This is a genomic window from Natrinema sp. CBA1119, assembly GCF_002572525.1.
Lineage (GTDB): Archaea > Halobacteriota > Halobacteria > Halobacteriales > Natrialbaceae > Natrinema.
Genome location: NZ_PDBS01000008.1, coordinates 453,865 through 508,527, shown reverse-complemented (window position 1 = coordinate 508,527; position 54,663 = coordinate 453,865). Strand labels below are relative to the sequence as shown.

The 54,663-nt window shown below is 56.3% G+C and carries 62 protein-coding genes and 7 pseudogenes (2 of these 69 cut by a window edge); 23 read left to right on the top strand and 46 right to left on the bottom strand.

Features of this window, described 5'->3' with window-relative positions; genetic code table 11:
- The 8 genes in view from CP556_RS24860 to CP556_RS24825 are tightly spaced (at most 2 nt apart) and all read right to left on the bottom strand, a layout consistent with a single transcriptional unit that may run on beyond the window.
- Positions 1–913 carry the 5' portion of a hypothetical protein gene (locus CP556_RS24860; RefSeq protein WP_098728215.1) on the bottom strand. It extends 77 nt beyond the left edge of the window, so 913 of the gene's 990 nt are visible here — the first part of the coding sequence; its start codon is at positions 911–913; its stop codon lies off the left edge, out of view.
- Positions 910–1,113 carry a ribbon-helix-helix domain-containing protein gene (locus CP556_RS24855; RefSeq protein WP_255291603.1) on the bottom strand — a complete coding sequence of 68 codons (204 nt, stop codon included), beginning with the start codon at positions 1,111–1,113 and terminating at the stop codon, positions 910–912. Before CP556_RS24855 ends, CP556_RS24860 begins: the two co-directional genes overlap by 4 nt.
- A 1-nt stretch (position 1,114) precedes the next feature.
- Positions 1,115–1,360: a hypothetical protein gene (locus CP556_RS24850; protein ID WP_098728214.1), complete on the bottom strand. Its 246-nt coding sequence runs from the start codon at positions 1,358–1,360 to the stop codon at positions 1,115–1,117.
- Between the two features lie 2 nt (positions 1,361–1,362).
- The gene (locus CP556_RS26340) at positions 1,363–1,752 is read right to left on the bottom strand and encodes a hypothetical protein (protein ID WP_176548351.1); all 390 of its coding nucleotides are present in this window, start codon (positions 1,750–1,752) and stop codon (positions 1,363–1,365) included.
- A complete protein-coding gene (locus CP556_RS24840; RefSeq protein WP_098728213.1) occupies positions 1,749–1,970 on the bottom strand; it encodes a hypothetical protein in 222 nt (73 codons plus the stop codon). The genes CP556_RS26340 and CP556_RS24840 overlap by 4 nt, the downstream gene beginning before the upstream one ends.
- Positions 1,967–2,305, bottom strand: coding sequence for an ADP-ribosylation factor GTPase-activating family protein (locus CP556_RS24835; RefSeq protein WP_098728212.1), 339 nt, complete (start codon positions 2,303–2,305; stop codon positions 1,967–1,969). The genes CP556_RS24840 and CP556_RS24835 overlap by 4 nt, the downstream gene beginning before the upstream one ends.
- Positions 2,298–2,618, bottom strand: coding sequence for a hypothetical protein (locus CP556_RS24830; RefSeq protein ID WP_098728211.1), 321 nt, complete (start codon positions 2,616–2,618; stop codon positions 2,298–2,300). The genes CP556_RS24835 and CP556_RS24830 overlap by 8 nt, the downstream gene beginning before the upstream one ends.
- Positions 2,615–2,902: a hypothetical protein gene (locus CP556_RS24825; protein ID WP_098728210.1), complete on the bottom strand. Its 288-nt coding sequence runs from the start codon at positions 2,900–2,902 to the stop codon at positions 2,615–2,617. The genes CP556_RS24830 and CP556_RS24825 overlap by 4 nt, the downstream gene beginning before the upstream one ends.
- A 187-nt stretch (positions 2,903–3,089) precedes the next feature.
- Between CP556_RS24825 and CP556_RS24820 the strand changes: the two genes are divergently transcribed.
- The 3 genes from CP556_RS24820 (at position 3,090) to CP556_RS24810 (ending at position 4,683) form a co-directional block, all read left to right on the top strand.
- Positions 3,090–3,452 carry a hypothetical protein gene (locus tag CP556_RS24820; protein WP_098728209.1) on the top strand — a complete coding sequence of 121 codons (363 nt, stop codon included), beginning with the start codon at positions 3,090–3,092 and terminating at the stop codon, positions 3,450–3,452.
- Between the two features lie 45 nt (positions 3,453–3,497).
- Positions 3,498–3,875, top strand: coding sequence for a hypothetical protein (locus CP556_RS24815; protein WP_098728208.1), 378 nt, complete (start codon positions 3,498–3,500; stop codon positions 3,873–3,875).
- A gap of 523 nt (positions 3,876–4,398) precedes the next feature.
- Positions 4,399–4,683 (top strand): hypothetical protein, encoded by a 285-nt coding sequence (locus CP556_RS24810; protein WP_098728286.1) that lies wholly within the window; start codon positions 4,399–4,401, stop codon positions 4,681–4,683.
- 14 nt (positions 4,684–4,697) lie between these two features.
- Here CP556_RS24810 and CP556_RS24805 read toward each other — a convergent pair whose 3' ends face one another.
- Positions 4,698–5,138, bottom strand: a complete 441-nt coding sequence (locus CP556_RS24805; RefSeq protein ID WP_141551767.1) for a hypothetical protein — start codon at positions 5,136–5,138, stop codon at positions 4,698–4,700.
- 101 nt (positions 5,139–5,239) lie between these two features.
- Between CP556_RS24805 and CP556_RS26335 the strand changes: the two genes are divergently transcribed.
- Both CP556_RS26335 and CP556_RS24800 read left to right on the top strand, forming a co-directional pair.
- The gene (locus tag CP556_RS26335; RefSeq protein ID WP_176548350.1) at positions 5,240–5,410 is read left to right on the top strand and encodes a hypothetical protein; all 171 of its coding nucleotides are present in this window, start codon (positions 5,240–5,242) and stop codon (positions 5,408–5,410) included.
- Positions 5,411–5,546: 136 nt separating this feature from the next.
- Positions 5,547–6,074, top strand: a complete 528-nt coding sequence (locus tag CP556_RS24800) for a hypothetical protein (RefSeq protein ID WP_098728206.1) — start codon at positions 5,547–5,549, stop codon at positions 6,072–6,074.
- A 203-nt stretch (positions 6,075–6,277) separates the two neighbouring features.
- Here CP556_RS24800 and CP556_RS24795 read toward each other — a convergent pair whose 3' ends face one another.
- The 4 genes from CP556_RS24795 to CP556_RS24780 all read right to left on the bottom strand — a co-directional run bounded on the left by CP556_RS24795 (position 6,278) and on the right by CP556_RS24780 (position 8,892).
- A complete protein-coding gene (locus CP556_RS24795) occupies positions 6,278–6,631 on the bottom strand; it encodes a DUF7344 domain-containing protein (RefSeq protein WP_343124895.1) in 354 nt (117 codons plus the stop codon).
- Between the two features lie 197 nt (positions 6,632–6,828).
- A complete protein-coding gene (locus CP556_RS24790; RefSeq protein ID WP_098728204.1) occupies positions 6,829–7,047 on the bottom strand; it encodes a hypothetical protein in 219 nt (72 codons plus the stop codon).
- A 796-nt stretch (positions 7,048–7,843) separates the two neighbouring features.
- The gene (gene ddfA / locus CP556_RS24785) at positions 7,844–8,146 is read right to left on the bottom strand and encodes a DdfA family disk-determining factor (RefSeq protein ID WP_098728203.1); all 303 of its coding nucleotides are present in this window, start codon (positions 8,144–8,146) and stop codon (positions 7,844–7,846) included.
- Between the two features lie 56 nt (positions 8,147–8,202).
- Positions 8,203–8,892 (bottom strand): helix-turn-helix domain-containing protein, encoded by a 690-nt coding sequence (locus CP556_RS24780; RefSeq protein WP_098728202.1) that lies wholly within the window; start codon positions 8,890–8,892, stop codon positions 8,203–8,205.
- 442 nt (positions 8,893–9,334) lie between these two features.
- Between CP556_RS24780 and CP556_RS24775 the strand changes: the two genes are divergently transcribed.
- Positions 9,335–9,514: a hypothetical protein gene (locus tag CP556_RS24775; protein WP_098728201.1), complete on the top strand. Its 180-nt coding sequence runs from the start codon at positions 9,335–9,337 to the stop codon at positions 9,512–9,514.
- Between the two features lie 332 nt (positions 9,515–9,846).
- The gene (locus CP556_RS24770) at positions 9,847–10,272 is read left to right on the top strand and encodes a universal stress protein (RefSeq protein ID WP_098728200.1); all 426 of its coding nucleotides are present in this window, start codon (positions 9,847–9,849) and stop codon (positions 10,270–10,272) included.
- Between the two features lie 340 nt (positions 10,273–10,612).
- On the opposite strand, the gene CP556_RS24765 is transcribed toward CP556_RS24770, so the two are convergent.
- Both CP556_RS24765 and CP556_RS25665 read right to left on the bottom strand, forming a co-directional pair.
- Positions 10,613–10,936 (bottom strand): hypothetical protein, encoded by a 324-nt coding sequence (locus CP556_RS24765; protein WP_098728199.1) that lies wholly within the window; start codon positions 10,934–10,936, stop codon positions 10,613–10,615.
- Between the two features lie 4 nt (positions 10,937–10,940).
- Positions 10,941–11,372: a DUF2080 family transposase-associated protein gene (locus CP556_RS25665; RefSeq protein WP_141551766.1), complete on the bottom strand. Its 432-nt coding sequence runs from the start codon at positions 11,370–11,372 to the stop codon at positions 10,941–10,943.
- A 418-nt stretch (positions 11,373–11,790) separates the two neighbouring features.
- Between CP556_RS25665 and CP556_RS24755 the strand changes: the two genes are divergently transcribed.
- The 3 genes from CP556_RS24755 to CP556_RS24745 all read left to right on the top strand — a co-directional run bounded on the left by CP556_RS24755 (position 11,791) and on the right by CP556_RS24745 (position 14,407).
- A complete protein-coding gene (locus CP556_RS24755; protein WP_218012010.1) occupies positions 11,791–12,423 on the top strand; it encodes a CHRD domain-containing protein in 633 nt (210 codons plus the stop codon).
- Between the two features lie 294 nt (positions 12,424–12,717).
- Entirely contained in the window at positions 12,718–13,887 is a 1,170-nt protein-coding gene (locus tag CP556_RS24750; protein ID WP_141551765.1) for a tyrosine-type recombinase/integrase, read from the top strand.
- Positions 13,880–14,407, top strand: coding sequence for a hypothetical protein (locus CP556_RS24745; RefSeq protein ID WP_098728197.1), 528 nt, complete (start codon positions 13,880–13,882; stop codon positions 14,405–14,407). Before CP556_RS24750 ends, CP556_RS24745 begins: the two co-directional genes overlap by 8 nt.
- Before the next feature lie 385 nt (positions 14,408–14,792).
- Here the strand turns inward: CP556_RS24745 and CP556_RS27485 are convergent, their stop codons facing one another.
- From CP556_RS27485 to CP556_RS24725, 4 genes are all read right to left on the bottom strand, one after another.
- Positions 14,793–15,221 carry an AN1-type zinc finger domain-containing protein gene (locus CP556_RS27485; protein WP_098728195.1) on the bottom strand — a complete coding sequence of 143 codons (429 nt, stop codon included), beginning with the start codon at positions 15,219–15,221 and terminating at the stop codon, positions 14,793–14,795.
- A gap of 73 nt (positions 15,222–15,294) precedes the next feature.
- Positions 15,295–15,456 (bottom strand): helix-hairpin-helix domain-containing protein, encoded by a 162-nt coding sequence (locus CP556_RS24730; protein WP_098728194.1) that lies wholly within the window; start codon positions 15,454–15,456, stop codon positions 15,295–15,297.
- A gap of 1,075 nt (positions 15,457–16,531) precedes the next feature.
- Positions 16,532–16,732, bottom strand: coding sequence for a hypothetical protein (locus CP556_RS25660; RefSeq protein ID WP_141551764.1), 201 nt, complete (start codon positions 16,730–16,732; stop codon positions 16,532–16,534).
- Positions 16,733–16,850: 118 nt separating this feature from the next.
- A complete protein-coding gene (locus CP556_RS24725; RefSeq protein WP_098728193.1) occupies positions 16,851–17,291 on the bottom strand; it encodes a response regulator in 441 nt (146 codons plus the stop codon).
- Between the two features lie 241 nt (positions 17,292–17,532).
- Here CP556_RS24725 and CP556_RS24720 point away from each other — a divergent pair, with 241 nt between their 5' ends.
- A complete protein-coding gene (locus CP556_RS24720; protein WP_098728192.1) occupies positions 17,533–17,892 on the top strand; it encodes a DUF7344 domain-containing protein in 360 nt (119 codons plus the stop codon).
- Between the two features lies 1 nt (position 17,893).
- Here the strand turns inward: CP556_RS24720 and CP556_RS25655 are convergent, their stop codons facing one another.
- The 7 genes from CP556_RS25655 to CP556_RS24690 all read right to left on the bottom strand — a co-directional run bounded on the left by CP556_RS25655 (position 17,894) and on the right by CP556_RS24690 (position 21,791).
- On the bottom strand, positions 17,894–18,154 hold the full coding sequence (locus CP556_RS25655; protein ID WP_255291602.1) for a HalOD1 output domain-containing protein: 261 nt from the start codon (positions 18,152–18,154) through the stop codon (positions 17,894–17,896).
- 264 nt (positions 18,155–18,418) lie between these two features.
- Positions 18,419–18,793 (bottom strand): transposase, encoded by a 375-nt coding sequence (locus CP556_RS24710; RefSeq protein ID WP_255291601.1) that lies wholly within the window; start codon positions 18,791–18,793, stop codon positions 18,419–18,421.
- A 23-nt stretch (positions 18,794–18,816) separates the two neighbouring features.
- Positions 18,817–19,227, bottom strand: coding sequence for a universal stress protein (locus CP556_RS24705; protein WP_176548349.1), 411 nt, complete (start codon positions 19,225–19,227; stop codon positions 18,817–18,819).
- Between the two features lie 885 nt (positions 19,228–20,112).
- Entirely contained in the window at positions 20,113–20,427 is a 315-nt protein-coding gene (locus tag CP556_RS25650; protein ID WP_141551762.1) for a HalOD1 output domain-containing protein, read from the bottom strand.
- Between the two features lie 52 nt (positions 20,428–20,479).
- A complete protein-coding gene (locus CP556_RS24700) occupies positions 20,480–20,701 on the bottom strand; it encodes a hypothetical protein (protein ID WP_098728189.1) in 222 nt (73 codons plus the stop codon).
- Positions 20,702–20,804: 103 nt separating this feature from the next.
- On the bottom strand, positions 20,805–20,954 hold the full coding sequence (locus tag CP556_RS24695; RefSeq protein ID WP_255291616.1) for a helix-hairpin-helix domain-containing protein: 150 nt from the start codon (positions 20,952–20,954) through the stop codon (positions 20,805–20,807).
- 57 nt (positions 20,955–21,011) lie between these two features.
- The gene (locus CP556_RS24690) at positions 21,012–21,791 is read right to left on the bottom strand and encodes a cupredoxin domain-containing protein (RefSeq protein ID WP_176548348.1); all 780 of its coding nucleotides are present in this window, start codon (positions 21,789–21,791) and stop codon (positions 21,012–21,014) included.
- Positions 21,792–22,038: 247 nt separating this feature from the next.
- On the opposite strand from CP556_RS24690, the pseudogene CP556_RS27110 reads away from it, so the two are divergent.
- Both CP556_RS27110 and CP556_RS24680 read left to right on the top strand, forming a co-directional pair.
- Positions 22,039–22,170, top strand: a pseudogene (locus CP556_RS27110) (MFS transporter); the annotation flags it as partial.
- A 141-nt stretch (positions 22,171–22,311) separates the two neighbouring features.
- The gene (locus CP556_RS24680) at positions 22,312–22,605 is read left to right on the top strand and encodes an amphi-Trp domain-containing protein (protein WP_098728283.1); all 294 of its coding nucleotides are present in this window, start codon (positions 22,312–22,314) and stop codon (positions 22,603–22,605) included.
- 288 nt (positions 22,606–22,893) lie between these two features.
- Here CP556_RS24680 and CP556_RS24675 read toward each other — a convergent pair whose 3' ends face one another.
- The gene (locus CP556_RS24675; protein ID WP_098728187.1) at positions 22,894–23,688 is read right to left on the bottom strand and encodes an enoyl-CoA hydratase/isomerase family protein; all 795 of its coding nucleotides are present in this window, start codon (positions 23,686–23,688) and stop codon (positions 22,894–22,896) included.
- Between the two features lie 380 nt (positions 23,689–24,068).
- Positions 24,069–24,614 (bottom strand): hypothetical protein, encoded by a 546-nt coding sequence (locus tag CP556_RS24670; RefSeq protein WP_098728186.1) that lies wholly within the window; start codon positions 24,612–24,614, stop codon positions 24,069–24,071.
- A gap of 631 nt (positions 24,615–25,245) precedes the next feature.
- Here CP556_RS24670 and solA point away from each other — a divergent pair.
- Positions 25,246–26,388, top strand: a complete 1,143-nt coding sequence (gene solA, locus CP556_RS24665; RefSeq protein ID WP_098728185.1) for an N-methyl-L-tryptophan oxidase — start codon at positions 25,246–25,248, stop codon at positions 26,386–26,388.
- 310 nt (positions 26,389–26,698) lie between these two features.
- Positions 26,699–26,941: pseudogene (locus CP556_RS27105) on the top strand (zinc ribbon domain-containing protein); the annotation flags it as partial.
- Positions 26,942–27,025: 84 nt separating this feature from the next.
- On the opposite strand, the gene CP556_RS24650 reads toward CP556_RS27105, so the two are convergent.
- Positions 27,026–27,949 carry a hypothetical protein gene (locus tag CP556_RS24650; protein WP_098728184.1) on the bottom strand — a complete coding sequence of 308 codons (924 nt, stop codon included), beginning with the start codon at positions 27,947–27,949 and terminating at the stop codon, positions 27,026–27,028.
- Positions 27,950–28,908: 959 nt separating this feature from the next.
- On the opposite strand from CP556_RS24650, the gene CP556_RS24640 reads away from it, so the two are divergent.
- Both CP556_RS24640 and CP556_RS24635 read left to right on the top strand, forming a co-directional pair.
- Entirely contained in the window at positions 28,909–30,294 is a 1,386-nt protein-coding gene (locus CP556_RS24640) for an ATP-binding protein (RefSeq protein ID WP_098728183.1), read from the top strand.
- A 111-nt stretch (positions 30,295–30,405) separates the two neighbouring features.
- Positions 30,406–30,594: pseudogene (locus tag CP556_RS24635) on the top strand (IS6 family transposase); the annotation flags it as partial.
- Positions 30,595–30,803: 209 nt separating this feature from the next.
- On the opposite strand, the gene CP556_RS24630 reads toward CP556_RS24635, so the two are convergent.
- From CP556_RS24630 to CP556_RS24620, 3 genes and pseudogenes are all read right to left on the bottom strand, one after another.
- Positions 30,804–31,061, bottom strand: a complete 258-nt coding sequence (locus tag CP556_RS24630; RefSeq protein WP_098728182.1) for a DUF4268 domain-containing protein — start codon at positions 31,059–31,061, stop codon at positions 30,804–30,806.
- 99 nt (positions 31,062–31,160) lie between these two features.
- The gene (locus CP556_RS24625) at positions 31,161–31,727 is read right to left on the bottom strand and encodes a helicase-related protein (RefSeq protein ID WP_098728181.1); all 567 of its coding nucleotides are present in this window, start codon (positions 31,725–31,727) and stop codon (positions 31,161–31,163) included.
- Between the two features lie 8 nt (positions 31,728–31,735).
- A pseudogene (locus CP556_RS24620) lies at positions 31,736–31,909 on the bottom strand (integrase core domain-containing protein); the annotation flags it as partial.
- Between the two features lie 55 nt (positions 31,910–31,964).
- Between CP556_RS24620 and CP556_RS24615 the strand changes: the two are divergent.
- Entirely contained in the window at positions 31,965–33,167 is a 1,203-nt protein-coding gene (locus tag CP556_RS24615; protein WP_098726333.1) for an IS4 family transposase, read from the top strand.
- A gap of 216 nt (positions 33,168–33,383) precedes the next feature.
- On the opposite strand, the pseudogene CP556_RS24610 reads toward CP556_RS24615, so the two are convergent.
- The 4 genes and pseudogenes from CP556_RS24610 to CP556_RS24595 form a co-directional block, all read right to left on the bottom strand.
- A pseudogene (locus CP556_RS24610) lies at positions 33,384–33,893 on the bottom strand (IS6 family transposase); the annotation flags it as partial.
- 114 nt (positions 33,894–34,007) lie between these two features.
- Positions 34,008–34,160 (bottom strand): annotated as a pseudogene (locus CP556_RS24605) (transposase domain-containing protein); the annotation flags it as partial.
- 212 nt (positions 34,161–34,372) lie between these two features.
- Positions 34,373–34,786 (bottom strand): cobalamin B12-binding domain-containing protein, encoded by a 414-nt coding sequence (locus tag CP556_RS24600; RefSeq protein WP_098728180.1) that lies wholly within the window; start codon positions 34,784–34,786, stop codon positions 34,373–34,375.
- Positions 34,787–35,368: 582 nt separating this feature from the next.
- On the bottom strand, positions 35,369–37,066 hold the full coding sequence (locus CP556_RS24595) for an acyl-CoA mutase large subunit family protein (protein ID WP_098728179.1): 1,698 nt from the start codon (positions 37,064–37,066) through the stop codon (positions 35,369–35,371).
- 310 nt (positions 37,067–37,376) lie between these two features.
- Between CP556_RS24595 and CP556_RS24590 the strand changes: the two genes are divergently transcribed.
- On the top strand, positions 37,377–39,014 hold the full coding sequence (locus tag CP556_RS24590) for an acetate--CoA ligase (protein WP_098728178.1): 1,638 nt from the start codon (positions 37,377–37,379) through the stop codon (positions 39,012–39,014).
- A 99-nt stretch (positions 39,015–39,113) separates the two neighbouring features.
- Here the strand turns inward: CP556_RS24590 and CP556_RS24585 are convergent, their stop codons facing one another.
- The 3 genes from CP556_RS24585 to CP556_RS24575 are packed head-to-tail and all read right to left on the bottom strand — an operon-like array spanning position 39,114 to position 41,102.
- Entirely contained in the window at positions 39,114–39,536 is a 423-nt protein-coding gene (locus tag CP556_RS24585; protein WP_098728177.1) for an acyl-CoA thioesterase, read from the bottom strand.
- Positions 39,537–39,546: 10 nt separating this feature from the next.
- A complete protein-coding gene (locus tag CP556_RS24580) occupies positions 39,547–39,933 on the bottom strand; it encodes a Zn-ribbon domain-containing OB-fold protein (protein WP_098728176.1) in 387 nt (128 codons plus the stop codon).
- A complete protein-coding gene (locus tag CP556_RS24575) occupies positions 39,930–41,102 on the bottom strand; it encodes a thiolase C-terminal domain-containing protein (protein ID WP_098728175.1) in 1,173 nt (390 codons plus the stop codon). The genes CP556_RS24580 and CP556_RS24575 overlap by 4 nt, the downstream gene beginning before the upstream one ends.
- 131 nt (positions 41,103–41,233) lie before the next feature.
- Between CP556_RS24575 and CP556_RS24570 the strand changes: the two genes are divergently transcribed.
- The gene (locus CP556_RS24570; RefSeq protein WP_176548347.1) at positions 41,234–42,097 is read left to right on the top strand and encodes a 3-hydroxyacyl-CoA dehydrogenase family protein; all 864 of its coding nucleotides are present in this window, start codon (positions 41,234–41,236) and stop codon (positions 42,095–42,097) included.
- Between the two features lies 1 nt (position 42,098).
- Here CP556_RS24570 and CP556_RS24565 read toward each other — a convergent pair whose 3' ends face one another.
- A complete protein-coding gene (locus tag CP556_RS24565; RefSeq protein WP_098728174.1) occupies positions 42,099–43,223 on the bottom strand; it encodes an acyl-CoA dehydrogenase family protein in 1,125 nt (374 codons plus the stop codon).
- Positions 43,224–43,369: 146 nt separating this feature from the next.
- Between CP556_RS24565 and CP556_RS24560 the strand changes: the two genes are divergently transcribed.
- The 3 genes from CP556_RS24560 to CP556_RS24550 all read left to right on the top strand — a co-directional run bounded on the left by CP556_RS24560 (position 43,370) and on the right by CP556_RS24550 (position 46,985).
- Positions 43,370–44,938 (top strand): acyl CoA:acetate/3-ketoacid CoA transferase, encoded by a 1,569-nt coding sequence (locus CP556_RS24560; RefSeq protein ID WP_098728173.1) that lies wholly within the window; start codon positions 43,370–43,372, stop codon positions 44,936–44,938.
- Between the two features lie 158 nt (positions 44,939–45,096).
- Positions 45,097–45,885 carry an enoyl-CoA hydratase/isomerase family protein gene (locus CP556_RS24555; protein WP_098728172.1) on the top strand — a complete coding sequence of 263 codons (789 nt, stop codon included), beginning with the start codon at positions 45,097–45,099 and terminating at the stop codon, positions 45,883–45,885.
- A 116-nt stretch (positions 45,886–46,001) separates the two neighbouring features.
- The gene (locus tag CP556_RS24550; RefSeq protein ID WP_098728171.1) at positions 46,002–46,985 is read left to right on the top strand and encodes an LLM class flavin-dependent oxidoreductase; all 984 of its coding nucleotides are present in this window, start codon (positions 46,002–46,004) and stop codon (positions 46,983–46,985) included.
- Positions 46,986–47,012: 27 nt separating this feature from the next.
- On the opposite strand, the gene CP556_RS24545 is transcribed toward CP556_RS24550, so the two are convergent.
- The 6 genes and pseudogenes from CP556_RS24545 to CP556_RS24520 form a co-directional block, all read right to left on the bottom strand.
- Positions 47,013–47,765: an IclR family transcriptional regulator gene (locus CP556_RS24545; RefSeq protein ID WP_098728281.1), complete on the bottom strand. Its 753-nt coding sequence runs from the start codon at positions 47,763–47,765 to the stop codon at positions 47,013–47,015.
- A 1,375-nt stretch (positions 47,766–49,140) separates the two neighbouring features.
- Complete coding sequence (locus tag CP556_RS24540) at positions 49,141–49,968, bottom strand: IS5 family transposase (RefSeq protein WP_098726460.1); 828 nt, start codon at positions 49,966–49,968, stop codon at positions 49,141–49,143.
- 67 nt (positions 49,969–50,035) lie between these two features.
- A pseudogene (locus CP556_RS24535) lies at positions 50,036–50,914 on the bottom strand (McrC family protein); the annotation flags it as partial.
- A 285-nt stretch (positions 50,915–51,199) separates the two neighbouring features.
- Positions 51,200–52,927: an McrB family protein gene (locus tag CP556_RS24530; RefSeq protein WP_176548346.1), complete on the bottom strand. Its 1,728-nt coding sequence runs from the start codon at positions 52,925–52,927 to the stop codon at positions 51,200–51,202.
- A gap of 190 nt (positions 52,928–53,117) precedes the next feature.
- Positions 53,118–54,118, bottom strand: a protein-coding gene (locus tag CP556_RS24525; RefSeq protein WP_098728168.1) for an IS630 family transposase whose coding sequence is annotated in 2 segments (ribosomal slippage) — positions 53,118–53,626 and positions 53,626–54,118 — 1,002 coding nt in all. Because the reading frame shifts where the segments join, the coding sequence is not laid out codon by codon here.
- A 113-nt stretch (positions 54,119–54,231) separates the two neighbouring features.
- Positions 54,232–54,663, bottom strand: partial view of a CPBP family intramembrane glutamic endopeptidase gene (locus CP556_RS24520; RefSeq protein WP_176548345.1) — the 3' portion only. Its footprint extends 279 nt past the window's final position; 432 of the gene's 711 nt are visible here — the last part of the coding sequence; the start codon falls outside the window, past its right edge — the gene reads right to left on this strand; it ends in the stop codon at positions 54,232–54,234.

Sequence of the window (54,663 nt, the reverse complement as noted above, 5' to 3'; positions counted from 1 at the left end):
CGTTCGCCTCGGTGTAGGTCTTGCAGTGGTCGGAACCAGCGTTCAGATCGGCACACCGGTCACACACGCGCCGCGTCACGTCCCGGCGCTCAAGGTCGACGTGCAAGAACGTCTCGTCGGGAGCGACCGCACCACACTCTCGACAGTAGGTCCACCCGTCGCGCCCGACGACGCCGAGGCCACACACGTCCCACGGCTCGAGGTCGTGCTCGTGGAACTCGAGCACACGGGAGCGCGCGTACCAGAAGCTCCAGTACTCGAAGCCGGCGACGGGCTCGAAGTCCTGTAGGTGTGCGTCTTTCCGCATCCCGGCCATGTCGTACAGGTGCTCACGCGTCTTCCCGTCGTTGTGGTCGGTTTCCGGGTCCCACTCCGGGGGCACGTCGGTCAGTATCCCCTCGCGTGGGTGTAACTGATTCGCCAGCACGCGCTCGCGTTCGATCCGCTCCTGTATCTCGGTGAGTACGTCGTGGCGGCGGTCGGCGTCTTCGATCACCGCGCCGAGACAGTGCACGCGCTTGAGGTCCTGATCGGCGATCGCCGCCCGAATCTCTTCCGGGTGGGGCATCGAAAACTCGACGACCGACTCGGTGTCCTGATACAGCGGGTGTTCCTCGCAGTAGGCACGTTCGGCGTCGGACAGTTCGCGCTCGTCGATCGACACCTCTGCGTAGATGCCGTTCGCGCCGTGAATCTGCCACTCGGACCCGTCGCCGTAGCGTTCGGCGCTGGCGATTCGAACCCGTTCGGGACCGCCTTTCCCCGGGACACACGTCACGAACAGTCCCGGGTACTCGCGCTCGAGGACAGTGGCCGACCGGTAGTCGTATAGGTCGCTCAGATTCCTCGTGACGACGCGGACGCCGCCCGGTACGTCTTCGACGCGACGGATGGGTTTGGGTTCACTGCTCATTCCGAATCACGCCCCGTCTCACTCGCGACGAGCTGCCCAATCGCTTCACGGATCGCCTCGCTTCGATTCGCGTACTCGCCGCGTTCGACCAGGGCATCGACGCGCTCGAGTTGGGACTCGGTCTCGCGGAACGTCACCCGTTCCATCCCCGCGGTCGTCTCGCGGTCGCGGCGGGTTGTGGTTTTGTGTTGGGTGGACATCTTACTCGGCACCTCCGAACGCTGGCGTCAGATCCAACAGCAATCCGATGAACAGCGTTCCGAACCCCATCACGGGAAGCATCGGATACATCGACGCGTACATGTCGTAGTACCTGTGGTCCGCTGGCACCGTTGCCGGCGCGGGTGACGTAAACCAGACGAGGAACGCGGCGACCGATACCAGGACGAACAGCCCGGCCGGCGACGGGCGGTCGGTGTCGATTCCGAAGCGTTTCAGGATGGACATAGCTACGAATCACCCGAATAGTGCCCGTCACTGACTGCATCCCACGTGTCGATCAGGCTCTTCATGATTTGGTCGTCGGTCGGCACCGGCAGTTCGTCGTTGGTACACTCGTCGCGAACCCGCTCGAAGCGTTCGCGCTGTCGGTCGGAGATCTCGAGGTGGCCGTCCTCGAGCGGCGTTCGCCCCCACTCCATGTCTCCCGTGCACGTCGCCCGGAAATCCCCGAACGAGTGGTAGATCGACTGGTGGCCGTTGTAGATCGTACTCTCCTCTTCGGGGACGCTTTCGGGAATCCACTCGAGGACGAGAAAGCCCGACGGGAAGCGAAAGCCCCATGCCTCGAAGCCTTCCGGTCCGGTGTAATGGAACGGGCCGGCCGGTGGGTCACTCATGCTGTCACCTCGTGCCGGGCACGAACATGCTCCGGTAGCTCTGGGTGCCGAGTCATATGCCAGCGCGGGAAGTACCGCCACTTCCGGTAGGTGCCAGTGTCCCGAAAGCGACCGTCGCCCTCGAGCGCGCAGTGGCGACAGGTGTGGAACAGCCAGAACTCATACGGTAGGTCGTCGACGGATTTCCCACAGCGGGTACAACGACGATCGTCGCTCATACCGACTCACCGGGGAGCACCGGATTCTCGCGTTCGGCGGCGTTCGGTTCGACCGCCCGCCACACGGTCTCGTGACTCTCGTCTTCGAAGGTCTCGAGTCTCGTTTCGTGGCTGTTCTTTTCCTGTTGGACGCGCTGTTTCACCGAGTAGCGATTCGACGAGCGGCCGGACTTGCGGTATGACCACTCGCAGTCGAGACACTCTCCGACAAATACGACGGGCTCGCCGGTACAGTCGATACAGAGGAATCGCCCGCCGGAGACGCCCGCCGTCTCGCCGTCGGCCGCGTGATACTCGCCACACTCGGCACAGTGCGCGCGGCGTTCGTTACTCATCGGCCGGCACCTCGGTCTCGAGCAGTCCGAAGTTCGTCTCGTCGAGACAATCGCCATGCACGCGAATCTCGAGGTCCTCGCGAATCACGTTCGCCAGCTCGTAATCCGCGCCGTCGTCGCCGACGGCCTCGAGTGCGTCCGCGACCGCGTCGGCCGCGTCCTGGTCGGCAAAGTCGTGGTCGTCGGGAAGGCAACTCTCGTCTTGGATCCCGAACTCTTGCATGACGAGTCGGTCGCCCGACGACATGTCGATCGGCGACCCACAGAGATCGCAGCGCCCGGCGTTCTGTTCGATAGCGTGCTCGCTACTCATACACGCTCACCCGCGTAGACCTCGAGATACACGGCCGATACGGAGTGCGTCGTCACATCGGCCAGCGCGACCGTCGCGGCGACGACGCGTTCGGCAGTCGCTTCGGGTTCGTACCCGTCCCGCTCGTGGAATTTCAGTACTGTGCCCCCGTCGCGCGTGTAAAACCACTGCCAGCCTGTCTCGGAATCCTCGCATTTGAGGACTTGCTGGCCGTCGCGAACGTCGGCGAACGGATCGGTCCCGAGTGCCGGCTGCGTGGTCGTCGGCTGTTGCGTTTGGCTCATGTCTCAAACTCCGATTCCGGCGGGATCGTGTGTTCGAAAGGCCGGAATCCTGTTTATAGGATATGTGAATTATATGTATAAGTGTTATCCCGACAGGCGGGCTCGTAGAACACTCGAGACTAGCGAAACCGAGCGAATCGCCACTGTGGACATAACAGCTATACTGACGGCGTGCACACGACGAGATATGCCGACCGATCTCCCCGGTCTCATGACTCGGCTCGAGGAACGCTATCCCGACGCAACCGCCGCCGACGCCCAACCCAACTGGATCGATGACCTTCGGGGCGCTCACCCGACGATCGAAACCGCGTTCGTTCGAAAACGCGGCCCGTTGCCGTTTCCACAGGTCGAACTCGAGGTGTACAATCAGGTGGCCGACGAGACGGGCTGGCACCGAATCGAACTCGCGGACGGTCACTGGGGATACGCCTATTCCGACCCGCCGGCCGGTGTGGTTGCGGCACAGGACGTTCTCACAGAGCGCGTTGACACCGATGCATTCGAACAGTGGTGGCGCGAGAACGTCGGATTTAGTGGCGACGAGTAGCCTGTCGGCGGTACTGTTTTCCTAGTTGAAAGAGACCGTTCTGGTATGAGCACGACACTCGAGTATGGGCCGTCCTACGAGGGCTGGTTCGGCCGCCTCTATGAGCGCGTTCCTGCGTTCGACGCGAGCGCACCCGACGGCTGGCGACTCTCCTATCGGGCCTACAACCGGACCGACTGGGTACATCCCGAAACGGAGGTCCGACTCACCTGCATCAAAACTCCGTCGGGGTGGGATCTGTTCGTCGAAGCCGATGGCGAGGGCTATCGGGTCCTCCCGAAAGGCGCGCGTCGGTGGAACGCGTTCGGCGCTGCGCGACAGTTCCTTGAGGGCGGCCCGCTCATGCTGGCCGACCGGAACGCGGCGATCGACGGGCCACTGACGCTCGAGCAGTTTCGGGAGGGCGTTTCGGACGAGGAATAGCCACTCTCACCCACTGAGTCATGCCCAAACGGATATCTCGAGGGACGTGGACACCCCACATGGCCGGCCGTGGCGACCGGCCGAAAAGGGGACTCCAGGGACACCACGGTACTCGCATTCACCCCCTTTCGTGCGATGGAACTACGCCTTTCGAGCCCCGACTGTGCGTATGCCCGAGATCCCCGACCCTGGTGACCTCGAGTTACTGGATACCACCGAGGGAACTGAGTTCTACAAACACGGCGAGAACGTCGTCGTTTCGAGCGAATCTATCCGTGCGGGGGGAAGACGGCGTCCAAATCACCTACGATTCGCTCGTGAACGCCGTCGTGGAACTGCGAGACGAGTACCGAGAGAGCGAGTAAGTATCTCTCGCACCCACTGAGTTTCACCCAAACCGATATCCCACGGGACATGAACATTCCGCATGGCCGGACGGTCGGCCAAACAGGGAGACGGCGCAACCACGGTCCCCGCCCGCTTTCGGCGATGGAACTACGCCTTTCGAGCCCCGACTGTGCGTATGCCCGACACACAGTCCAGAACCCAACGCTTTCGCGGTCGCTCGCCGCCCGATCGCGACGACGGCTGGCAGGTCTCGACCGTCTCCTGTCGAACGACGAATCACGGCAGAAGCGAGTACTCGCCGGTGACGGAAACCGATGTCTCGATCGACGAGTCGCATTTCTACGTGACGTTGCGCCGGGAGAGCGAGTATCGATTCAACCCTGCGGAGTATGAGTACCTGGTCGTCGCGGATGGGGCACTCGGCGAGCTGGAGGAATGGCTCGAGGACAGCGAAGAATAGAGGCGAGAACGGGATTACTCGAGGGCGTACGTATAGTATGTGACAACCCCTTCATCGTCTGGCACATCACTTTCCGAGCAGTCGATGGCACGAATTTCGACAAGCTCTTCTTCGACTAATCGCCGCAGTCGGAGCTCAAGGTACGTCTCGTCGATTCGGTATGTGGTTGATGGAATCCCATCCTCCCACTGATCGTGGTATTCTCCCTCCGAAATCTCGCCCGCATCGTACTGGTCGTGGAGGCGGCTGTTCGATTCCATTGTTTCGAAGTCCGTCCCAATCACCTCGTCTGCGATTTCGCGGATCCGAAAGGCCGAGTCTGGACTTGCTGCCAGAAACTCGAGGGCGCTCGCGGCAACAGATTCAATATCCTCCCCTTCTTCCCATGCGTCGGAATCGGTGTGGATAGGCATTCCATATTGGTATAGAAACGTGACTGTCTTTAGGGTTGTCAACTGAAGTGAAAGGTAATGCGACCGGCATCGAACTGGACGTGTGGCTCACAGACGACTAGCGGCCGGTACGGTTATCCCGCCGGTCGTTGGTCCGGACTGTAATGCGTGAGTGTCAACTCGAGGACGATACTCTCCTCATCACTGCGCTCGTCGAGTATCACGACGAGTTGCGCGATCGCGACCACGAGCGTGCGCGGCGAGCGTGGACACGGGCGCGTGATCTGGCCGCCGAGCGCGGGCTGACGATCGATGATGTGGTGGGACAACCCTGACTAGCGTTTCCTAGCTTACCTTTAAAACATCAAATACGGACATTCACTGCATTCCCAACTTATTTCCTCGGAATATTCTTCTTAGTGAGTATAAACGACCGGCAAATTGAAGGCCTCGTCCTCCATCGTAATTGATATGAGTAAATCCGAAGACCAGGGCGAGGACGAATCGGCTGATAGTCACGGCATGTTTGGCGTTGGCAACTTTCTGCCTGAGTTTCCGCGATACATGAAGGATAATCGGTTAGAGCTGGCCACTATGATGGCAACCAGTGATACGACGAATCCAGTTGCAGAAATGCAGGCCAATTTCTTGAAAGACCTCCCCTCGGTCGCTAGTCTTACAACGCCGGAAATCAGGCTCCACTCAGTCGAACGACTAACACAGCAGTTGACCGCTTCTGTCGTTCCTGACCCGTCCGAGCATATCTACTCCGATATCGACGATATCCCCGACGCGGGACTCGACGATCTCCACCTCCACCACGAGATACGGAACACGCCCGAACACACGAGGCAAGATACTACCTCTACTGAACTGGTCGTTCTGTGTGAGGGGTGTGGCGCACGCGAACTCTTTGAAAACAGTCACCGGTTCCTCACAAACGACGACGGGGAACTCTTATGCGGCAAGTGCCGTTCGACAGGCCGTAGTTTCAGCTAACCTCGCCCGACTCTTTTTATCCGAAGCCGAGCCCAACCCCGTCGATGCGAACCCCACAAGAAGACTTGCTCGTCGTCGAAGCACTCGTCGAATACCACGCGGATCGAATGGACGTCCAACCCGAACGGGCGGCTCGAGGTGATTGGTGACGGATATCATCTTCGCGTTCTCTATACCCACGACCGCTTCTGTTGGCCAGCTACCTACACATCAGTGTATCCGGCCAGTTCCAGGTACGGTGCTACCATACCCCGTTTGACCGCTAATTCTACTATTTCCCTTTTCGCATCGTACTCGATTAGTCCTGCCTCCTGCAAGTGAGGGAGGTGACAGTGAGCCAGATCGGTAAGTATCCGCTCATACCACTCGTACGATGGCTGTTCTTCTTTGATCGCGATGTACTCGGCAAGGTCACCGAGTGCGATCGCGGCCGGTTTCTGCGCCAGATATGCTAGGGTCTGCTGTCGGCGTTCGTGTGAAAAGGCTGTGAATAGCTGGGTCGGGGTGATATCGCGGCGGCCATCCTCCGGCTGATTCGTGTCTCGGGTTGTCGGCATCATAGGTCGGCTAGTGTCCTGTACTTGTGCGGCGTTCAGACCGGCTGGATCTCATGAAACGCCCTCAACAAAGTACGTCTACCTCGGGGCATGTGAAGGTGTCACATAAACCTTCCTGTCTCGAAAAGGTACTAGAACGCGGATATTCGCTGTTTTCGGGTAGTCAGACTGCCAATGAGACGAACAGTGGCCGGGGGTTACTCTTCGAGAAACGTCGGTTCATACGTGGACTCCGTGGGCGATATTTTCTCAATTGTCATCCGCCAATTCGGGGCATCAGAGACAGAAGATGCGATCTCCCACGTGCCTTCGATATCTGCGCCCCGACCAAATGCGGTGAGGATCAACTCCTGGAGATCGTGTTCGAATGCAGTTGTCACGTCAGCGAAGGGCTCGGAGGGGTCAGTGGCTTCCATGATAGAGAGAGTTCAGAACGGTAGAGACTGTTTGAGCTCTCACATCTTCCACGGACGGGACGGTGATAACCATATCGTTCGTTCATCCAGCTACCCGACAGTCACCTACCTACTGCAGATCCATTTGAAAGGATGTAGTGTGGGATTTGAGGGCGGCGATTAATTAACTTCCACCATGGCATTAGATGTCATAGACCGATTCTCATGGGACTGTTTCTATCCCGTGTGAAGATCGTTGTTGGTGGAGAGCCATCTGGTGGTTTCGACACAGCACAGAGTTCATCAAGCGCCGATCAGATTATCGATCTGAGAAGCTATGAGGGTGGTTTTACGGTCGGTCCTGACCGTTAATCGCGGTTACCAACAATCTCCTGCACAAGAGCGTATCCCGATTTCGGTGAACCAACCGATACGTAGGCTTGCGTATTGATCGCTGTAAACAGTCGTTTACTTAATCTTGCGGTTCGCCACAATTGTACGACTCGACGAGAGGCGTCGCACAGGTCTCGCAGTACGTATAAATCAGCTCTCTTTCCACCGTGCCACAGTTCAGACACCGCTTGCATTCCTGTACAGGCACACTCATCTTTCCCCCCATTCGTATGAATGCTGAAAATTATCGGTCATTCGAGTTGCCAGACCTGGATTTCCCAATTCGGATGTTCAGTTGTCGACTGGATCCGTAGGCTCCCCTCTATTTCGACATCGTTAGTTTCTGCTTCTTCTAAGATCGCTTGGAGAGCGGAACGAAGTGATTCAGTATCGTCAATTGACTGGTTATTCGCCATGACGTGTGTTACAGGTCGACTGTACTGCTGCTCTCCGATCCTTCTACCTGAGAGACGTGAACGTAGTTGGCGGTCACTGCGACGCGATACGTTGTATAGGTGAATTCCAGATACGCTTCATCTTGATCCGCCTCATCACTGGAGTGGGGATGAAAGAGAGTGTTCAGGGCATCAGGGTCGATATATTCGTAGAGCGGATCTAGTTCAATAGGATCACGATTTGATGCCTCTGCAACAGCAGCTATGACTGTTTGGCTGACGGGGTCATCCTCACTGCACGTATACTTAACAGGGGAATCTGTGCTTGACATCTATTTCCTATTGAGCACTCCATACATGTGAGTCTCCGTAGTCAGTATCTACGTGTTTAAGTGGCATCTCGTTCAGACGATGATCTATGATTGATATCTTCGGTGTCTGAACGGACCGTCTGGTCAATGAGTGTGTCTAGTGCTCGTCGCAGTCGCCGCCCAAGTGCAGATGAGGTAACTTCGACCTCATCTGCCAACTCTTCGAGTGTAATGCAGCGTGGCTCGTTAAAGTAGCCACGCTCATGTGCTCGAACGAGTACATCATGCTGAGCAGAAGTCAATTCGAACCGTTCAGCCGGGTCATCAGGCTGTTCCTGATAGAGACGGTGAAGATGAAACGGAATCCCTTCCTCTTCGCAGGCTTCACGGTACGCTTTTAGTGCCTCCAAAGTTGGGATGCGAGCACGAAAGCGGGACTCCTCATATGTAGTTGTAACATCGAGATATACCATATCATGCTCAGCCGCTTTTGGATATAATAACTCCTGTACAGCGTCTTCGGGGTACGTCACACGATATAAACGTCGGTCGTCAAGTTCAGTGAGACAGGCATACTCTTTGGTAGTGGGGTCGGCTTGGAGTGCTGATTCAAAGGTGTCGAAATCGTCACCAGAAGCCCAGAAGACGTGTTTCCCTTCCCCCGCCTGCGTCATATGTATGTCCTCCGTGTGGAACACCATCTCTGGGACTGCTTCGGCTTCTCTCATTAGCGGAGAGACAATGCTAAACTCGGCGATCAAACTCATTTGTCACCCCGTGTGTCTGAATCGCATGACGTTGGTACTTTGATCACGCCATACAGAGGGGGTGATAACTCCCGGCCACGTCTACCCCGTTCAGTCCCAATTGACTGCATCAGGTTCTCACTCAACAGATGCGCTTTTGTCATACGGACTCCTAACAGGGTGCATCATACCAGAGGTATTGAATCCCCTCTGATCCCATTAGCCGGATTACAGAACCATAACTAATAGCGTGTCACCACCGCAGTCGATAGATGATATAGTGGGCGTTATTTATTTAATACATAAGCCTTGGAAGTTACCCGCAAATAAATCTACAGTTTTCCATCGTTCGTCTGTACTTACCCCAGTTTCACGTCATACTCTGAATAACGAAATCGTGCTACGATCTACTGCTAACCACTGGCCGAAGCAGTTATCCCGTCGGTCATTGGCTCGGACTGTAATGCGTGAGTGCCGACTCGAGGACGATACTCTCCTCATCAGCGCGCTTGTCGAGTATCACGACGTCCTCCGCGATTGCGACACCGAACGGGCTCGCCGGGCGTGGATACGAGCGCGGGATCTGGCCGCTGAGCACGGACTGACGATCGACGAAGCGGTGGGTCAGTACCTTTCCCGATAGTCCGACTCTTTTTATCCGAAGCCGAGCCCAATCCCGTCGATGCGAACCCCACAAGAAGACTTGCTCGTCGTCGAGGCACTCGTCGAATACCACGCGGATCGAATGGACGTCTAACCCGAACGGGCGGCTCGAGCGTGGGTGCTCGCGAAAGAGATCGCCGCGAGTCACGGGCTCGAAATTGAGGATGCGCTTTCGCAGCGGGATAGCGGTGTAGTCCGAACTGCCACGTTAGCTCTCGAGGCGGTACAAATAACCACAAGAGAGGGAATGCAGGAAAGTAGGCCTATTTGACAGACAGATGGTGATTTATAGGAAGGGTGCCAATATCTACCATGGTGCGCAATATCCTCGTTCCAGTTGATCATTCAAGTCAATCAACTAATGCGCTCGAATATGCCCTAGAAGAATATTCGGATGACAACCTTACAGTCCTCCACGTGATCGACGTCAATCAAATCGCCATGTACGGCGACGAAGGCTATCGCTTTAGTGAAGAGTACATCCAACAACTACGCAATAGAGCGGAAGAACTACTCGAGCGCACTCGTCAAACTGCAGCCGACCATGGGACTGTCATTGAAACCGAACTCGAGACGGGGCCACCAATTCAGACAATTCATGAGTATATAGATGAGAATGATATCGACCACGTCGTCATGGGGAGCCATGGACGGTCCGGTGCCAGTCGTATCCTCCTTGGAAGCGTTGCGGAGGCCGTGACACGGCGCTCACCAGTTCCAGTGACTATTGTCCGGTAATCCTTCTCACCCCTTTACTTTGTGTAGACGCTCTATAGCGCGCCAGACGGCTCTTTCCGAGGAGACACTATATACATGAAGAGATAATATAATAACAGCAAAATAGTTCCGTATCTCTTAGACTGTAACGGTTTCTAGTGGACCGAACCATATGCCGACTCGGAGAACAACTATGTCCGGAATCAGGTAGAACGGCTATTCGGTCCGTCGGTAGGTGATAGTCCCATTTGCATGCTTCCGGCGCTCGACCTCATCTTCCTCCATGATATCGTTGCGAGTCACGGGCTCGAAATTGAGGATGCGCTTGGGCAGCGGGATAGCGTGTGAGAAAAGAGTCGGGCTAGAACCTGCCGTGTTCTTCGCTTAATTCCACGACGGACTGACTGTTCTTCATTAACAGGGCCAGTAGAACAGTATTGACGAACACCGCGAAGACACCAATTATCCCGTTTGCGGCATTTGGTAGCGGTTCAGTGGCATCGGCGATCGCGGGGGCCAGCCCAATCCAGTCGAGGTAGATGAGAGTGGCGACCGACCCGGAAACGATGAAGTATCCCATGATGAATCCGAACAGGCTGAGGAATTTGAACACCCCATAGCTTGCACCTTCACCACCTGTATTATCGGATTCGGCCTGCGGTTCGCCAGAGACCTGTTCGGCCATAGTCTTACGCCTCTCCCTCGGTCGTCACCCGATACAGGTGCCCGCTATCCATCGCGCCATTCAACTCCGCGATCGCCGCCTGCCAGTCGCCGACCGTCGCGAAGCCCGACAGTTCCCGGTAGGGCTCGAGCGCCGATTCGTCGGACGGATCGACGGCGTCGATATGCGCGACCCGACAGTCGCCTTTCTTCGGCCCGAGTCGGGACTCGCGCCACCAGGTATCGCCTTTATCAACTAATTCTACGCGAAACGTCTTTCCACGGAAGCATTTGGACAGGAGGATGTGGGCGCTGTTACCACACTGTTTGGCTTCGCGTGCTTCTTTCCACTGCTCCGTCTCGGCCACCAGTTCTGCCCGGAACTGTTTGCCGCGGAAGCGTTTCGGCAACAGGATGTGCGCGCTGTTCCCGCACTGGTCTGCGTCCCGGGTCTCCACCCATTTCTACCGTCATGAGTACATACTATGTAAGAGGATTTAAATAAGCTACCCAACCGCTTGGAACTCCGAACGTTTGTATATCCGTTCACAGCGACTACTCTGCAGCCTTTCCGTTACTATATCACATCCTCAATAGGCGATAAGTCTACTGCCAACACCAGACCGAAGACGAATAGATTCTCGTATTCTATCGGTAGATTATCTTCGTAGGAGGAATACTTGCGACAGTTTCGCTACGCAACGTTCTGCTGTATTACCGTAAACTGCGGTGGCTCTCCGGTAATACCGAGTAGAAGAATAACAGCCTGTATTAACGTCTGAAACAGACGCCATAGCATGTTAATAACTAAAATTATAATCCTCTGTTGTCATCTGTGGCGATTACACCGCCATACTCCAGACGGAGGAGAAAACCATGATTGAGAGACGCAATGCACTCAAGCTCACCGCAGGTGCACTACTCGGAAGTCAGTTTGGCACTGCGGCCGCAAGGAGTGATCAAGATAGGGCAGGGAACGACCAGGGCGAACAGCAAGACATCGGGATGTATGTCGCAATACCAACAGGTGGACAGCAGGTTCCGCCAGTCGAGACAGTGGCCCAGGGCGCAGCAGCATTTGCTGTCACCGAGGACAGGAGCGCAGTTCATTACGGGCTTATTGTTCAGGCGATCGAAAACCTCACGCAGGCTCATATTCATCAGGGAAGTATCGACGAGAACGGTCCGGTCGTTGCATGGCTATACCCGGGTCCTGAAGCACAGGAACCGAGGCTGATAGAAGGGCGACATGACGGCGCCGTCGCTGACGGGACTATTACAAGTGAGAACTTGACGGGACCGCTCGAAGGTGAGTCGATCGAGACGCTTCTGGAAGCGATGGCTACCGGCAACGCCTATGTTAATCTCCACACTGAGCAGAATCCAGCGGGCGAGATTCGTGGCCAGATTGCTCCCGCGATGGCAGTAGTTGAGAGTCTTGGGCTCGGACAACAGCCGACACAGGAAGAGGAGACACAGCCCACTACGGAAGAGAACATGACCGGGTGAGCTGGTAACCGGTCATCTCTAATCCACATGCAATTTTCACTGCACATCTTCTGGATCCGAACATTCTGCCGTCCACTCCTTGACCGTCCCCGTCCATTGCATTATCGACTACCGCTCCGTTCTCTAGGCCGCAGATTGGTATATCATCATGCAATTTATGAGGTGCCGTATTGACTGCTATTGTACTCGAGACGGCCCGAAACGCCTGTTCTCTCTCGTAGCATACCACTGTGTCAAAGACGAGTTTGACACAGTAACTTTACTAGGGGCGCTACTGTACAGACATCCGAACAGATGGATTCCAGCGAGCAGCGGGTTCCTGACCGCTCGAAGGGTAGGGGAAACCCGGTCAAAGACGCAATGCAGTCGTACCTGAAAACGCTCGGCGAAGGATCACGGGCGACCGTCGACCACGTCCTCGGCGAATTTCTCGCGGAGCGTGGCGTCGAGTCCTACGACGATCTCGACCGCGACTGCTGCCGCCGCTACGGCGAGTACCTCTCCGACGAGACCGAAAGCGACGACCGCGAGCTATCGGGACGGACGGCCCACCGATACTACGCGTATGTGCGTGCGTTCCTGTCCTTTTGTGTCCGCGAGGGGAAACTGGACACGAACCCGGCGAAGCAAAACGACGTGGACGAGTTCTTGCCGGGGATCGACTCGCAGGTCGACCGTCAATTCTGGACCGCCGACCAACGCGAAACGCTGATTCGACACTTCGATCGGCAGGTCGACAGCGCCCTCGAGTTGCCCCAAGCCCCGCCGTCGATCCGCCTCGAACGGTACCGTCTCCGGGCGCTGGTCGCCGTGCTCGGTCTGACTGGGGCGCGTGGGGCCGAACTGTTCTCGAAACCGCGTGACGACCGGCGAAACGGGATTACGTGGGCCGACGTGAATCTCGAGGGGAACACGCTCACGGTGCGAGGAAAGGTCAAACGAACCCATCCCGACCCGTTCCAAGACGTACAACTCCCCGATCGGGCAGCGTCGAAACTCGAGAAATACTACACCGTCGCCGACCCGCCGACCGACGAGTGGCCGGTCTTTCCGACGAATCACTACCCGTCGAAGCGAAAGGCGCTCGAGTCGGAGTTCTCGAAAGCACGCGTCGATACGATGCTCAAGCGAGCGTTGATCGACGAGCTGCTCCGCGAGCACGAGGTGCTGCCCCCGGCGATCTCGACGAACGGGGCGCGGTCTGTCCTGCAACGGATTTCAGCGGACCTCGCGCCGCTGTATGAGTGTATCGAGTACGACTCCGACGAGAACGTGTATCTAAAACCGCACGGCGCGAGACGGGGACTCGGACACGAATTGATACGAAAAGGCCACACGACAATCGCACAGAAATCGTTGCGCCACGGGTCGCCCGACGTGACCGAACAGTCCTACCAGGACGTGAAAACCAGCGAGACCGCGAAACAGGTCGGCGATATTCTCGAGGACGGGAGCGGTGAATAGACGCGAACGGAAGGCGCGGCATGAGCCCGATGACCCGGTTGAATCCAAAATCGTCAGTGTCGACCGCGTCGATCCTGCCGATGCTGGCGATGCATTCCACTCTCATGGCGGCCACCGGGCAGAGATCACCGATCATCGGTACGTCTCGAAGCTCGAGGGTGCATTCGAGTCCGAAGAATGGGTTGCATTTCGAGCCACCTACCGAACCTACATTCCGCGGATCTGGCGGTGGGACCACGATCTGCCGCAAGGCGGTTCCGAATCAACGCAACACATCTCGCTCAAGGTTCTCGCCGCAGAGTTTTTAGACCGATGTGGGCACGCTTTCTCGCGGTTAGATAACCTGTTCTACGATGGAACGTCCGAATACAACCGCGAGTGGGTGTACGACCCGCCCCGATTCGAGGTCGGATATGATGCGGGAATAGCCGACGTTGCGTGCGACTGTGATGATTGCAACACCTACGTCGAAGTGGGCCGCATCGCTGCAAAAAAGTGGTACACGGCGAGTCAGTACTGAGGGACAGATACGCTCATTGTGATTCCGTATCAGCACGCAACAGACCACGGCGACCGTGGAGTAGAACGCTACGTGTATCTATTCCACCGGCTTGAAGAACCAGAAGGGCCAGTACCGATCCACCCTGACGGGCTGTGACCTGACCCCGACACCTTCAACTATCAATATGCAGATCTCGAAAACGAATGAACTTCTTACCGAAAGGAGCCGAAAACATCGCGACAGCCGCATTTCTGGCCTTCGGAGTGTTCGCCGGAGTCGCCATCATAATTCATCTGGCCGGTGGCGGGATCGGTGACTTTGGGGTTGGGTTAGCTATAGTTCTCTCCCTGTTGTGTGTACTCGAGATTATTCGACGTCTTGCTTAATCCGGCCTACGAGGCCGTCAACGGTGAAGCAGCGCCTTGATCCTCGAGAATAGCCCGCCTGAATCATCTTGCTCTTCTTCCTGTCTCACCTGCCTTCCGTTTGATTCGAGCGAACCGTCTCCACTTACGCCAGGGCTTCGTGAGGAAATTGTCTGTTCTTTTCGCCGGCAATCGAGGCAGAGACCATGGTCAGGGGTAGTGTAGTTCGAACAGCGATCACATTCTGATTTCTCTGCCGGTTCACTTACCGGCACCTTGTCTGGTATGGTTTCTGAGGAATCAATATCGCCACTAAAATCTGGTCCGAGTGTGTTCGACTTAGATAGCGAAAGACAGTCGTGATTTTCTGGAAGTCGATGTTCAGAACAGTAGCTGTACCCACGGTAAGAGCAAGAATTCTCTATGCTGTTATCCCCAGGACAGTTCGGGAAATCACAGTCGGCCATTCGTCTCTACAAGAACAGTCTGATATAATGAATCTAGGGTGCAGCGTATGCAATGCCTTGGTAACGGAACTGTTCAACGTACTCGTTCGAGTACTGCGTTGGCCGTCTCGTCCCCAACCCCATACACGTCCTCCAGTCGCGCCTGCTCGCTCCTCCGAAGCTCGTCCAGACTGTCGAACTCGCGGACGATCGCCTTCAAGGTTGTCGGCCCGACTGCCGGCCAGAAGAATGCCATACTGAACGTCTGCTTTTTCTCCGTGCAAGGCGTACCACACTCTATGCTACAACAGAGGCGGGGAGAGAAAGTAATCCGTAGCCGAGCGAGGGCTGCGGAAGTCGAACAATTATACTATCAACTGGTAGAGGTGGAGGCTGACCAGCGCCGAATGCTAAATACACTTCGCGGAGTACTCCATGAGTCGAAGATGGAACTTGGTAGTCCGTGCCCTCGCTGTGATGGCTCATACATGCTTATCAAAAATGGATTGATGACCTGTCCAGCGTGTTCGAATCGAGTCTCGGTCTAATTCCGGTTTCAAATCCGCGTAAGAACCGCCCCAGCTATCACCTCACCGACGCCGTACACACTCTCCAGCCGCTCCCGCTCGCTCTCCCGACCACCCCTGAAAGAACTAAGCCGTTCGTGCTAATAGAGACCCGCGCCGTGCCAACCGACGCCTGCCACGTCTGTGGCGCAACTGAAAACCTCGAATGGGCCCACGAATCGAGCGTCTACGATATCGTCTGTGTCTGTGGGGACTGTCGTGATGATATCCCGTCGTTGATTCCGATTCGCTAGCTTACTCCCCCTCGAGTACAGCCTCATCCGTTTGCTTGCCAACGCCAGAGACGCCATCCAACCGCTATTGGGTCCAATAGACGGCTGCTGCTGGCATCACGTTCAAGAGCGACCCTGTAGTGTCACAGGTATGACTGATGTGGACGACGAACCGTCGCCCCCTGTCCTGTATGTGTCGAATCCCGGCACTGACGAGTGGGTTCGTCCCGACACGCCGTCACGCTCGCGCTGGCGGCATGGGTACCGGTGGGCGAAACGTGTACTGCTTCGACCGAAGCTGTGGATCATAGTGGCAGGTGCGGTGTTGCTCGTGGCCGAACTAGCCGCTTGCTGCTCTCTGAGCTAACATTGTTCTTCATGGATCGTTCTGGGAAATGAACACCAATCATAGTTGTTATCTTTAAGTTTCAATATGATAATAACCGGACAAGCCGCCCGACTACTAGATACTTGACTATTTCTTAGCTGCCAGTGCTCGTGTCTTGTTGTCGGTCGTTCCAATCGTACTCGGCTACAGAAACCCCGCACCCATGCAGTAGCGAGGGGTGCTCATGATCGAGTTCTCGCAGAATACTTCGGGGAGTTCGTCGTCTACGCGGTGGTCGTCACCGTATGTCTCTTTTCCGCAGTAGGGACAGTAGACTGCGCTCTCGACCTTTGGAGAGCAGGTACACGGTTCATGCGACATTCGCTCAGTACCGTCGCTACTCATTTCGACCAGTCTCCGTGTCTTGTATACGCTCGTCCCGGCACGCTTCGCAGATGGTCTTACTGTCGTCGTTTTCCTCGAAAAAGTACAGATGAAGGACTTACCGCAGAAGGTGTGCTCGTCAGTCCACTCGCATAACTGCTAACTGAAACTGCTCGAACGACCGAATTATCTCAACGAACTTGCCAGGGTCAACTGGCTTTTTGAGGACAGCATCTTCGTCTGCATCGTGATCGAGGTCACGGGACTCGATCAGATCTTCCTTCATCCCGGTCAAGACGACTACTGGGACATGGCCCAACTCGGAGTGGTGTTTGATTTCGTGTAGAACATCTTCACCGTCCACCTTCGGCAGATTTAGATCGAGTAATACAATGTCCGGTCGAGGAGCGTCCTCGTACTCTCCACGTTGATAGATGAAGTCGAGTGCTGACTGGCCATCAGTGACGGCGTTGAGTGTGTTTTCGATGTTGCCGTCTGAGAAGGCTTCTTCGATGAGGCGAACGTCGCCAGGGTTGTCTTCTACTAGCAGTATCACCGCCTCTGATGACCCGTTTCCCATGGTGTGATGGATTGGGTAACTCGATATAAGAGATTTGGTGAGGTGGCTAATAGGTATAATCTCGAGCCTTCAACATCGACTATTGTTTCCTATTATCGTTCAGTACGCAGACCTACTGATCAGTTGATTCAGTACAGATCACTCGGAACAAACGAAGCTCGAGTACGATTACTTCGAACGATACACTTTGTTAGATAGTGAATGCCACACTCTTATTGGCGCACTGAATATTAGTCTGCTTATGGAGGACTCATCGCACACCGCATCCGATGGCAGTCGCCGAATTGATGAAATCTTGACTGCGATCGCCGACACTCACCGGCGATACGTGCTCTATCATCTGCGTGACGTCGAACAGGCCTCGGTCACAGACACTGCCAAGCAGGTCATAGCGTGGAAAGAAGAGAACCCTCCATCTGCTGTCACGGATGACGCAGTTGAGAGATGGGAGCTACGATTATCTCATAACCATCTCCCGGCCTTGGAGGAGATGTCTCTCATCGAGTACGATGATCGATCCGAGCAGCTCGTCTTTAGCGATCCGCCGAAACTTGTTGACCTCTGTCTTGAGCACTGTGCAGACCGAGACCTCCCCGATTGAGCTACGCCGGCTCCTGAATGACGATCTCCCCATCGCCGTGGACGGTAGTCTGTGTCCCCTCATAGGTAAACGTGACCGTGACCTCATCTCCAGTATTGACGAGCGCATTAAGTGCGTTACACGGAATCGCGTCAGCTAATGGAGAGAGATCTATCGGTCGCTTGTTTCGAAGAGACGCGTGGCTGCGGATCACTGCCTCTGTTGGTGTCTCGTCCGCTATGGAGTCAAATCGGTGAATTCTCCCATTTCCGTTCTTAGTCATAGTCTCCCTTGAGTATTGATCCGCTCGGTGGATTTCTGATCCTACCCTTCGGAGGGAGACGATGAGGAATAACTGTTCAGCCAACATTGGTGGGCACTATATTTTTACCGATGACGAAGATGAGCTCGAGTAACGCTCGGACAAGGCGTCGCGGTCCCAGCCTACTACCGTCGACGATTTGACTTGGTCAAACTGTTCCGCAATAAGATCAAACGAAGTTGTCGTGCTGAACTCATCCTCTGGACCTTGTTTGAACGCATGATTTCACGGGTGTGAGTCCTCGATGGCGCGTTCGATGTTGCGGACCGCGGATTTCATGACAAGTTCACGGAATTGCCCGAACCAGGTTCTCGACCAGAGCGTATCGCCGTATCTGCGCCGGAGTCCGAAAAACACCGATTCAGCGTTCGAGCGCTGGTGATACGCCCGATCCTTGATGAGCAAATTTCTCGCCCACCCCCGCATCCCAGGATCTCGCTGCGGAATCAGCGGCGTGATACTTTCTGCACGCAACCTCGTGCGAAGTTCCTCCCAGTCGTAGCCCTTATCGGCAGCGACAGTCGACAACTCGTCCAGACTCTCGAACTCCCGGGCGATCGCCGTCGAGGTCTTCGGCCCGACGGCGTCAATGTATAACACAGAAGAGTGTCAAGATGAAGGAGTCATCCAACAACTTCGACCGTTGCATTAGTCTGCTCTCGGAGATGGGATTCCACCGCAGGTTCGTTTCCCATGATTTTACTGATAAACCGTCGCCATTTCGGTGTTCGATTTTTGCCGACAACAATAATATCTGCACTAAGCTCGCTTGCCTCGGTTGAGATAATCTCTTCAACGAGAAATCCATTTCGAGTGACTACGATAGGGGTGCATTCCTCAAAGAGCGGAGAAATCGCCTGTTGAATTTCGCCCTTACGGGTCTTGTCCCCATTTTGGAAGATATTTACATGCAATACATAGATCTCCCCATTGTCGGTTGACGCAAAAAGATCGTTTGCAAACGAGAGCGTTTGAATACTTGTTTTTGTGAGTGGATAGCGAATGGGTGCCAAAATGGTTGTTGTATCCGACATTATAGATTTTCTGTGTGGGCGAAGTATATACGTGACGGCCAATGGTAATCTGGCCTGCAGAAGTAGTAGTCCCGAGAAGAGATACTTCGCCTCGGTAACGGGGTCCTCCGAGGCAGAGAGGCGGTCATGAGTGTAGTAGACGAGTGTCCCTACGGTGGCGTAGAACAGGGAGTCAACGGTCTTACCCTTCCCTGTATTCGACAGGCCAAGCATTATCCGATTCCTCGGTATAGTATCACACGATCTGCCCGAACAACCGATAACTGGGACTTTACGGGCAGATCATGCCGTGACCGACTCGGCGCTCGCCAGTAATGGTGAGTGTTCGCACTGAACCCCTGAACGTGACCTTCCGATTGCCTGTTCGGGCCAGGGACAAGCGCACCTATCTCGGTCTGCGTTTGTCCCATTCACTGCGATCGTGAAAAGTCCAAGAGGGAATCCAGCGATCGGTTCCTCACCACTCGAGGACAGTTGTCGCCATCTCAGTCCCCTTTACCGGGGACTGCTCCCCCGATTATACGTACTTCAATCCACAAGTCACGGTCGTCACACGGCACCGCCTCGTCAGACATCTCGAGCGGTTCGAATCGCAATTTGCCCTCTACTCTGTACGCGTCGGGCGACACACTCGAATTAGCAAAGACACTGTATCGCCGCGACGGGGATAGGCTCATGGTCGAACTCCTGGCGACAGATCGAGGCCCGACGAGTTTCGATGTTCGGCTTCAGGTCCGTTCGGAGGGGAATGATGGCAAGTGAAGAAAGTGGGGCTCGAGAACGTTGAACCGATGGGTAACTAACCTGTCTAGGCCCGCCCGAGAACCGTTTTGTTGTGACAGCAGTAGCTACCCATATGTAGTACCCTATCCGACTAACTCTCGCCTATTCAGAGTCCTCAGAACAACCGCCGAGATCGCTAATCGATATCGTCCCGTCGCTATCGACTGTGATATTGTAGTCTTCGATAGCCATTTCTACGGTAATATCCTGATTGGAATCGCGAGCTGTCTCCATTAGTCGGTTCATAGCATCGGGATCTGCATACTGATAGAACGGGGGCATATCCTCGGCTGGGGTGTTCTCAACCGCGGAAAGCGCCCGTGCAATTGCTTGAACAGGCCTCTCATCACAATAGTTCGTTTGAAAATTAGTGCCACCGTCTGTAATTAGGGGGCGGTATTCCTCGATTGTACCCATGCAAAGGGCTACCAGTGCGCGTCTACTAATAAGTCTATTATTTGGAAAGCAGTTACTCGTCTGTACTAAGAAGTTGGAAGCGAACAGCAACTGGCTTGAGATCATTCCCTTGCAGGTCCTCTAAGATGCCAGAATCGACCTCCCGAATCACACCGTCGACCGAAAACTCGAGCGGGAATCCCTCTGAATCAATCTCGACCGCTGTGAGTTCCAGTTCCGTATCGTCTTCAAGCGAAACCTCGATCTCGTCTTGGTTTGGTGGATCAGATTTCATCTTCTCTAAATTGTAGTATGGTTGACTATAACGGTCTGGATCAACAAAAGCTGTGTGGGAGACAACATAACAATGGAATGCCTCTCATGCCACCAGATGTCGTTTACTGCACTCGATCCAAAATAGTCTCAGCCGTCTCGTCCCCAACCCCACACACACTTTCCAATCGGGCCCGCTCGCTCTCGCGAAGGTCGTCCAGACTGTCGAACTCTCGGGTGATCGCCTTGGAGGTCGCCGGCCCGACGCCGTTGATATCCTCGATGAGGTGTCAAACTACCTGTGAAAGAAATGGATCGTATTATCAGTAGCTCTATTCCTCGACCGGCCTTAGCATCGGCTGTTTGTTTTCGGCGGCAATATCGCTCCAGGCGACAGTCTCTGCTTCGACAACCGCCTCCGCCTCGAGCGCGGGATCGCCAAGCACGGAACCGGCGGTGTACTCCGGTGGACGTGACTGTTCGTTCCCGGGTGCCTCGCCGACGGGATTTGCACCAGGACCACTCGCCGATCCGACAACGATCCGGCCAACCATTCCGAACAGTTCATGTGGCGCACACATGATATCGTGGACGCCCTCTTGCTCGAATGTGTAGTACCACGCATCGCCGCCTGACAGAATCGGCGACGAGTAGGCAGGCGTCTCGTCAGGAACCCGCTGGTTGTACCCGAATGCTGGGTGATAGGCGTTGACGTTGTGATGTGGTGTCGACATGTTAAACTTGACCGTGTCGCCAGGTTCGATGTACAGCCCCGTCGGTTTGAAATAGAACTCTGGCATCGGGGCGCTCTCCCGTGGTTGGAGCAGCAGATCAACAGTGTGGTCGGCGTCAATCGATGCTGATTCGTCGGCAGTTACCGTCGCTCCAAAGCGTGCGTTAATAGTCATCTCTGAATTGTCCCCAGTTCCGTTTCCATTTCCGTTGCCGTTTCCGTTCCCATCGTCGCCATTGCCACCCGAGCCAGCACATCCGGCGGTTGCCGCCATGCCACCGACACCGAGTGCAGCAAGGAATCGGCGGCGATTCGAGTTAAGCATTGTTTGCGATTCGCTTTCCCCATTTCCGTCTGACAGTGAGTGTTTGTCAGCCACAGTCATGGCGACAAATGACGGACTGAAATACTCTTCCACTTGAATGTATTATTTCCTTATATTTTCAGCACTCTATACGATGTGGGAGAACTACTGAATTCGCTAGAACACAGTATCGGCCATCTACTCCCCAACGCCATAGACGCCTTCCACCCGCGTCCGTTCTATTCCCCGCGACTCCTTGAGCGTCATGCGTTTTCTAACCTAGAGCGGGATCTGGGTCAAAGTTCTTGCTGGAGTACCGTATCCGACGACGATGCCTCTCGTCACCGACATCGTGCCAGCGACAGAACGGGGCGCTGCGATGGGTGGCTTCAACGTGTTCGGAAGCCTCGATATGCTGAGCGGGTTCGTTATCGGTGGAACCGTCACAGAACTATTCAGAGATGGTAATGGAACTCGCGTTCAGTCTTGCAACGGATCTCCCCGGTCGCGTCTCGATAGACGCGGTGCGACCGCCGATCAACTCAGTCTGAAGTGTAGCCCAGTATATTTTATTTGTAGCCGTCGTAGGATCGGTATGGCGGACGACGAACAAGAAGCCGAGACTGAAGCGGAATTGGCAGATGATGAGACGGAACGCGAAGGGGAGCGAGTGATGGATCGGGCAGACGGCGCGGAGATTCTACGAGAAGTCGCTGCCGGTGTCGAGAACGGGACGATAGACATTGAAGGAGAGAACGGCTTCACGGTGGCGGTACCAGAGCGCTTCGAACTGGAAGTCGAGTACGAGACCACCGACGACGAGGCCGAGTTCGAAGTCGAACTCGAATGGCAGATGGAAGACGGCGAAGCAGTATCGGCAGACGAATAATTCGAACGGTAGTCCCTGTTGTAGCCATACGTGGTAATCTGGCTCTGTTGAAACCCTCCGGTGGTGGTAGGATTGCCCCCATCAACGGTCAGTACAGGGAGATGATGTCACGCCGTGGGTCGCCGTCTATCGACCAGCTACCGATAGAGTTGGAGGGCACTGTCGAGTAGAGCCAGTTTGAGAAACGAGTAGGTCGTTGAGTAAATTAGTGAGGATGCCCACAGACCTGCTCAGCGAGAGCTATGACTCGGGTTTAGAAGAATACTGAGAGATGAGCGGACCCTTTGCTCAGGCTTTGTCGGTTTCGTGCATCCACTCGAGGGCGGCCTGCAACCCCTCCTCGTCTCGGATTTCGCGAAACCGTTCCGGCGACGAAGATTCCATGGTGAGGGCGCCCACGTACTCGTCGACGCGGCCGTATCGTCTGAATCCCTGGGTCTCCTGTACATCGTTGAGCATGTCTTTCGCGATCGCAACGGCCGTACTCGGGGTCTTTTTGATCGCAGCCACTTCCGTCTCGACGGTTGCGTCCAGTTCGCCCTCGGGGACGACTCGATTGACGAGTCCCATCTCGGCGGCGGTCGCTGCGTCGACGGTCTTCCCCGAATAGAGCAGTTCCCGGGCGTCTTTCAGGGAGTTCGTTACGAACGGTAACACGAACTTCGGCGGGGGTTCGCCGAAGTGCATGTCTGGATAGCCGAATTCGGAGGGCGCCGTCGCGAAGGTAAGATCACAACAGATTGCGAGGTTGCACCCACCGGCGACTGCGGGCCCGTCGACCGCCGCGATGACTGGAAGCCGCGACGAAAAGATCGCCTCGAGGTGAGTCCGCTGGTCGAGGATGTGGTCGTCGGTCGATTTGTCGGTCTCGGCCTCGCTGATGTCGTAGCCCGACGAAAAGGCTCGACCGTTGCCGCTCAGGACGACGACTCGAACCTCATCGGCGCCCTCAGCGCGTTCGATCCCGTCCTCAAGTTCGCGCAGTAACGGCGGATTCAATGCGTTGAGGGCCTCGGGTCGATCCAGTGCGATTCGGGCCACGCCCTCGTCTATAGCGTACTCGAGACAGTCATACGTTCCCATACCACACCCATTCTGAGCCACCCACATATACCGTTGGGCGCCTCTCAGCGACGGAGCAGCGATCCTAATCGAGGAATGGAGACGCTCTCACTCGGAATGGCACGGTCCATAACGGTCAGTAGTGACCTTCTCCAAGAACGAGTCAAATGTTCCCGCACCCACGCTTACACGGTACAAGCAGAATTCCCCGGGTCACTGTACCCGGGGGATGAATGCGACAACCGACGATTTCAATCGACTTTTCAAGCGGCCCGCACCCCAATATACTGTTATAGTAACAACTGCAACTATTTACACACTGATCGCACAGCTGTCGTGCAATCAGGTGTGCATTGACTTGCAGTGGCTACTATAGCTGTGAGCGAGTAGGGTAGGGTAATTCACAAGCCCCAGCGAAGGCCAGACATGGTAGCGACAATGGCGACCATGAGGAGGAGCTCAACTAGACTCAGCATGCCGTACTTCTTATTTAAAGAGGAGAGTCGCTCGTGGTCGGTCTCTTCGGCGTCAATTTCGTCGAACATACCGGCTGTAAATTGGTGAAGTGGGCCAAATCCAAGGACGAGCAGCGCGATAGCGAGGGCAAGCGCCGCCCACAGTGACGGTGTCGGGGATGCCCAGAGTCCCATCATGCTGGCAAGGCCGATTCCAGAGCCGATAACGCCGACTGAAACTGGTTCCATAAGAAGGTTCATCTTCGGGACGAATCCTTCGGCGAACTCGGCATTCGCGTCCTCAGAGAGACTCCCCATTACAGGGCCGAGGACGACTGCGCCGAGCACCGCAGTACCGAACCAGAACGCACCAAGGAAGAGGTGGACGGTAAACATAATTCGGACATCAGCGGAGAGATAGCCCAAAACGGGGAGTACCAAGGGAACGGTGACGGAACCGACCGCAAACGGTCGAGTAGCGGCATCAGCCATCAAGCGGTACCGTTCGCGTCGATTCGCTGGTCGTTGTGCCCCGGTCAGTGACATACAGTATCACTCCTCACGCCGAGACAATCACAGGTATCATACAAAAAGTGGTTGGGTTGACATAGAGTTGTGAATGAGCCCCAAAATGTCGAGGCGTCTCCTCAGCATTTCCAAGTGGATAGATGATGAGATCCCTCAGCCACGATCACACGGTAGAAATCGGTCAATAGAATGGTCGTACGTTATTCTACTTTACTGAGCGTGCGTCCTTCCCTGTACGTATTGTTGACTCGAGATCGTCTGTCCAACCCTGCTCAGACGCTCGGACGTAGCACTCGTGGTAAGTACAGACGAAGGCGGTAGCGGAGCAGGTATCTAACTATATAATATATTAAAAATAGCCTGCTGAATACAGAGACTATATTTAGCACAACCGTCTCGTTAGTGTCAAAATCCAGTTAGGACGGTTACCCGTCGCGAAAGTTCTCTTTCATGTACATGAAGTTGGTAGTTGATTCCGGATTGGCTTGGTTCCAGTTTCATATATAGATATCCGTACGTAAGGGCCCATTTCGGACATTCATCGGCTCTCTGTTCACTTCCGAACCATTAAGAACAGATCGTCCGAAGGGAGAACATGCCATCTATTGACTCAGAACACGATATTATCGTCGTCGGAGTCGGTGGTATGGGGAGCGCGACTACCTATCATCTCGCGCATCGAGGGCTAGATGTCCTCGGCCTCGAGCGGTACGATATCCCCCACACGAAGGGGTCCTCTCACGGATATACCCGGCTCATCAGGCGAGCCTACTACGAGGACCCATCGTACGTCCCGCTCATCGAGCGCGCATATGATCTGTGGGACCAACTCGCTGACGAGACTGAGCGAGATATCATCCATCGCACCGGTTCCATCGACGCTGGACCACCAGATGATCCGGTGTTCGCTGGGTCGAAGTCGTCCTGCGAGGAGCATGACATCCCGTACGAAATACTCGACGGAGCCGAACTCGCAGAACGGTTCCCGGGATACCAACTCCCTGAGGACTACCGGGCCGTGTATCAACCCGACGGCGGGTTCATCGTCCCCGAAGAAGCCATCGTCGGACACGTCGAAGCTGCACAAGAAGCAGGTGCGACGGTTCGCGCCCGCGAACCCGTCGAAAACTGGGAAGAGACGGCAGCGGGTGGCGTCACGGTTGAGACGGTTCACGGTACCTATCAGGCAGACGCACTCGTACTTGCCGCAGGCGCTTGGAACCAGAAGCTCACTGATGCACTCCAGGGGCTCGCCCAACCCGAGCGCCAGGTTCTGGCATGGTTTCAGCCGGAGAGACCGGAACTATTCCAGCCGGGTTCGTTCCCAGTCTGGAATCTCAGCGTGCCCGAAGGTCGATTCTACGGTCTCCCCGTCTACAGAGTTCCCGGATTTAAGCTCGGCAGATATCACCACAGGGACGAACAGATCGACCCCGACGACTGGAATCAGGAACCGGAGCCAGATGACGAGCGGCTCCTTCGAGAGTTCACCGAGTCCTACTTCCCTGAGGCCGCCGGTTCGACGATGGGGCTGGCTACCTGTATGTTCACGAACTCGCCCGACGAACACTTCATCATCGATACGCTTCCGGAGCATCCGCAGGTGGCCGTTGGTGCGGGGTTCTCCGGGCACGGCTTCAAGTTTTCGAGCGTCATCGGGTCGATTCTAGCCGACCTCGCTGTCGATGGCGAGACTGATCACCCTATCGAGAAGTTTCAACTCAATCGGTTCGACTGAATCAACTTGACGATCGCTGCGAGGCGTCTAAACAAGACCCAGAGAACTACTCAACATTCACCTCGAACAACGTTTTGTCCTCACTCTCGTTACGGTCAAAACGCAAATCCGGGACTGCTACTGTGCTGCCTCATCAATAGCCCGAACGAACTTTTCAGGGTATTGTGATCCGACGAGTACTGTCCGTCCATTCGTCCGTTCGATCAAAACCCCTTGATTGCCACTGGCGTTGTATGCGAGCTTCCCGGGTGTCTAGCGGATTCCCCAGCCGCCGAACTCACGAAGTGGGCGATACTGTTTGGGCTCGTATCAACACTTCCATTGCCAAAAGTGCAGCTACGAAGTCAATGCAGCGAAGAATATCGGGCTTCGATACGCCCGGAAACGACACCACAGATTCCGTTCCTCGCTCACGTCGGGGAGCAGAGTCGTCTTGGAAAACGAAGTTTTCCAATGGTCAGGAAATCTCCGATTTCCTTCGACACCAGTAGACGTGCGTATAAATGGTGGGACGTTGAATGGCAAGAGTCACCGGCCTGTTGTCGGAGACTGATTGCCGGGAGTCCACATCAAAGCTCCGCCCTCAAGACTGAGCCGCGTATGCACCGAGGGAGTAGGGTGGGGGTAGTTTACGTGGTCAGTTCCGCAACCGTTCCAGAAATTCCAGGAAGATGTTAACGTCTTTGATAAAGTGGTACCCGACGTAGATGAGGTAGCCGACGATCAGCACAGCAAGTGGAACGTAGAATTCGAACCACAAGCTGATAGCGACGGCCAGCACCCCCACGGCAACGACCCCTTTTCGGAGGGCTTGCTGCCGGAGCCAGCGTCGGTGCCCATCGAAACCCTCGTCGGAGAGAAGAATTGGTATGTCGTCGGTTCCGCGAAGGACTGGTTCGCCCTGATAAACGTGTAGTTCTCCGCTGATACTCACTGACGTTCCCTCAAGCAGTGGACGCGCTTCCAGCAGATAGCGATCCAGATCTACGTCGTCGTTGTGCCGCTGTACGTGGCCAACGAACCGGCGGAGAGAGCGGTGTTCTGTGTGGTCCCGAAGGTAGGTATACCATCGGTCCCAAAGGTAGGTTGAGAACCGTTCGGTATTCGTGATGCCGCCGATGGTGAGGTCCTCCAGTGGTTCGCTTCCAGTCGTTTCCTGAAGCCACGATGGGTCGATGTAAACCGTCTGTCCGTCAGCAGCGACGCCGAACCGACCCCACTCGATACCGGAGGCGAACGTGTGCCAGTGTTGGCGCTCCCATCCCCACTCGTCGATCGTGAGGTCGCTGTTGGTGTTGTCTGGATGCCGGGCTCGCCAGAGATACGCGCCGACGGATCGGTCTGTGTCTTCGACGGCTGCGTCGCCCGACTTGACTGGCTCTTCGACCACGAGTTCGCCAGTGAGCGCGATCGGCTCTCCATCAACGATCGCTGGTGACCTATCTACGTCACCCGACGATAGCGATCGCAGAACCAGCAGCGCGGTGAGCGTCCGATACCCATAGACGAGTGCAATCCCAACGAGGACAGCGATCACAATGAGGACGATCGTAGGGGGCATATGTGGAAAATTCCGTACGGAGCTGTTGAACCGAATATTGTCGGATTGATAACCTAAAGGTACCGCATCTCAGTGGTGTCTGACGTTTGACTTGTGTTTCCGCCCTTCTAATTGAGAGTCCGTGACCGAGTAAGGGCTCTGTGCTGACGTAGAAGTACCTTTTTCTCGTCGGTTCGCTCGCGCCGCTCACCAATCCTCCAAAAATCCACGCTAAAAAGCAGATCCCAGAGCCATCCGGCGGGCGCGCCCAGATTAGCGAACTCCTTGAGTTCCCGATCCCGTTCGTCAGCGAACTTTATGAGGCCGAGATCGATCGTATCGATTTCCTTGAGGACTCGCGGATGCAGCAGTTCGCCTCGACGGAACTGCTCTCGACCCCATCGGTCCTCTACGGAATGGTCACGTTCACCTATCCCCAGGGGCGGCGCATCCGCAATTACCTCGCGGAAGAGAGATAGGCAGCAGCTGTCAATTGCCTTTTTGATGCCATTTGGCGGTGCTGAGAAGTAGTCTCTGTCATGACCGTGCAAGGAGGTGCTCGACTCGACGCCTGTTCGTGCTCGCGCGAGTGGACCCCCAGTGGGCTCAGTCCGTGTTGATCCGGACGCCGCATTCACCGGCACGGCGCGGCGGTGAGGTCTATCCCGTGTGTCGACGACAGAGTGATCGCTGACGGTTCTCGCGGTTCCGCAGACTGAGCTCCAATAGGATACCACTTTTTCATCCAAAGTTCGCTCGTCCTCAAACACGTCGTAGTCCTCGGCCGCTTGTCGGTCGGTACCGAGATATCGGTCGTCCTCACAGTCGCCAGCGACGATAGAGGGCTGTTTCCTCTGTCACCGTATTCTGTCTGGAGAACAAGCTTCGGTTAGTCCATCTTCAATTAGCCTATTCTCGATTAGCCTATTCATGATTAGTCTATTCGAGAGTCTTATTTGGCTGGACGCCGGTTAGATGATATGGATCGATTCGTGGATCGGGAGGATGAACTCAGTCGGCTTCGAGATTGCTATGAGTCGGATGACGCTGATATGGTTGTGATTTTTGGACGTCGCCGTCTCGGGAAGACTGAACTCGTCCGAGAGTCACTAACAAACCGCGATGACGCCGTTCTGTACCAGGCAACTGAAACAACCCGACAGATCCAACTGGACGCGTTCGTGGACGTAGCGGCTGAGTCGCTTCCGGGGATCGATCGGATCGAGAGCGAATGGGAATCACTACTCGGGTATCTTGCTGATCAGGATGCAGTCATCGTGCTGGACGAATTCCCTTATCTAATTGACGCCGACGAGAGCCTCCCGTCGGTTATCCAACGACTCTGGGATCAGGAGTTGCGTGACACGGGTGTGACGCTCGTACTTGTTGGATCCTCGATCAGTATGATAGAGGAGGCGACACTCCTCGGGAACAGTCCGTTGTATGGTCGATTCACCGAGAAGATCGATCTTCGCCAACTTGACTTTGCTGCCGTACGGACGTTCTTTCCCGAGAACTATACCCCCGAACAACTGCTGTTCGCGTGGGGTGTGTTTGGCGGGACGCCATACTATTTGGACGGTATCGATCTAGATGGTGACCTCGGGACAGTCATCCAGCAGTCGCTGCTGTCACGGCAGGGATTTCTGCATGACGAACCAGAATACGTGCTCCGAACTGAGTTGACGGAGCCGAATCGATACTTTGCCATCCTGAAAGCGATTGCCGCCGGGAACACCACGTCAAACGAGATCGCACAAACAGTCGGGATCGATGGCAAACAGATTTCGACGTACACGCAGAAACTGGAGCGGTTGCGACTAGTTGAACGCGAAGTCCCGGTGACGGAGGACAAGACGAAGTCACGCCGAGGGCGGTATCGGATTCTCGATCCGTTGTTCAAGTTTTGGTTTCGGTTCGTCTATGGGAATGAAGACCGCTACGAGCGGTTGGGTACCGATGCCTACAAGACGGTCATCGAACCGGAACTGGCGGACTTCGTAAGCCAGGAGTTTGAAAATCGCTGTCGGGACATCCTCCCTGATCTCTATTCCGATCTGATGTTCACCGATATCGGCCGCTGGTGGTACAATGAGTACGAGGTGGATGTGGTTGGGTTCGATGCAGATAGGACGATGGTAACGGGTGAGTGCAAGTTCACGTCCGCGCCACTCGATTACAGTGCGCTTGCTTCGCTTGAAGACCACACAGATGAGATTCGATGGTCGCCTGATGGTGGCGAGGTAGAGCACGAGTATGCGATGTTCGCGCGGAACGGATTCACGCAATCTGTTCGTGACGCGGCAGCTAACCGCGACGATCTGCAGTTGTTTCCCCTCGAACGCATCGTTGACCCGGTAGCGTAGAAGTAAGGATGTCTGGCTCTACTAGTGTGCATGTGTTTCGTTTTAGATCAGATCTGTGGTGGTGTTCAGATACGGTTGAAGGAGTGAGGCGTAGCGTTTTCAAAGTGTTCTATGGCCGAAAACTCGCGCCTCAGTTCTAGTATCGGCCAGATTGACTTGGATTTTGTGGAGCGCGAGGCAACACCGCGACTGTTGATGAAGTTCAGTATTCAGTTCCATCTTGCTGGACTTCCGCTTTCAAATACTGTTCTAATTTTCGATATACTCGGTGTTGAACGGGCCCGATCGACTGTTCATAACCTCCCGGAATTCTCCGTCAGATAGTTCTGATACAGCAGGGCGACGCTGCCCTACATGTGGCAGCCGACTCGAACGAGAGCCGTCAACCGGGAATTTGGTATGTCAGGCCCCGACGTGTGGATTTCAATCAATTAAATTAGAGTAGCACGGGGACAGAAGACGCTACTGAGACTGTATATCGCATCCAATTAACTGGCATCCCGCTATGTCTACAGTTGCTGTAGTCGGTCATAGAACACGTCATTGAATTGTTCACAGTTCTCAATCATCCAGTCAAGATACGTACCCCACTGTTCCTCGTCACTAACATCACCGTGTTTCGCGATCCAGATTCGGCTTCGTTTCTTCCCGAAACGTGTTTCCTTGGGTTCATCCCAGACAACATCCTGGTCGAATTGCTGATCAATTTCGTTGCGGTCCTCTTCTAACTGCCAGTACGCATCGGTATCATCCCTCTTGCGACTCAAGTGATCCGAACTCTGGCATACCTAAAAGCATAGGATATAAAGAAGGGAAACGAATTTTCATTCAGTATCACTACCTAGTGGAGTCTCTATTGATCGAATTTATGTTTCTGCTGATGAATGTTCATGTGCACGTTTCTGGAGCCAAGACTCAAATTCGTCAGGGTAGTCATCGGCAAGGAAACTTAGCCACCATCGGTTATCTGAATACGTACGTAGCTCTTCAATTATACTCTCGCCTCTAAGGAGTTGCTGGGCTTGGTCAGGAGAGATCATACTGAGTGCCTGACTGAGTTGTATTGGTCCGATGCGTCTTGGTAGCCGTTCCGTGATTTGTGGTGTGACCGATTGCGTTACGGTCGGTTCGATCGGACCAAGTGAGTAATACAAATCAATCTCTGCAGGATGAGCGAAATGATGGAAAACCGGTCGAATTTTCCCACCTGGTCGGAGAATTCTCCCCATTCGCTGTACGAGTTGGAGGCGTGATTTCGTTCCGGCAACGTTGATACCGACATCAGCATCTGGAACATCGATTCCCTCGTCTAAGAGCATCGGTGCCACGAGTGCACCAGAGTCTCTGCCCCGGAAGTTAGCGATTTGTGTTATCGTGTCCTCATTCGACAAGTGACCGTGAACGACAAACGAATTTGGTACTTTGGATGCGATGGCACTGTCTAGTTCTGCACCTCCTCAATTGGCGTCTTTCCATCAAGAGCTTGGTGCGGTCTCTGGCGGTTATAGTAGTGCATAAATTGTTCAAGACACTCGCGGACGCTCGATCGATTGCCCACCCATGAGTTATGGAAGCGGTCGATCCGAATTTTGAGGGTGTGAAACCACTTTTCGATCTGTGCCATTTCGAGTACTTAAATCCGATCTCAGCCCGTTAGATTGAGCGAGACGATGACAGAAGCAGTTCATTCTCAGACACAGCGTTCTTCGCGTCAGACCCGATCCGAGGAGTACAGTCAGTCACCAACGACCGCAAGTAAATTTTACTCGTTGCTCGACGAAGTCGACAGCGAGTTCATCGCCGACCAGTTCAAGATCGGCAAGTACACTGCCAAGCACGACTTTGAGAATCATCTCAAGATCGGTGTCTTCGAAGGGATTCACCCGTCTGATTCACTCGCTGAACTGGCCGAGAAGACGGCCACGCATAATCAACTGGAAGAAATGGCTGCGTCGACGTTCTCCCGGCATACGAACGACCGCGACTATCGCGCGGTCGTTCGTGTCCTCTTTGGGCTACTCCATTCATCGCAGCTGTATCACCAACGTAATGTCCAGCGTAAGCGGTTGGAACGGCTCGATCGAGCAGTCGTCGCTCTCGATGGAACAAATCTAGCTCTCACTAGATCAGTTACTATTCCGAGTGAATTTGATGATGACGAAGTCATTGACGAGATCAACCCAGGTAACTGGGGTCTCAAACTCAATCTTGCTGCACGTGTGGACGGACACGCCAAGCAGCCTCTTGGCGTGTCCGTCACAGCGGGTGAGACACGTGAACCAACCCAGTTCGATCATCTCCAAGACGACGTCGAGGTCTTCGCAGACCTCGACTCGCCGATTCACGTGTTCGATCGTGGCTATCTTGATTATGACCGCTTCTGTGCGTTGAAAGAGCGGGAAAAGGACTTCGTGTGTTTATTGCAATCAGATTCTCGGGTCGATGTCCTGGAGGAAATCCAGGACATCGACATCACTGACGAAGCAGGAACGCGCCACGTACGTGACGAACTGATTGAACTCGCCGAGACCGGCGAAACGTTTCGACGGATCCTGTTTGAGGACGTGGACGGAGAGGAGATAGCGTATCTAACAACGCTATCTTCTGCAAATTACGATCCCATAGATGTGATGAATATCTACACACTTCGGACATTGATCGAGATTCTGTTCCGAGAGTTGAAGCAGTATACGAACATCGAGAATTTCCACTCACAATCGGTGAACGGTGTGTTGTTCGAGCTGTTCTGTACATTGATTGGTTACGTCCTGATCGAATGGTTCCGGCACTGCCACCCCCTTCGGGGTGGCGTGCCGGAAGCGATCCGTCTCATCCGTACACGCTGGAATCAGTCGCTTCCCGTGTACGGGTGACTCACTCAAGACTCCATGAGAGCGCCGCCGCAGGAGCGGCGGCACTCTCCAGAGGGGGAGAGTCACGCATAATTGGAACTGAATCTAGAGAATTACGGCTGGTTGAGTACATTTGCAGCAGGTTCCTTCAGCATTGACCGCTTCGTGATCTGATGAATCACAGCCTCTCGTGTCGTCGATCGCTCAGTAGTCTTATCAAGTCGAAACAGGACAGTTTTCGATCAGGTTTCGCTCGGTATAGTTGACCTGACCGCTCAGTCCTAACCGAGAGAGGGCAGTCCGATAGCCGAATTGATCGACGAGAAACGTAGCCTCCGAAAGATCGTGTTTCTCCTTGAGTTGATGCAGAAACGCAGCCGCCGGATCGGTGCCGTGCCGACCAAACAGTGCGACGTCGAGAATCAACTTTGTCTCGATGTCTATTGCAGCGTACAACCAAGACCACTCGCCATTGATTTTGACAGCAGTCTCGTCAACCGCGACCCTTGACGGCTTCGCCGTCGGCGGGTCGCAACCGCTGTCAGCCAGCCGATGTACCCAATTCCAGACCGCTCCATACGAGCGTTCAACGCCTAATTCGGCTAAAATTGTTGTTGTCTCCCGAAGAGAACAACCAGTTTCGTGGAGGCGGACGGCGAACGCCCTGACGGGCGTCGCCGTCCGCTCGTTCTCCCAAGATTCTTCTAAATCCGCCGCATAGCTCTCACTGAGCAGGTCTGCGAGCATCTTTGGACAAGAAACTCAACGACCTGCTCACTTCTCAAACTGACTCAACTAGACAGTGCCTTTGGAAGTTTAAAACCACTTTTCATTCAGGTTTCGTTCGTTATAGTTAGGTCAACCGCTCACCCCTAGCCGAAAGAGGGCAGTCAGATACCTATAGCCACCGACGAGAAACTCGGCTTCGGAGAGATCGTGTTTCTCGGCTAATTCACGCACAAACGCAGCGGGTGGATCGGTACCACGTGGTCCAAAGACTGCGACATCAGGAATTGCTTCGAGTCCATACTAATTGTATTGGAAGAACAATTCTGTTCTCTCCCCCATTATGACGATTTTTATCAGTGAGACCTCGAGACGACGCCGTCCATGTGGGCAGATAGCTCTGAGATGAGCTTCCGGTAGCCCAGCGAGCGGTTCTTGATATTCGAAATGACTCGAGCCGGCGCGATGTTCGCCTGCGAGCAGAGCCTCGTCGGTACTCATCACTCAGATGTGTTCTCGCGAACGAACTCGATCGTCTCCTCGACCGATGTCCCGGGGCCGAAGATTGCCGAAATGCCCGCTGCCTCGAGTGCGGCGCGATCCTCTTCGGGGATCACGCCGCCGACGAGGACGAGCGTGTTCTCCATTGCCCCGTACTCCTCGAGGCCGTCCATGATCTTTGGAACGAGCGTGTCGTGAGCGCCCGAGAGAATGGAGACTCCGAGGATATCGACGTCTTCTTGGACGGCAGCCTGGACGATCTCTTCGGGTGCTTTGTGCAGTCCGGAGTAGATGACTTCGAACCCGGCGTCACGAAAGGCGCGTGCAATAACGTGAGCTCCGCGGTCGTGACCGTCGAGCCCGACTTTTGCAACCATACACCGAATACTTTGCTGATCGCTGCCAGCACTCATAGGTCTGTGTTTTACGTATTACCGTATGATACTATCGGAATGCCGGATGAAACGCAGTAGATTTTCAAAAGTGAATTTGTATCGTCTCGACGGTACCGTTTCCAGAGCTGGTGAAGATGGTTACTTCCGCTACTCTCTGTGGTAGTATATGACGGTCCACGAAGCGGCCGTCGACAATATCGATGCAATTCAAAACGTAGGGCTTTGGTGAATCGCCATACGGCGTTAGGTTGAGTGGTTTTAGCGTGCCTGTGGTAGAGTCCAATCACTCCGCTATCACGGATTCCTTGGGATTGTGACCAAATTGCCCCAGAGTAGCCCCTCAAGTCGTCGGGTCTATACCCCTGAAGTCGATACAGTCTAGTGATTCACCAGAGCCAAACGTAGCACAGGAGTCAGCGATCCACGATTGTCTCGGCATCTTAAATCGGGGATTGTTCCAAGAAGGGGTTAGCAAGTGTGTGACTACAAGAAAGTCGAGGTCGACGAGATACCGATCGGTGGAGACACCTATCAGAAGTGCACCGTCTCGAACAGGAGTCGTACACAGAAGGGATCGACGAATGAGCGGAGTCGCCTCACTCAGACGGGTGAGAGTTCCTCCTGATATGCACCGTGGTGATCCTCGAACACCTGCATGATTTCGCCCATCGAGACGTACGCTTTTACCGCGTCAACGATGTACGGCATGACGTTTTCCTGGTTTTCGATGGCGTCAGACAGCGCCGACAGCGTCGCGTCGACTTCCTCGTTGTTGCGTTCGTCTTTGACACGCTCGAGCCGATCGAGTTGACGCTCACGAGTCGTTTCGTCGATCTGGAGGGTATCCGGCGAGGTGTCCTCCTCGATGGTGAACTTGTTGACGCCGACGACGACTTCCTCGCCGTGTTCGACGCGCTGTTGGTACTCGTAACTCGCCTCACCGATCTCGCGCTGGAAGTACCCCTGGTCGATGCCGGCGAGGACTCCGTCACGGATCGAGCCGTTGCCGATTTCCTCGATCTCCTCGATGTACGACAGTATTTCGGCTTCCATCTCGTTTGTGAGTTTCTCGATCGCGAAACTGCCGCCCATCGGATCGACGATGTCGGCTGCGCCGGATTCGTCGGCGATGATCTGCTGTGTCCGCAGGGCGACGCGGACCGCCTTCTCGCTCGGAAGCGCCAGTGCCTCATCGAAGCTGTTGGTGTGCAGCGACTGGGTTCCGCCGAGGACGCCGCCCAGCGCCTGAATGGTGACGCGGACGATATTGTTCAGGGGCTGCTGGGCGGTCAGCGATTGGCCCGCCGTCTGTGTGTGGAATTTCAGCCGTTTCGATTCAGGTTGTTCTGCGTCATACCGTTCGTCCATTATGCGGGCATAGATGCGACGTGAGGCCCGAAATTTTGCGATCTCTTCGAATATGGAGTTGTGGGAGTTGAAGAAAAACGAGAGTAGCGGCGCGAACTCGTCGACCTCGAGCCCGCGTTCGAGGCAGTCCTCCACGTATGCGAACCCGTCTGCGAGCGTGAACGCGGCCTCCTGAGCGGCGGTCGATCCGGCTTCACGGATGTGATAGCCGGAGATGGAAATCGGGTGAAAATTCGGCGTTTCGTCGACGGCGAACTCGATCGTGTCCGTGACGATTTTGAGGGAGGGATCGGGGGGGATAACCCACTCCTTTTGGGCGATGAACTCTTTGAGCATGTCGTTCTGAAGGGTCCCCTTGACTTCGTCACGGGGGATGCCCTGCTGGTCGGCCAGTGCAATGTACATCGCATAGATGACAGCCGCCGAAGGGTTGATCGTGAACGAGGTCGACACGTCGCTAATGTCGATCCCGTCGAAGAGGATTTCCATGTCACGAAGGGTATCGACGGCGACACCTTCCTTGCCGACCTCGCCTTCGCTCATCGGATGGTCCGAGTCGAGACCCATTAGCGACGGCATGTCGAAGGCAGTCGAGAGCCCCGTTTGCCCCTCGTCGATGAGGTAGTGAAACCGCTCGTTGGTCTCCTCGGCGGTCCCGAAACCCGCGAACTGTCGCATTGTCCACGTGCGTCCGCGGTACATGGTCGGATACGGTCCCCGAGTGTACGGCGGCTCGCCGGGGAAGCCGAGGTCCTCGTCGAAATCGAGATCGGCGATGTCGTTCGCCGTGTAGAGGCGATCGATCTCGTGGTTTGAAACCGTCGCAAACCGCTCTTTACGTTCGCCACGTTCCAGAAACGGTTCGAGCGTATCTTCCTCCCACGACTCCCGTTGCTGGGAAATATCCGCCAGTTCTTGCTCGTCGAACATTGTCTACTGTATACAGACAACTATTCTAAAGTCTTGCCCTAGTCTAGTGTCTGACCGGTCACAACAGGGTCTACCAATCGCCGCTGGACTTGATGGTACGTCTCCGGAGACGCCCGTGACGGCAACCCTCGAGCGAGCGGTCACCTGTCTCGAGACGGCACGCTACGGCCAGGAGGGACAGTGTCGCATTTCGCCTCAGTCTGACTGTCAACCCAGGGGTCACTCTCAGCACGGACCAGTTCCACGTTCTATGATACGGAATGCCACGAACAACAAAAGATTCAAGCCGGCGAGCTATGATTAGCCGAGTATGGGTGTAAATTACGACGCAGAAGTGGAGAGCTTCGAGTGGACCATCCCGGACTCGTACACGATCACGTCGGTCGTCGCCGACCACGCCGAGGAGTTCGGCGATCGAGTCGCCGTTCGGTTTCTGAACGAGGACGGCGATCGCGAGGAACGGACGTACGCCGACATCCGGGACGACACGAATCGGTTCGCGAACGGGCTCGAGGCGAGCGGTGTCGGCAAAGGCGACCGGATCATGCACCTCTTCCCCCGTCATCCCGACGCCTTTGCCGTGCAGCTCGGTGCGCTGGCGACCGGTTCGCTGTTGGTCCCCTGCTCGTCGATGCTTCGCTCGAAAGATATCGAATTCCGGGCGAACGACTGTAATGCAACGAGCATCGTCGTCCACGAGTCGCTGACTGACATGGTCGAGCCGATCCTCGACGAGACGCCCCTCGAGCGCGTAATCGTTCTCGATGGCACCGAGGCGGATCTACACGGCGAGAATTGGACGACCGCCACGGATGTTATGGCTGATGAATCGGCCGACTACGACGGCCCGGAGCTGACGGCTGACGATCCGATGACGATCAACTATACCAGCGGGACGACCGGTCAGCCGAAGCCGGTCTTACACAAACACCGCTGGCAGTACTGCTTCAATCGCATCAACGCTCCGTACTGGTGGGGTGTCGACGAGGAGACCGACCTCGAGGACGAACTGCTGTGGGCGACGACCGGGACCGGCTGGGCGAAGTGGTTCTGGAGCCCGGTCGGTGTCGGCCTGACGACCGGTGCGACCCAGCTCATCTACGACGGGGCGTTCGAGCCCGAAACGTTCCTCGAGATCCTCGAGGAAGAGAGCGTTACCAAGCTCTGTTCCGTCCCGACCCAGTACCGGATGTTCGCGAACGCCGACCTCGAGGCGTACGACGTCCAGCTGAACGACACGCTCTCGGCGGGCGAACCGCTCAACCGCGAACCGATCGAGCGTATCCGGGACGCATGGGGCGTCACTCCGCGCGACGGCTACGGCCAGACCGAAACCGTCGCGCTCGTGACGAACTACCCCGGTATCGATATCAAATCCGGGAGTATGGGCAAGCCGACGCCGGGCGTCGGCGCGACGATAATCGACGTCGACGACGAAGAAGAGGTCGAAACCGGTGAAATCGGTGAGATTGCCGTCCCGGTCGATTCGCCGGCGATCTTCGACGGCTACTACGAGAAGCCGGAACTCGACGAGCAGAAGCTTTCCGGGGACTACTATCGTACCGGTGACCTCGCCTCTGCCGACGAGGACGGATACTTCTTCTTCGAGGGGCGAGCCGACGATATCATTATCTCCTCTGGCTACCGTATCGGTCCGTTCGAGGTCGAGGACGCGCTTGTTAGCCACGATGCCGTCGCCGAAGCCGCCGTGGTCGACAGCCCACACGAAGAACGCGGCAACGTCGTCAAGGCCTACGTGATCCTCTCCGAGGACTACGAGAGCAGCGACGAGCTGAAAGACGAGATCCAGGCGTTCATGAAAGAGGAGACGGCTCCCTACAAGTATCCCCGCCGGATCGAGTTCACGGACGAACTCCCGAAGACCTCGAGCGGGAAGATCCGCCGCGTCGAACTCCGGGAACAAGAACAGGAAAAACACAACCTGTAATCGGATCGCGAGGGCTCACTCGAGTGAGCCACTGATTCTCTGCTGCAGTATTCGACACCCGTTCCAGGGATAGAGTGTTCGTCAATTTTCGAGGCCGGCTCACTCAGTCGCGTCGCCGCGGTTACAGACGCAGTCGTGAAACGACTCGGGCAACGACGCCGGCTCGAAATCGGAATCGACGAAGACGAACGACACCTCGCCGTCGGCGGCCTCTTCGCCGCTCGAGCGGTGCGTTACCGAAAACGCCACCGTGAGCGAGGTGTCGCCGATTCGGACGATGGTCGTCTCGATAGTCGCGCCGTCGCCGGCTCGAAGCGGCGAGTGAAACGATGCCGACGCCTCGACTGCGGGAAGGAGATACCCGTCCGATCGGTAGGCCTCCATCGGATGGCCGCCGTCGACGGCCGGAGTGAAGTAGTCGTTCAGCCCGACGACCACGAAGTGGAAGAATCGCGGATAGTAGATCAGCCCGCCAGCGTCGGTATCTCCCCATTCGACGGTGATGTCGGTAGTGTGGGCCATTCGATTCGTATTACTGCGCTGGACGGAACGTGATCGTCCGATCGGCCGTTGTCTCGCTCGGTTCGACGGTTGCAGTGACCCGCTGTTCGATCGCGACGTCGTCACGGTCGACTCCGCGGACGATCCCCGTGAGCCGTACCTGTCCGAAGTCGACGATAGCAGTGACGTAGGGGGCATCGTCGTCGAACTGTGGCGTCGGAACGGAGACCGTCGTGTGGGTAACGATCTCTCCCGTCTGTGGCAGTTCTCGGCGTGCTAACTCACGGTCGCCGCAGTGCGGACAGGCCTGCCGCGGCGGAAGCAGGCCGTGCTCATTCGAGCAAGCGTAGAAGTATCCCTCCCCGTCCGCGAGCGCCTCGAGGAACTCGTCGTACCCATCGTTGGTGGCATCAGTCATTCTCCCATCACCTCCAAGACGTGAACGGTCGCACTGGCAACCGTGCCGCCGGCGTTCTGGGCGACGCCGATCGTCGCGTCGTCGGCGACAGCCTCGGCGCGCGGATGGGTTCCGTCGAGCAGCGTGGCCACAGCAGCTACCTGTGCGGCCCCGGTCGCACCGACGGGGTGCCCCTTCGCTTTCAGCCCGCCGGAGAGATTTACCGGCAGTCCCCCGTCACGGCGCGTCTCGCCGCGGCGAGCCGCTCCGATCGCCTCGCCGTACCTATACATCCCAAGCGCCTCGAGGGCGAAGACCTCCGCGATCGTAAAGCAGTCGTGGACTTCGGCGATGGCGACATCATTCGGATCGATACTGGCCTCGTCGTAAGCCGCCTCGGCGGCCTCCCGAGTAGCGGGTGTCCGCGAGAGCGTCGGCCGATCGTGAAGCGCCATCGTATCTCCGCCGTGTCCAGCGCCGGTGATCGAGACGCTGGCTTCGAGGTCGTGCTCCGCAGCGTACGCCGGGGACGTCAACACGAGTGCGGCTGCACCGTCGCTGATCGGACAGGCGTCGTACAGGCCGAACGGGGCCGCAATCTCGGGCGCTTCGAGCGCCTCCGCGACCGTAATATCCTGCTGGAGGTGGGCGTGATCGTTGACGAGCGCGTTCTCGTGGTTTTTAACCGCGATATGGGCGAGGTCCTCGTGCGTACCGCCGTACTCGTCGAAGTACGCTCGCGCCATCAGCGCGTACGCTCCCGGGAAGGTGACGCCGGACCGGACCTCGTAGAGGTCGTCGGCCGCCCTGGCCAGCCCGTCGGTCGCACCGGCTGTTCCCATGTTCGTCATCCGCTCCATTCCGCCGGCGACGACGACATCGGCGTCGCCGCTTCCGATCGCCCGAACGGCGTCGTGGACCGCGAGCCCGCTCGAGGCACACGCGCTTTCGATGCGGCGTGACGGAACGGTCGTTCCGAGGGCCTCCGCCATGAGCGGGCCCTGGTGGCCCTGTCGTTCCGAGAGGGTGCCGACGAAGTTGCCGTAGAAGAGTTCGTCGACGTCCGCAGCCGGAACGCCGGCGTCTTCGAGGGCCTCGAGCCCGGCGCTCGCGAACATGTCCCTGCCCGTCCGATCGGGATGCGATCCAAACGAAGTCATGCCTGTTCCTGCGAGGCGTACCTGCGACATTAGCTACCACGCGTACGTACTGACTCGTCCGGTATAGCTGTGTCGAACGGTGACCAGCAACAGGCGGTCGGCGTCGCCGACACCGACGCGAGTCGGGACATTTACTACGACCGTCCGACCACCAACGAGTGATGGCTTTGCACGTAGAGACGATCGACCGTGTCGGCGTCGTCGGCGCGGGCACGATGGGCAGTGGCATCGCACAGGTTACCGCAGCTGCGGACTACGATGTCGTGATGCGCGACATCGAACAGGAGTACGTCGAAAGCGGCTTCGAGACGATCGAGGAGAGCCTCGGTCGGCTCGTCTCCAGAGACCGCTTGACCGAGGATGAAGCCGACGACATCCGTGACCGAATCACCGGCACGACTGTCCTCGAGGATCTCGCGGATTGTGATATCGTCATCGAGGCGGCCCTCGAGGATCTCGCGGTCAAACGCGACATCTTCGCTGACCTCGATTCGGTCTGTCGCGACGACGCCGTCCTCGCGACGAACACGAGCACGCTCTCGATCACCTCGATCGCGTCCGACCTCGAACACCCCGAGCGCGTGGTCGGGTTGCACTTCATGAACCCGGTTCCGATCATGGAGGGCGTCGAGATCGTGGTCGGCGAGAAGACGGCTGACGATGTTACCGAACTGGCTCATACCTTCGCCGAAGACCTCGAGAAGACGACGTGGGAATCCGACGACAAGCCGGGGTTCGTCACAAATCGCATCCTGATGCCCTGGATCAACGAGGGGATCCGGGCCTACGACGAAGATGTCGCCACGAAGGAGGACATCGATACGGGGATGGAACTCGGGACGAACGTCCCGATGGGGCCACTGACGCTGGCCGACCATATCGGACTCGACGTCTGCCTTCACGCCTCCGAGACGCTCCACGAGGAACTGGGCGATCGGTACAAACCCGCCTACCTCCTCAAGCGAAAGGTCGAGGCGGGTGACCTCGGGAAAAAGACGGGCAACGGGTTCTATGAGTACGAGTAAGTCACTCCGTCAGGTGCCGTGAGATAACCTCTTTCTGTATTTCCGAGGTCCCTTCGTAGATCGTGGTGATCTTGGCGTCCCGGTAGTAGCGTTCGACATCGAAGTCCTTGGTGTACCCGTAGCCGCCGTGAACCTGGACCGCTTCGTTCGCGACGTCAACGGCCGTTTCGCTCGCGAAGTACTTCGCCATGCTCGCCGCTTGCGCGTCGAGACCGTCGTCGTTCTTCCGGGCGGCGTCGCGCGTCAGCAGGCGTGCGGCCTGGACATCCGTCTGCATATCCGCGAGCTTGTGTGCGATCGCCTGGTGGTTGATGATCGGCTCCCCGAACTGCTCGCGTTCGTTGGCGTAACTCACGGCAGCGTCGAGGGCTGCCTGGGCGACTCCGACAGCCTGGCTGGCGATTGCGATCCGACCGCCGGTCAGGATCGAAAACGCGGCTTTCAGCCCTTCACCGACCTCAGTCAAGCGGTTCTCCTCTGGAATTCGCGCGTCATCGAAGAGCAACGTCGTCGTATCGCTCGCGCGCAGTCCGAGTTTGTCCTCTTTCTTGCCGACTTCCAGTCCCGGCGTGTCTTTGGGAACCAAGAACTGCGTCACGCTGTCCGGATCGTCGCGATCGGTTTTCGCGAACAGAACGACGACGCCCGCACGCTTTCCGTTCGTGATCCACTGTTTCTTCCCGTTGATCACGTACTCACCGTCCTCGAGACGAGCCTCGGTGCTCATCTCCGCCGGGTTCGACCCGGCGTCCGGCTCCGAGAGCGCGAACGCTCCGACCGGCCGGCCGTCGACCATCTCCGGCAGCCACTGCTCTCTGTGCTCGTCGGTGCCGAACTGGCGGATACACGACGTCGCCAGACAGTGAACCGACAGCGCCGTTGCGACTGCCAGATGTCCGCGCGCTACTTCCTCGTTGACGATGCTGTAGGTCACTTCGTCGGCATCGAACCCGCCGTACTCTTCCGGGACCGTCAGCCCGGTTAGATCGAGCTCGGCGAGCCCGTCCCAGACGTCTTCCGGAAACGTCTGCGCCTCGTCGTACTCGTCGACCGCATCGACGACTTCCTCCTCGACGAATTCTCGGACTGTCTCCTGTATCAGCTGCTGCTCGTTTGTCGGCTCCATACGCGGTGATTCGTGAGCGGGATAGTAAAGCGTACGATTCCATCGTTTGTTCCGACAGGCGATCCGAATTCGGCCGCTCGGTCGACGCGGCAAACAGCCACTCGAAGATAGGTAACTAAAAATAGCGCGTCTCTCGAGGCATACGTATGACAGTCCGCCAGTCCAGAGAGGCTGCTATTGAGTGCATCGACGACGGCGATACGATCGGAATCGGCGGCTTCGTCGCCGTCGGCATTCCCGAGTACGTCCTCGAGGCGCTGGGTGAGCGATACGCTGAAACCGGTACACCCCGCGATCTCACTCTCTATCATCCCGCTGCGGAGGGTGACCAACAGGGCCGTGGGCTCTCGCATCTCGTTCAGGACGGCATGCTCGAGCGCACTATCGCGAGCCACTGGGGCTTTACGCCCGATCTGATGGAGAAAATCGTCTCAAACGAGATCGAGGCATACAACCTGCCGTTCGGCGTGATGGATCACATGCTTCGCGATACTGCCGCGGGGAAGCCCGGTACGATCACCCACGTCGGCCTGGGAACGTTTGTGGATCCGCGCCAAGACGGCGCGAAGGCAAACGATGTCACCGAAGATGACATCGTCGAACTCGTGACCTTTGACGGCGAGGAGTACCTCTACTATCGCTCGGTCCCGATCGACGTCGCTATTATCCGGGGGACGACGGCCGACGAAGACGGCAACATAACCACGGAGCGAGAGGCGCTCGATTCGAACACGTTGGCGATGGCTCAGGCTGCACACAACTCCGGTGGCACGGTGATCGCACAGGTCGAGCGAATCACGGAGTCGGGAACGCTCACCGCTCGCGACGTCACAGTCCCCGGCGTCCTGATCGACACCGTGGTTGAGGCACCGCCGAGCCACCACCAGCAGACGTACGCGGAGGACTACAATCCCGCCTACAGCGGCGAAATAAAACGGCCGACCGACGACGGGAGTGACGGTATTCCGCTCGACGTCCGGACGATTATCGCTCGTCGCGCTGCGATGGAACTCGAGCCGAATTCGGTCATCAACCTCGGCGTGGGCGTCCCGGAACTCGTGCCAGTCGTTGCGGCCGAAGGCGGAATCGACGACGAGATCACGCAGACCGTCGAGTCGGGGCCGGTCGGCGGCGCCGCCTCCGGCGGGATCAGCTTCGGGACCGCGAGCAACCATCACGCGCTCGTGTCCTCGCCACAACAGTTCGACTTCTACGACGGCGGCGGTCTCGACATGGGCTTTCTGGGAATGGCACAGGCGGACGCCGCGGGCAACATTAACGTCAGCCAGTTCGGGTCACAGCTCCCCGGTTGTGGCGGGTTCATCAACATCACCCAGAACGCCGAGAAAGTCGTGTTCTGTGGCACGCTGACTACCAATGGACTCGAGATCGAGACCGGAAGCGGAGCGCTCTCGATCGAACGCGAGGGGACGAGTCCCAAGTTCATCGACTCGGTCGAACAGATCACCTTCAGCGGCGAGTACGCCGCCGATATCGAGCAGCCGATCGTCTACGTAACCGAGCGTGCCGTCTTCGAACTCACCGAGGCCGGACTCGAGCTCACGGAGGTCGCACCGGGTATCGACGTGGAAACCGACGTCATCGACGAGATGGGATTCGAGCCGCTCGTGGCTGACGACCTCGACGAGATGGATTCGCGACTGTTCGTCGACGAACGGTTTGATCTGACCGACGTGCTTTATAGTAATAACTGAAACTATTCACACACTAATCGCACAGACGTCGTGCGATCAGATGTGCATTGACTTTCGGTGGCTACTATAGTTGGGACTCGAGGCTGAACGGGGATTCGTCGGCACCCGGAGCGACGAAGCACGAACCGTTAAGCGGGACCGCTCCAAACTCGTCTCCGATGGTTGCGTACGATAACCTCTCGGTCGATCACGACGACGGCGTTGCAACGGTCACACTCGATAGCGCGGCCGGTCGAAACGCACTCACCCTCGAAATGGCGAACGAACTGGTGTCGGTGGCGACGACCCTCGGTGAAAATCCGGATACTCGCTGTATCGTGCTCACGCACGCGGGCGATTTCTTCGGGTCCGGTGCCGATCTCAGTGCCCTATCCGGGGACGGCTCCGATGCGGCCCACATCCGGGAGTTGGCCGGACGGGCCCACGAAGCGATCGTCCAGTTCCATCGGGCGGAAACGCCGGTTGTCGGCGGCGTCAACGGTATCGCAGCCGGAATCGGGTTTAGCCTCGCGCTGTTTCCGGACCTGCTCGTCCTCGGCGAGGACGCGACGCTCAAATTTGCGTATCCGGGGATCGGGCTGACCGGTGACGGCGGTGCAACGTTCTTCCTGCCGCGACTGGTCGGCCTCCGGACCGCCAAGGAGATCGTCCTCCGGGACGAGCCAATCGACCCCGACGAAGCCCGCGAGTTGGGACTGGCCAACGAGGTCGTTCCCACTGACGACTTCGATGACCGGTTGGCCACAGTCGCCGCCGAACTGGCAGCCGGGCCGACTCGCGCGTTCGGGACGACGACCCGACTGCTGACCGACAGCTACGATCGCTCGCTCGAGCGACAGCTCGCGGCGGAGACGGACGGTATCGCAGGTGCAACGCGAACGGAAGACTACGAGCGCGGGCTCGACGCGTTCTTCGGCGACGACGATCCCGACTTCGTCGGCCGGTAGCGTTGCCCAGCCCCCGGTAAGCACCGATCGATGCCACCGGTCGGATCGCGACCGGACCCGCCAGCCGTGGACAGTAACCACGGTAATTTATCACAGTATACGTCCAATCGAGCGGCATGCATCTCGGAGTAGTCATTCCGCGGACCGGAACGCACGATCCAACCGACCTCGCGATCAGCGCGGAAAAACGGGGATACGACTCCGTCTGGATGGGGGAGCTATGGGGCTCGAGCTCGGTCGTAAAACTCAGCGAAATCGCCGCGAAGACCGATGAAGTCGAGCTCGGAACCGCCATCGTCAACGTCTTTTCGAGAACGCCCGCCGTCCTCGCGATGACCGCCGCGACCCTCGATCGAGTTTCCAACGGTCGTGCGTCCCTCGGGGTCGGGACGAGTACACCGACCGCCGTCGAGAACGTCCACGGAATGCCGTTCGACCGACCGGTCCGTCGGTCCCACGAAACTATCGAAGTGATTCAACGCATTCTGGGCGACGACGAACCGGTCACTTACGAAGGGGAACGAGTCAGCGTCTCAAGCGTTCCGCCACTGGACAGGGACGTTTCGGTCTACCACGCGGCGCTCGGGCCGGCGAACCGGCGCGTCGTCGGCCGGCTCTGTGACGGCTGGATGCCGCACAACATCCCATTTTCTGGGTTGAACGACGCGTTCGAGGTCGTTGCAACGAGTGCTCGAGAACGCGACCGCGACCCCGACAAAATCACGATCGCTCCGTACGTGCCGGCAGCCGTGAGCGAAGATCGCGACGAGGCCTACGACGCCGTACGCGGTCACATCGCGTATTACGCGGGTAGTGCCGACGGATATCGGAACGCGATCGCCACCGAGTTCCCGGAGCAGGTCGATCGCGTTGCCGAGGCCTGGCGGGCGGGCGACCGGGAAGACGCGGCAACCCTGGTCACGGACGAAATGGTCCACGACCTCGGTGTGGCCGGGACGCCGTCGGAAGCTCGCGATCGGCTTCACGAAATCGTGAGCGAAACGGTCATCGATCGGCCGCTCGTGACGATTCCGGAGCAGGCCGCCGACGGAATAGCCGAAGAGACTATCGAGGCGTTGGCAGCCGTTTCCGACGCCTGATGCACGCCTCAACACGTCGAACGTCGGTCACACGTAGTCGAGGTTGACCTGCGTCACATTCGCCGACCGTTTGACGATATCCGCGATTTCCTCGCGTCGTTCCTCGTCGATTCGGCTTTGCGGGCCACAGACGCAGATCGCGCCGCGGATGTGATCGCTCTTGTCGAGCACCGGAGCGGAGATACAGACCATTCCCGCGATGCGTTCGCCCTCGTCGATGGCGTACCCCTGGTCCCTGATCCGCTCGAGTTGTTCGAAGAGAACGTCGGGATCCGTGATGGTTCGGTTTGTCATCTCGATGAGTCCCTGCCGGTCGATGATCTCCTGTACGCGGTCCTCCGGCATGTGCGCGAGGATCGCTTTCCCGGGAGCTGCTGCGTGAAGTGGCATTCGTGCACCGGGATACGCGAACAGATTGACGGCGTCGGGCCCTTCTTGCACCGCGACGATTACGCACTGATCGTTTTCTTCGATCATCAACGTGACGTGCTCGCCGGTCTCCGCCGCTATATCCTGGAGTTTGTCGCTGACGACTTTGAATATCTCTAGTCGGTGGCGCTGTTGGTTGCCCACCTCGAGAAACCGGGTTGTAGTCGAGTACTCTTTCTCTTCGACTGTGATGTATCCCGTCGCAACAAGCGCTTGGAGATAGTTATGAACGGTACTGACGGGCATATCGAGCCGTCCGGCGAGATCCGAAACACCCCCGGATCCGTTCTCCGCAAGTTCGTCGACGATCTTGAACGCCCGTTCGACCGACCGGTTTGATGTGTTCGTCATCATGGAAACCATTCCGTGGATAGTATAGGAGTCTTTCGGCTCTACCGAATGAAAATTCGAGTGTCAGGAGAATACCGCAAACGACCGAACGCGACCACCAATTCGAACAACTGGATCAGAACACGGTCAAATCCCCCACGCCACCGAATAGAAAGTATACAACAGATTCGATGAGAGCGTAGTACTGGCTTATTTCTGAACGATGGCAGCCTCGGTTTTCGAATCAGTCGAAATATATTTGGCGCTATTTCAGCGATTTCGAGCAAGAATTATGAGTTAGCGGAAGTCTGTTCGATGATGACGACGCATTCAGCGGTACTGAAAGAGACTCCCACAAAAACGCGGTCGTTGCTCTCACAGCAGGCTTCCCGATCCCGATTTTGCATCCGACCCTCTTTTCGAGAGAACTGGGACGATCCTTCGCTGTTGCTCGAATTTGCGATTCTCCGCCATACTATACGGACATAGGGATGTAAAGGAGGCAGCGACTGGACGGTAGTTTCGGACTGTCCTCTTCCAGGGGTATGGCCCTCTCAGTTCGGATTCAGATGTTCCGAAACAGAGTATTCGGGAAGTTGGATCAGCCTCAGCAAGTTTCGGGACGATCATCGTCCGAACTTTATTTCTAAACTCGTTTACCGTTTGGGTGCGAGCGTAACGCGGCTTCTGTTTGCCCCCACTATGGTCGAACGCCGGCTTCGTTTCCGCGGACAATATCGGTTCATCGGCGCTTTCTCTAGAGTTCGCTTAGTCATCTGACGGTTTGTGTCTGGCGTATCATCCGTACTCGAGGACGGAGGATTCACCGTCGACGGTTCCTCATCGATCTGCCTTGAATCAGTTCTCGAGTCAGTCTCGATCGTCTCTTCCAATCCGAATGGGTCCGTGCATCTCCTTTGAAATCGTCGACTGGACCGCACATCGTTCGACCTCTCCAACGTGACTATTTCGGCGAGTACCTCGTAGAAGTCGATCCGGTCGTTCCCTGGGTCGTAGTCCTATCAACAGTTGATCAGTTTCAGTAACCTTGAGAACGCCGATCAGAGACGGACACCGAGCTTCGTCTTCGTACAGCTCACCAATCCGATTTCAGCCATCTTCGATCATACTGTTATCTCTCATCGTATCATGATACTATTCACTCAGATATTGGTGGCACTTCTGAACGTATCTTGTCTATTACCCGACTCGAATAATCGTACTCCGGGGTCGACTGAGTAGGGACTTCCACGACGTGGAGGTCATTTTCGAGGTCCGATTCATACACCGATTGTACTCGTCCATCTTGCTCAGGATAAAACAAGCACCCTGGCCCATCGTACGCCACCTGATACCCAGTCATCGGCCGTGGTGAATCGCCAGACGTAGCTTGATTTCACTGTTTTAGAGATCGCTTGGTGTTGTGAACCACACACATCAAAACGAGTTCACGAAATTCACCGTACCAAGTTCGCGCACGCACGGCGTCGCCGAGCGTGCGCTTGATCGTTGAAAAGACGGTCTCACACATCGCTCGTTGGCGGTATCGAGGCCCATCGATCCGCGCGTTATGCGCGTGATCGATGGGCCGAAACTCACGATGTTTGATCAGCGGTCTCACGCCGTCTTCGCGGAGTTTTTCGCGTAAATCCATCCAGTCGTAGCCTTTGTCGGCAGCGAGGCTGGCGAGGTCGCCCGCGTTGCGGCGGGCGACCTGCCAGCCGAGCTGTGTGTCGTGGCGTTTCTCGGTCGTACAGTGAACGTCCAGAATTGCTTGGCTTTCTGTGTCGACGAGAGCTGTCGCTTTGAGCGTCTGAACCCGGTAATTCGTCCGACGGCAGTAGTGTTTGCTAGCGTTTTCGCGGTCGAAAAACGTCGCGTCAATGGCGGCGTGACCGCTCTGGCCGTGCAGCTGCGCCGAGAGGCGCAGCAGCACTCGCCAGAGTGCGGTCTTAATCCTATCAAACCACTTGACTAGCGTCGAGTGATCGGGGAGATCGGTCGGTTCAAGGCCGATCTCCCCGAGTATTTGTGGCATCTCGCTCAGCAAATCGAGTGCTTCTCGGTAGGATTTTTCCAGGTAAACCCGCAGACAGTGCAGCGACACTACCGCATACTCGGCGAAGCCGCCACCCCCTTCGGGGGCGGCGACTTCGCCTCGCTCACCAACAGCATTTTTAGCTAACTGAACGACTTTGCTCGTGAAGCGGGAGATTTTCGACATAGAGCATCGGCGGTTTCCCGCTTCATACTCCTAGTTCTGACGGTCGAAACCGACGCCGTCCAACGATTCACCAGAGCCCAGTCATCTGACTTAGGTCTCCACTTGAGGGGTTTCGATTTCTCTTTTGATCAACCTTCCATTTCGCATCCCCGACGAATACCGTTTCCCCGCCGTCGATGACAGCGATATCCGGCTTAACCGGAACCGACCGTGACCCACTATAGAACAACTCTCGGCGCCGAGCCTGGGGTAACACCTCAACGGCTGTCCGCGCGTATATTTGTCCGACTGCCTCGACCACGACGCTCTCGAAGATGTTATTCATATTCACAAGCAGTGACGACGACGCACGTCCCCCCGCCTGCAACTCGTCGATATAGAGTCCGCTGAGAACCAGTCTAGTTAGCCGATAGAGGTCTTCGTAGTACTCGGATAGTCGGGAGAACTCGACGGCGTCCAGTTCCACGAGACGGACCGGTCGTAATTCCACGCGACGCTGGAGTTCCTGCTTGTGCCGCTCTAAGGCCTGACCAATCTGTCGACGCCCGACTAAGCGCAACAGCACGTCCGTTGCATACAGTACGGCTTGGTTCAATACGGTATCCTGCGTCAACTCATCGTAGGTACACTCGAACTGGGTCGGCTGAGGACCATGACGTTGTAACTGACGCTGGACATCTATCCGACCACGAATGTGTTCTTCCGACCCTTGAGTACGACGATAGGAAGTGTGTAAGCCTCGCGTCAACACCTGATTCAGCTCGGACTCGAACAGCGTCGCCAAGGCCTGAATGAACTCCTCACCATGTTCGAACTGAGTCTCCTCGTCGGTTGTCTCAGCTCCAATTCCTTGAGAGAACTGCAGCATCGCCAGCAGGTCCGTCCCTTTGACCTTCGGGAGAATTTCGATCGTCAGCCCACCGGGCAAGGTGACCAATCCGACAAAGCTCGTCGCATGGAGTTTTACCTGCTCGGATTCAAGCTATTCGATTTTCAGGCGCTTGCCGCCTGATCGCTCTCCATTGTCATCCTCAGTCCCTGCATTGATTTGGTTCTCAACGACTTGGCGGGCTCGGTCAGGAAAGTCCTCACGATCAATCGGATCCGTGGTCTCGTACTCGCGGATCCGATGATCGACCTCGACCCCCTGTAACCCACGGTGTGTAGTTCTGCTCATCTGGGTCCAATCTGAGCGTTGTTCCCGTAGACGTGCCAGTTCGTGGCGTCTAGATCACTCCTCATCAGCATCATCCTCGACCTCGGCCAAATCATCAACGACCGCTCGACACGTCTCTTTCAGATCATCAGCTGTAAAGTCCCGAATTTCCTGAGTAGCCAAGTCGAAGAGGTTGTCACCGTGCCCGTCGAATAGTTCGTCGTTCATGCGCTTGAACTGCCCGAAATAGTACTCTTCAAGCAGTGGCATTAATTCGTAGCGCCAGGTGTCGATGATAGCCTGTTCACGCCCTTCGGTAGTCTCGGCAATAATACCTAGTAGGGGTGTGTGGCCTAGCTGTTTGCCACGACCTAGGTCATGTGCCTCCCGAATTTCGGCATTCAACACATCGACAGCACAGACCGACATTGCCAGCAGCCGGTCGGCTTGGTCGGCTCCGTTTACCGCGACATCCTTGGCACCGTCTAAGTCCCCATTCCCAAACCCGTATTGTTCGCAGACCAGCTCCAAGTCGGGTCCGAAATGAATGAACCGAAACCGACGCCGCAAGGCGGCATCCACGAGTGCAATCGAGCGGCCAGCCGTGTTCATGGTTCCGATTACATAGAGGTTCGGCGGTACATAGAAATCCTCACCCGAATGGGGCAAGGTGACGCTGGTTTCGTTCTTGGCGTCCAGCCGCTTATCATTCTCTAGCAAAGTAATCGTCTCCCCGAAGATTTGGGACAGATTCCCACGGTTAATCTCATCGATTATCAGTACGTAATTGGGAGCGTCATCGAGCGAATCTGCATCCTCGTAGGCGTCCTTGGCGCGAGTAGCGAATTCTTGGAAAACCCCTTCGTCGACGGTATATTGGCCAGCTCCGTTCTCGCCCTCTGTTGCGGTCAGCCCCTCGATGAAGTCCTCATAGGTAAAGGAAGGATGGAACGTAACCGTCCGTAGTTGCTCTTTATTGGGTTCAACCGTCGTCTCGTGGAGCCACCAGCGAGCGAACTGTTGGACCGTGAAGGTCTTCGAGGTGCCCGGTGGGCCGTGGAACACTAACTGGTGTTTGGCCCGGACCTGACGCTCGAGTTCAGACGCAGTATCAGGAACCGTGTGTGGCGTAGCTAGGGACCTCTCGTCTTGGTAGGTTCCCTCCAAAATCTCGGGAAGTTTGTCGTGGTCTAGGTTTGGCTGGCCGACGTCAGCATCCCGCTGTGGTTCCCTGACGAGAACAATAAACAGCACCTGCGCCGGCGAACACTGGTCCAGCGAGCCTACATTCAGATGCACTGCTCGCTCCTCAAGCGAGTCCTCGAAGGACTCGTAAATTGACTTGATCTCGTCCAGATGTTCGTAGTCACCACGGCGAACTGCTTTGGCGACGAGGTCATTACGGCGGAGCGCCTCTGTCCAGTTCTCGATTGTCGCTTTGGCCAGCGCTCCCCGCAAGCCGTCAGCCGGATTTATGTACTCTTCGAGTCTTTCGATGAGGTCTGATTCAGCCGCTTGCAGGCTCTCGTAGGCTATTTCACCATCAGCCTTGTTGAGTAGGTACTTGCCTGCCTCCTCACTGAGATTAAACAGGTACTGCTGATTGATTCCGCCAGGGTTTACCGGGTAATAGTTATCCAATTTATATTTAAGCAGCGTCTCGAATACTTCGACGAATGCCAGTGGTTCATCGAAATAAGTAAAGGACGTCTCAACGCGGTATCTGGGTTCAGTCCCTGTTTCGGAATCAGGATCGTCTAGCTCCTCAACGGGGACTTGGACGACCTGAGCAGGCTTTGCCACCGTGTGATATCCGAGTATCTGTCCGTTGTTGTAGCTGAAGACCCTATCACCAACCTCCAGCTTGGGGAGGTCATACTGGAACAGCTCTCTGGTCGGGGCTCGAGGGTATTCACCCTCGGTTTCCTCGTGGCCCTGATTGACCCAGTAGTAGGGGGCCGAGTTGGTGAAAGCCTCAGGACTATAGTGGAAGTTAGAAATAATTGCTCACTTGTGGTACAGAGAGCTGGTCAAGTGCGGTATCGATCGCCGTTGTTAACTCACCAAGTGAGTCGAAAAACCGATTGCTGAGAGCCGTTTGTAGCTGTCGCCAGCACTCTTCGACTGGATTGAACTCAGGAGAGTATGCCGGTAACGTGACGAAGGCGAGGTCGTCACGGGCCGCTAGGTCCGTGACGGCCGAAGCCTGAAAGTACGGTGCTCCATCTAACACAATGATCAAATCATCTTCGAACTCTTTGCATAATGCGAGAATGAAATGTTTCGCGTGTTCGGCGGTCACGTACTCCTCGAATCGAGAGAAAAAGCGATCACCGTCTTCGGTGATTGCGCCGAGTAAACATGTCCAATCGCGTTGTCCAGAGAGTTCAACTGCCGGCCGCGTGTCGCGAGGAAACCACGCGGCACGCGGCTCAACTTGCACGGATTTCTTGGTCTGGTCGATACAGACTACTGTGGCGTCCATCTCCCGCCGCTTTTTTTGAGTTCTTCGCGGAACGTTTCTTGCTCGTCAGTCTCTGATCCGGCGGCTGTGCGGCGTGGTTTTTGATAGCTCAATCCTGCTTCTTTGAGTAACCGCCGACAGCTCGGAAGTGAGTATTCAACATTGTAGGTCTCGTCAAGATACTGCTGGACGAGCGCCGGCGTCCACGCCGGCGCGTCAACTCCAACATTCTCTGGTGGTTCGTGGACAGTTTCTTTGAATTTTATTTGCTCTTCTTCTGAGAGTTTTCGTTTTCTCCCAGACCGATGAGCATCAGTTACAGCCTGCTCAAGCGACTCGTCGGTGTCGAGTCGCTTGAGCCAACTGTAGATTGTTCGTCGGCCGGTATTGTGCCACTCTGCTAGTTCGGTCTGCGTAACACCGTTTTTGTACGCAATTGCTGCTAATAACCGCTGTGTCGGCTTGTTTCCCTCAACGTTGTTGAGAGCCTCTTGGAGTTCTTCGACGGAGATCTCGTCGAGATGGTCCATTAGTCTACGCAACATTCCTTGGGTGGAAAGTTCTAACGGTTACTATAGGTAGCGTGAGGCGGCTGAATTCTGGCATAGGCACCACGAATTTCACCGCCTCGCTTCTTCAAACTCTAATCTGAACAGTACCCGACGAGACCGGCCGACCCGTTAAATACACCATGAAGAATCGCTGCGGCAAGCACGGACCTCGCACGGAGGACAATGTAGGTGTAGACCGGTGAGAAGGAAAGACAGGCGATTGTCATGGCAATCACACCGATATAGGGGAAGGAGGGGTAGTTGTACCCGGCAACGATCACGGGTGTATGCCAGATCCCCCATAAGGCACCAATCGCGAACGACGCCTTCCAGAAGCCCCAGGGCGCGAGTTCCCACAAGAGATACCCGCGCCAGCCGAACTCTTCGCCAAACGCAAAGATTGCGTTGACCGTCGCCCCGAGAACGAGCGCAAGTCCGACCGTTACTGCTACGCCGAGGAGGCCTGGCGGCAGTGCAACTCCTGGGATCGGGTCGGCAGTTGGATCAAAGCCTATCCCGGGAAT

Coding starts and splice junctions, on each gene's coding strand:
- CP556_RS24855 (WP_255291603.1), bottom strand. CDS start 1,113: ATGTCCACCCAACACAAAACCACAACCCGCCGCGACCGCGAGACGACC.
- CP556_RS24850 (WP_098728214.1), bottom strand. CDS start 1,360: ATGTCCATCCTGAAACGCTTCGGAATCGACACCGACCGCCCGTCGCCG.
- CP556_RS26340 (WP_176548351.1), bottom strand. CDS start 1,752: ATGAGTGACCCACCGGCCGGCCCGTTCCATTACACCGGACCGGAAGGC.
- CP556_RS24840 (WP_098728213.1), bottom strand. CDS start 1,970: ATGAGCGACGATCGTCGTTGTACCCGCTGTGGGAAATCCGTCGACGAC.
- CP556_RS24835 (WP_098728212.1), bottom strand. CDS start 2,305: ATGAGTAACGAACGCCGCGCGCACTGTGCCGAGTGTGGCGAGTATCAC.
- CP556_RS24830 (WP_098728211.1), bottom strand. CDS start 2,618: ATGAGTAGCGAGCACGCTATCGAACAGAACGCCGGGCGCTGCGATCTC.
- CP556_RS24825 (WP_098728210.1), bottom strand. CDS start 2,902: ATGAGCCAAACGCAACAGCCGACGACCACGCAGCCGGCACTCGGGACC.
- CP556_RS24820 (WP_098728209.1), top strand. CDS start 3,090: ATGCCGACCGATCTCCCCGGTCTCATGACTCGGCTCGAGGAACGCTAT.
- CP556_RS24815 (WP_098728208.1), top strand. CDS start 3,498: ATGAGCACGACACTCGAGTATGGGCCGTCCTACGAGGGCTGGTTCGGC.
- CP556_RS24810 (WP_098728286.1), top strand. CDS start 4,399: ATGCCCGACACACAGTCCAGAACCCAACGCTTTCGCGGTCGCTCGCCG.
- CP556_RS26335 (WP_176548350.1), top strand. CDS start 5,240: ATGCGTGAGTGTCAACTCGAGGACGATACTCTCCTCATCACTGCGCTC.
- CP556_RS24800 (WP_098728206.1), top strand. CDS start 5,547: ATGAGTAAATCCGAAGACCAGGGCGAGGACGAATCGGCTGATAGTCAC.
- CP556_RS24795 (WP_343124895.1), bottom strand. CDS start 6,631: ATGCCGACAACCCGAGACACGAATCAGCCGGAGGATGGCCGCCGCGAT.
- CP556_RS24790 (WP_098728204.1), bottom strand. CDS start 7,047: ATGGAAGCCACTGACCCCTCCGAGCCCTTCGCTGACGTGACAACTGCA.
- ddfA (WP_098728203.1), bottom strand. CDS start 8,146: ATGTCAAGCACAGATTCCCCTGTTAAGTATACGTGCAGTGAGGATGAC.
- CP556_RS24780 (WP_098728202.1), bottom strand. CDS start 8,892: ATGAGTTTGATCGCCGAGTTTAGCATTGTCTCTCCGCTAATGAGAGAA.
- CP556_RS24775 (WP_098728201.1), top strand. CDS start 9,335: ATGCGTGAGTGCCGACTCGAGGACGATACTCTCCTCATCAGCGCGCTT.
- CP556_RS24770 (WP_098728200.1), top strand. CDS start 9,847: ATGGTGCGCAATATCCTCGTTCCAGTTGATCATTCAAGTCAATCAACT.
- CP556_RS24765 (WP_098728199.1), bottom strand. CDS start 10,936: ATGGCCGAACAGGTCTCTGGCGAACCGCAGGCCGAATCCGATAATACA.
- CP556_RS24755 (WP_218012010.1), top strand. CDS start 11,791: ATGATTGAGAGACGCAATGCACTCAAGCTCACCGCAGGTGCACTACTC.
- CP556_RS24750 (WP_141551765.1), top strand. CDS start 12,718: ATGGATTCCAGCGAGCAGCGGGTTCCTGACCGCTCGAAGGGTAGGGGA.
- CP556_RS27485 (WP_098728195.1), bottom strand. CDS start 15,221: ATGGCCGACTGTGATTTCCCGAACTGTCCTGGGGATAACAGCATAGAG.
- CP556_RS24730 (WP_098728194.1), bottom strand. CDS start 15,456: ATGGCATTCTTCTGGCCGGCAGTCGGGCCGACAACCTTGAAGGCGATC.
- CP556_RS25660 (WP_141551764.1), bottom strand. CDS start 16,732: ATGAGTAGCGACGGTACTGAGCGAATGTCGCATGAACCGTGTACCTGC.
- CP556_RS24725 (WP_098728193.1), bottom strand. CDS start 17,291: ATGGGAAACGGGTCATCAGAGGCGGTGATACTGCTAGTAGAAGACAAC.
- CP556_RS24720 (WP_098728192.1), top strand. CDS start 17,533: ATGGAGGACTCATCGCACACCGCATCCGATGGCAGTCGCCGAATTGAT.
- CP556_RS25655 (WP_255291602.1), bottom strand. CDS start 18,154: ATGACTAAGAACGGAAATGGGAGAATTCACCGATTTGACTCCATAGCG.
- CP556_RS24705 (WP_176548349.1), bottom strand. CDS start 19,227: ATGTCGGATACAACAACCATTTTGGCACCCATTCGCTATCCACTCACA.
- CP556_RS25650 (WP_141551762.1), bottom strand. CDS start 20,427: ATGGGTACAATCGAGGAATACCGCCCCCTAATTACAGACGGTGGCACT.
- CP556_RS24700 (WP_098728189.1), bottom strand. CDS start 20,701: ATGAAATCTGATCCACCAAACCAAGACGAGATCGAGGTTTCGCTTGAA.
- CP556_RS24680 (WP_098728283.1), top strand. CDS start 22,312: ATGGCGGACGACGAACAAGAAGCCGAGACTGAAGCGGAATTGGCAGAT.
- CP556_RS24675 (WP_098728187.1), bottom strand. CDS start 23,688: ATGGGAACGTATGACTGTCTCGAGTACGCTATAGACGAGGGCGTGGCC.
- CP556_RS24670 (WP_098728186.1), bottom strand. CDS start 24,614: ATGGCTGATGCCGCTACTCGACCGTTTGCGGTCGGTTCCGTCACCGTT.
- solA (WP_098728185.1), top strand. CDS start 25,246: ATGCCATCTATTGACTCAGAACACGATATTATCGTCGTCGGAGTCGGT.
- CP556_RS24650 (WP_098728184.1), bottom strand. CDS start 27,949: ATGCCCCCTACGATCGTCCTCATTGTGATCGCTGTCCTCGTTGGGATT.
- CP556_RS24640 (WP_098728183.1), top strand. CDS start 28,909: ATGGATCGATTCGTGGATCGGGAGGATGAACTCAGTCGGCTTCGAGAT.
- CP556_RS24615 (WP_098726333.1), top strand. CDS start 31,965: ATGACAGAAGCAGTTCATTCTCAGACACAGCGTTCTTCGCGTCAGACC.
- CP556_RS24600 (WP_098728180.1), bottom strand. CDS start 34,786: ATGAGTGCTGGCAGCGATCAGCAAAGTATTCGGTGTATGGTTGCAAAA.
- CP556_RS24595 (WP_098728179.1), bottom strand. CDS start 37,066: ATGTTCGACGAGCAAGAACTGGCGGATATTTCCCAGCAACGGGAGTCG.
- CP556_RS24590 (WP_098728178.1), top strand. CDS start 37,377: ATGGGTGTAAATTACGACGCAGAAGTGGAGAGCTTCGAGTGGACCATC.
- CP556_RS24585 (WP_098728177.1), bottom strand. CDS start 39,536: ATGGCCCACACTACCGACATCACCGTCGAATGGGGAGATACCGACGCT.
- CP556_RS24580 (WP_098728176.1), bottom strand. CDS start 39,933: ATGACTGATGCCACCAACGATGGGTACGACGAGTTCCTCGAGGCGCTC.
- CP556_RS24575 (WP_098728175.1), bottom strand. CDS start 41,102: ATGTCGCAGGTACGCCTCGCAGGAACAGGCATGACTTCGTTTGGATCG.
- CP556_RS24570 (WP_176548347.1), top strand. CDS start 41,234: ATGGCTTTGCACGTAGAGACGATCGACCGTGTCGGCGTCGTCGGCGCG.
- CP556_RS24565 (WP_098728174.1), bottom strand. CDS start 43,223: ATGGAGCCGACAAACGAGCAGCAGCTGATACAGGAGACAGTCCGAGAA.
- CP556_RS24560 (WP_098728173.1), top strand. CDS start 43,370: ATGACAGTCCGCCAGTCCAGAGAGGCTGCTATTGAGTGCATCGACGAC.
- CP556_RS24555 (WP_098728172.1), top strand. CDS start 45,097: ATGGTTGCGTACGATAACCTCTCGGTCGATCACGACGACGGCGTTGCA.
- CP556_RS24550 (WP_098728171.1), top strand. CDS start 46,002: ATGCATCTCGGAGTAGTCATTCCGCGGACCGGAACGCACGATCCAACC.
- CP556_RS24545 (WP_098728281.1), bottom strand. CDS start 47,765: ATGACGAACACATCAAACCGGTCGGTCGAACGGGCGTTCAAGATCGTC.
- CP556_RS24540 (WP_098726460.1), bottom strand. CDS start 49,968: ATGTCGAAAATCTCCCGCTTCACGAGCAAAGTCGTTCAGTTAGCTAAA.